This window comes from Paracidovorax cattleyae (genome assembly GCF_900104515.1).
Taxonomy (GTDB): domain Bacteria; phylum Pseudomonadota; class Gammaproteobacteria; order Burkholderiales; family Burkholderiaceae_C; genus Paracidovorax; species Paracidovorax cattleyae.
The window spans coordinates 110,944-164,276 of record NZ_FNJL01000008.1 but is presented as its reverse complement, the minus strand read 5'-3'; the positions used below and the strand labels follow the sequence as shown (position 1 = coordinate 164,276).

The 53,333-nt window shown below is 68.9% G+C and carries 58 protein-coding genes, 1 tRNA gene and 1 pseudogene (2 of these 60 only partly in view); 21 read left to right on the top strand and 39 right to left on the bottom strand.

Annotated elements, in window-relative coordinates; genetic code table 11:
• Positions 1-16, bottom strand: the 5' portion of a protein-coding gene (locus tag BLR05_RS08690) for a fumarylacetoacetate hydrolase family protein (protein ID WP_092833750.1). The gene continues 995 nt to the left of window position 1, outside the view; only the first 16 of its 1,011 coding nucleotides appear in the window; it begins with the start codon at positions 14-16; its stop codon lies off the left edge, out of view.
• Between the two features lie 107 nt (positions 17-123).
• Here BLR05_RS08690 and BLR05_RS08685 point away from each other — a divergent pair, with 107 nt between their 5' ends.
• From BLR05_RS08685 to BLR05_RS08675, 3 genes are all read left to right on the top strand, one after another.
• Positions 124-906, top strand: coding sequence for an IclR family transcriptional regulator (locus BLR05_RS08685; RefSeq protein WP_092833748.1), 783 nt, complete (start codon positions 124-126; stop codon positions 904-906).
• Positions 907-943: 37 nt separating this feature from the next.
• A complete protein-coding gene (locus BLR05_RS08680; RefSeq protein ID WP_092833746.1) occupies positions 944-2,182 on the top strand; it encodes a DUF3108 domain-containing protein in 1,239 nt (412 codons plus the stop codon).
• 287 nt (positions 2,183-2,469) lie between these two features.
• The gene (locus tag BLR05_RS08675; RefSeq protein WP_092833744.1) at positions 2,470-2,757 is read left to right on the top strand and encodes a BTH_I0359 family protein; all 288 of its coding nucleotides are present in this window, start codon (positions 2,470-2,472) and stop codon (positions 2,755-2,757) included.
• Between the two features lie 59 nt (positions 2,758-2,816).
• Here the strand turns inward: BLR05_RS08675 and BLR05_RS08670 are convergent, their stop codons facing one another.
• The 3 genes from BLR05_RS08670 to BLR05_RS08660 form a co-directional block, all read right to left on the bottom strand.
• Positions 2,817-3,110 carry a hypothetical protein gene (locus tag BLR05_RS08670; protein ID WP_143015879.1) on the bottom strand — a complete coding sequence of 98 codons (294 nt, stop codon included), beginning with the start codon at positions 3,108-3,110 and terminating at the stop codon, positions 2,817-2,819.
• A gap of 120 nt (positions 3,111-3,230) precedes the next feature.
• Positions 3,231-3,827 (bottom strand): peptidoglycan recognition protein family protein, encoded by a 597-nt coding sequence (locus tag BLR05_RS08665; RefSeq protein WP_092833740.1) that lies wholly within the window; start codon positions 3,825-3,827, stop codon positions 3,231-3,233.
• Between the two features lie 236 nt (positions 3,828-4,063).
• On the bottom strand, positions 4,064-4,651 hold the full coding sequence (locus BLR05_RS08660) for a hemerythrin domain-containing protein (protein ID WP_092833813.1): 588 nt from the start codon (positions 4,649-4,651) through the stop codon (positions 4,064-4,066).
• Between the two features lie 165 nt (positions 4,652-4,816).
• Here BLR05_RS08660 and BLR05_RS08655 point away from each other — a divergent pair, with 165 nt between their 5' ends.
• Together BLR05_RS08655 and BLR05_RS08650 are read left to right on the top strand one after the other, a co-directional pair.
• Positions 4,817-5,206 carry a VOC family protein gene (locus BLR05_RS08655; protein ID WP_092833738.1) on the top strand — a complete coding sequence of 130 codons (390 nt, stop codon included), beginning with the start codon at positions 4,817-4,819 and terminating at the stop codon, positions 5,204-5,206.
• Between the two features lie 42 nt (positions 5,207-5,248).
• Positions 5,249-6,160 carry a bestrophin family protein gene (locus BLR05_RS08650; RefSeq protein WP_092833736.1) on the top strand — a complete coding sequence of 304 codons (912 nt, stop codon included), beginning with the start codon at positions 5,249-5,251 and terminating at the stop codon, positions 6,158-6,160.
• Here the strand turns inward: BLR05_RS08650 and BLR05_RS27090 are convergent.
• The 3 genes and pseudogenes from BLR05_RS27090 to BLR05_RS08635 all read right to left on the bottom strand — a co-directional run.
• Positions 6,153-6,449 (bottom strand): manganese efflux pump, encoded by a 297-nt coding sequence (locus BLR05_RS27090; protein ID WP_244160066.1) that lies wholly within the window; start codon positions 6,447-6,449, stop codon positions 6,153-6,155. The two genes, BLR05_RS08650 and BLR05_RS27090, sit on opposite strands and share 8 nt — an antisense overlap.
• Before the next feature lie 140 nt (positions 6,450-6,589).
• On the bottom strand, positions 6,590-10,225 hold the full coding sequence (locus tag BLR05_RS08640) for a ribonucleotide reductase barrel domain-containing protein (protein WP_092833732.1): 3,636 nt from the start codon (positions 10,223-10,225) through the stop codon (positions 6,590-6,592).
• Positions 10,226-10,465: 240 nt separating this feature from the next.
• Positions 10,466-11,109, bottom strand: a pseudogene (locus tag BLR05_RS08635) (MFS transporter); the annotation flags it as partial.
• 297 nt (positions 11,110-11,406) lie between these two features.
• Here BLR05_RS08635 and BLR05_RS08630 point away from each other — a divergent pair.
• From BLR05_RS08630 to BLR05_RS08620, 3 genes are read left to right on the top strand one after another with little or no spacing between them, the layout of a single operon-like run.
• Entirely contained in the window at positions 11,407-12,198 is a 792-nt protein-coding gene (locus BLR05_RS08630) for an ABC transporter substrate-binding protein (RefSeq protein WP_092833730.1), read from the top strand.
• A gap of 7 nt (positions 12,199-12,205) precedes the next feature.
• Positions 12,206-12,970, top strand: coding sequence for an amino acid ABC transporter permease (locus BLR05_RS08625; RefSeq protein ID WP_092833729.1), 765 nt, complete (start codon positions 12,206-12,208; stop codon positions 12,968-12,970).
• A complete protein-coding gene (locus tag BLR05_RS08620) occupies positions 12,970-13,653 on the top strand; it encodes an amino acid ABC transporter permease (RefSeq protein ID WP_092833811.1) in 684 nt (227 codons plus the stop codon). Before BLR05_RS08625 ends, BLR05_RS08620 begins: the two co-directional genes overlap by 1 nt.
• A gap of 1 nt (position 13,654) precedes the next feature.
• Here the strand turns inward: BLR05_RS08620 and BLR05_RS08615 are convergent, their stop codons facing one another.
• The gene (locus BLR05_RS08615; protein WP_092833727.1) at positions 13,655-15,535 is read right to left on the bottom strand and encodes a type IV pili methyl-accepting chemotaxis transducer N-terminal domain-containing protein; all 1,881 of its coding nucleotides are present in this window, start codon (positions 15,533-15,535) and stop codon (positions 13,655-13,657) included.
• Between the two features lie 98 nt (positions 15,536-15,633).
• Between BLR05_RS08615 and BLR05_RS08610 the strand changes: the two genes are divergently transcribed.
• The gene (locus BLR05_RS08610) at positions 15,634-16,458 is read left to right on the top strand and encodes a ChaN family lipoprotein (RefSeq protein WP_092833809.1); all 825 of its coding nucleotides are present in this window, start codon (positions 15,634-15,636) and stop codon (positions 16,456-16,458) included.
• 3 nt (positions 16,459-16,461) lie between these two features.
• On the opposite strand, the gene BLR05_RS08605 is transcribed toward BLR05_RS08610, so the two are convergent.
• The 3 genes from BLR05_RS08605 to BLR05_RS08595 all read right to left on the bottom strand — a co-directional run bounded on the left by BLR05_RS08605 (position 16,462) and on the right by BLR05_RS08595 (position 19,900).
• Positions 16,462-17,178 (bottom strand): MgtC/SapB family protein, encoded by a 717-nt coding sequence (locus tag BLR05_RS08605; protein ID WP_013593103.1) that lies wholly within the window; start codon positions 17,176-17,178, stop codon positions 16,462-16,464.
• A gap of 81 nt (positions 17,179-17,259) precedes the next feature.
• Positions 17,260-17,631 (bottom strand): hypothetical protein, encoded by a 372-nt coding sequence (locus BLR05_RS08600; protein ID WP_092833725.1) that lies wholly within the window; start codon positions 17,629-17,631, stop codon positions 17,260-17,262.
• Positions 17,632-17,926: 295 nt separating this feature from the next.
• Positions 17,927-19,900 (bottom strand): putative bifunctional diguanylate cyclase/phosphodiesterase, encoded by a 1,974-nt coding sequence (locus BLR05_RS08595; RefSeq protein WP_092833723.1) that lies wholly within the window; start codon positions 19,898-19,900, stop codon positions 17,927-17,929.
• Between the two features lie 51 nt (positions 19,901-19,951).
• Here BLR05_RS08595 and purU point away from each other — a divergent pair, with 51 nt between their 5' ends.
• From purU to BLR05_RS08575, 4 genes are all read left to right on the top strand, one after another.
• A complete protein-coding gene (purU, locus tag BLR05_RS08590) occupies positions 19,952-20,800 on the top strand; it encodes a formyltetrahydrofolate deformylase (protein WP_053842678.1) in 849 nt (282 codons plus the stop codon).
• A gap of 254 nt (positions 20,801-21,054) precedes the next feature.
• Entirely contained in the window at positions 21,055-21,960 is a 906-nt protein-coding gene (locus BLR05_RS08585; RefSeq protein ID WP_092833721.1) for a LysR substrate-binding domain-containing protein, read from the top strand.
• Positions 21,961-22,004: 44 nt separating this feature from the next.
• Positions 22,005-24,002, top strand: coding sequence for a UvrD-helicase domain-containing protein (locus BLR05_RS08580; protein ID WP_092833719.1), 1,998 nt, complete (start codon positions 22,005-22,007; stop codon positions 24,000-24,002).
• A gap of 76 nt (positions 24,003-24,078) precedes the next feature.
• The gene (locus BLR05_RS08575) at positions 24,079-25,614 is read left to right on the top strand and encodes an FAD-linked oxidase C-terminal domain-containing protein (protein ID WP_092833717.1); all 1,536 of its coding nucleotides are present in this window, start codon (positions 24,079-24,081) and stop codon (positions 25,612-25,614) included.
• A 113-nt stretch (positions 25,615-25,727) separates the two neighbouring features.
• On the opposite strand, the gene BLR05_RS08570 is transcribed toward BLR05_RS08575, so the two are convergent.
• Positions 25,728-26,837 (bottom strand): hypothetical protein, encoded by a 1,110-nt coding sequence (locus BLR05_RS08570; RefSeq protein WP_092833715.1) that lies wholly within the window; start codon positions 26,835-26,837, stop codon positions 25,728-25,730.
• A 160-nt stretch (positions 26,838-26,997) separates the two neighbouring features.
• Between BLR05_RS08570 and BLR05_RS08565 the strand changes: the two genes are divergently transcribed.
• Complete coding sequence (locus BLR05_RS08565; RefSeq protein WP_092833713.1) at positions 26,998-27,423, top strand: DNA-binding protein; 426 nt, start codon at positions 26,998-27,000, stop codon at positions 27,421-27,423.
• Positions 27,424-27,530: 107 nt separating this feature from the next.
• On the top strand, positions 27,531-27,959 hold the full coding sequence (locus BLR05_RS08560; RefSeq protein WP_092833711.1) for a DNA-binding protein: 429 nt from the start codon (positions 27,531-27,533) through the stop codon (positions 27,957-27,959).
• A gap of 60 nt (positions 27,960-28,019) precedes the next feature.
• Here BLR05_RS08560 and BLR05_RS08555 read toward each other — a convergent pair whose 3' ends face one another.
• Positions 28,020-29,444: a DUF445 domain-containing protein gene (locus BLR05_RS08555; protein ID WP_092833709.1), complete on the bottom strand. Its 1,425-nt coding sequence runs from the start codon at positions 29,442-29,444 to the stop codon at positions 28,020-28,022.
• Positions 29,445-29,605: 161 nt separating this feature from the next.
• Positions 29,606-30,745, bottom strand: coding sequence for an aminotransferase class V-fold PLP-dependent enzyme (locus BLR05_RS08550; RefSeq protein ID WP_092833707.1), 1,140 nt, complete (start codon positions 30,743-30,745; stop codon positions 29,606-29,608).
• A 231-nt stretch (positions 30,746-30,976) separates the two neighbouring features.
• Here BLR05_RS08550 and ltaE point away from each other — a divergent pair, with 231 nt between their 5' ends.
• Positions 30,977-32,041 carry a low-specificity L-threonine aldolase gene (ltaE, locus tag BLR05_RS08545; protein WP_092833705.1) on the top strand — a complete coding sequence of 355 codons (1,065 nt, stop codon included), beginning with the start codon at positions 30,977-30,979 and terminating at the stop codon, positions 32,039-32,041.
• Positions 32,042-32,083: 42 nt separating this feature from the next.
• On the opposite strand, the gene BLR05_RS08540 is transcribed toward ltaE, so the two are convergent.
• A complete protein-coding gene (locus tag BLR05_RS08540) occupies positions 32,084-32,809 on the bottom strand; it encodes a YggS family pyridoxal phosphate-dependent enzyme (protein ID WP_092833703.1) in 726 nt (241 codons plus the stop codon).
• 41 nt (positions 32,810-32,850) lie between these two features.
• Between BLR05_RS08540 and BLR05_RS08535 the strand changes: the two genes are divergently transcribed.
• From BLR05_RS08535 to BLR05_RS08520, 4 genes are all read left to right on the top strand, one after another.
• Positions 32,851-33,894 carry a type IV pilus twitching motility protein PilT gene (locus BLR05_RS08535; protein ID WP_011793812.1) on the top strand — a complete coding sequence of 348 codons (1,044 nt, stop codon included), beginning with the start codon at positions 32,851-32,853 and terminating at the stop codon, positions 33,892-33,894.
• 85 nt (positions 33,895-33,979) lie between these two features.
• Positions 33,980-34,618, top strand: a complete 639-nt coding sequence (locus BLR05_RS08530; RefSeq protein WP_092833701.1) for a cyclic nucleotide-binding domain-containing protein — start codon at positions 33,980-33,982, stop codon at positions 34,616-34,618.
• Positions 34,619-34,646: 28 nt separating this feature from the next.
• Positions 34,647-35,783 (top strand): PilT/PilU family type 4a pilus ATPase, encoded by a 1,137-nt coding sequence (locus tag BLR05_RS08525; protein WP_092833699.1) that lies wholly within the window; start codon positions 34,647-34,649, stop codon positions 35,781-35,783.
• 82 nt (positions 35,784-35,865) lie between these two features.
• On the top strand, positions 35,866-36,804 hold the full coding sequence (locus tag BLR05_RS08520; protein ID WP_092833697.1) for an NAD(P)-dependent oxidoreductase: 939 nt from the start codon (positions 35,866-35,868) through the stop codon (positions 36,802-36,804).
• An 82-nt stretch (positions 36,805-36,886) separates the two neighbouring features.
• On the opposite strand, the gene BLR05_RS08515 is transcribed toward BLR05_RS08520, so the two are convergent.
• From BLR05_RS08515 to BLR05_RS08505, 3 genes are all read right to left on the bottom strand, one after another.
• Positions 36,887-37,543 (bottom strand): BON domain-containing protein, encoded by a 657-nt coding sequence (locus tag BLR05_RS08515; RefSeq protein WP_092833695.1) that lies wholly within the window; start codon positions 37,541-37,543, stop codon positions 36,887-36,889.
• Complete coding sequence (locus tag BLR05_RS08510) at positions 37,540-38,142, bottom strand: SIS domain-containing protein (RefSeq protein WP_092833692.1); 603 nt, start codon at positions 38,140-38,142, stop codon at positions 37,540-37,542. The genes BLR05_RS08515 and BLR05_RS08510 overlap by 4 nt, the downstream gene beginning before the upstream one ends.
• Before the next feature lie 71 nt (positions 38,143-38,213).
• On the bottom strand, positions 38,214-38,624 hold the full coding sequence (locus BLR05_RS08505; RefSeq protein ID WP_092833690.1) for a YraN family protein: 411 nt from the start codon (positions 38,622-38,624) through the stop codon (positions 38,214-38,216).
• On the opposite strand from BLR05_RS08505, the gene rsmI reads away from it, so the two are divergent.
• Positions 38,624-39,586 carry a 16S rRNA (cytidine(1402)-2'-O)-methyltransferase gene (gene rsmI, locus BLR05_RS08500; protein WP_092833688.1) on the top strand — a complete coding sequence of 321 codons (963 nt, stop codon included), beginning with the start codon at positions 38,624-38,626 and terminating at the stop codon, positions 39,584-39,586. The genes BLR05_RS08505 and rsmI overlap by 1 nt on opposite strands.
• Positions 39,587-39,595: 9 nt before the next feature.
• Here rsmI and BLR05_RS08495 read toward each other — a convergent pair whose 3' ends face one another.
• From BLR05_RS08495 to BLR05_RS08395, 21 genes are all read right to left on the bottom strand, one after another.
• Positions 39,596-40,846 carry an Hsp70 family protein gene (locus BLR05_RS08495; RefSeq protein WP_167361221.1) on the bottom strand — a complete coding sequence of 417 codons (1,251 nt, stop codon included), beginning with the start codon at positions 40,844-40,846 and terminating at the stop codon, positions 39,596-39,598.
• A 161-nt stretch (positions 40,847-41,007) separates the two neighbouring features.
• Positions 41,008-41,084 (bottom strand) — tRNA-Met (locus tag BLR05_RS08490).
• 19 nt (positions 41,085-41,103) lie between these two features.
• Positions 41,104-41,508 (bottom strand): 50S ribosomal protein L17, encoded by a 405-nt coding sequence (gene rplQ / locus BLR05_RS08485; RefSeq protein ID WP_053842691.1) that lies wholly within the window; start codon positions 41,506-41,508, stop codon positions 41,104-41,106.
• 98 nt (positions 41,509-41,606) lie between these two features.
• A complete protein-coding gene (locus BLR05_RS08480) occupies positions 41,607-42,599 on the bottom strand; it encodes a DNA-directed RNA polymerase subunit alpha (RefSeq protein WP_011793801.1) in 993 nt (330 codons plus the stop codon).
• A 111-nt stretch (positions 42,600-42,710) separates the two neighbouring features.
• Positions 42,711-43,334 carry a 30S ribosomal protein S4 gene (gene rpsD / locus BLR05_RS08475; RefSeq protein WP_019699981.1) on the bottom strand — a complete coding sequence of 208 codons (624 nt, stop codon included), beginning with the start codon at positions 43,332-43,334 and terminating at the stop codon, positions 42,711-42,713.
• 105 nt (positions 43,335-43,439) lie between these two features.
• Positions 43,440-43,844, bottom strand: coding sequence for a 30S ribosomal protein S11 (rpsK, locus tag BLR05_RS08470; protein WP_011793799.1), 405 nt, complete (start codon positions 43,842-43,844; stop codon positions 43,440-43,442).
• 18 nt (positions 43,845-43,862) lie between these two features.
• Entirely contained in the window at positions 43,863-44,228 is a 366-nt protein-coding gene (rpsM, locus tag BLR05_RS08465; protein WP_011793798.1) for a 30S ribosomal protein S13, read from the bottom strand.
• Positions 44,229-44,249: 21 nt separating this feature from the next.
• Positions 44,250-44,363 carry a 50S ribosomal protein L36 gene (gene rpmJ / locus BLR05_RS08460; protein ID WP_011793797.1) on the bottom strand — a complete coding sequence of 38 codons (114 nt, stop codon included), beginning with the start codon at positions 44,361-44,363 and terminating at the stop codon, positions 44,250-44,252.
• A 145-nt stretch (positions 44,364-44,508) separates the two neighbouring features.
• Positions 44,509-45,828, bottom strand: a complete 1,320-nt coding sequence (gene secY / locus BLR05_RS08455) for a preprotein translocase subunit SecY (RefSeq protein WP_019699980.1) — start codon at positions 45,826-45,828, stop codon at positions 44,509-44,511.
• A 27-nt stretch (positions 45,829-45,855) separates the two neighbouring features.
• Positions 45,856-46,287 (bottom strand): 50S ribosomal protein L15, encoded by a 432-nt coding sequence (gene rplO, locus BLR05_RS08450; protein WP_013593077.1) that lies wholly within the window; start codon positions 46,285-46,287, stop codon positions 45,856-45,858.
• A 10-nt stretch (positions 46,288-46,297) separates the two neighbouring features.
• Positions 46,298-46,480 (bottom strand): 50S ribosomal protein L30, encoded by a 183-nt coding sequence (gene rpmD, locus BLR05_RS08445; RefSeq protein WP_013593076.1) that lies wholly within the window; start codon positions 46,478-46,480, stop codon positions 46,298-46,300.
• 14 nt (positions 46,481-46,494) lie between these two features.
• Complete coding sequence (gene rpsE, locus BLR05_RS08440) at positions 46,495-47,013, bottom strand: 30S ribosomal protein S5 (RefSeq protein WP_092833684.1); 519 nt, start codon at positions 47,011-47,013, stop codon at positions 46,495-46,497.
• A gap of 16 nt (positions 47,014-47,029) precedes the next feature.
• Complete coding sequence (gene rplR, locus BLR05_RS08435) at positions 47,030-47,395, bottom strand: 50S ribosomal protein L18 (protein WP_011793792.1); 366 nt, start codon at positions 47,393-47,395, stop codon at positions 47,030-47,032.
• A gap of 11 nt (positions 47,396-47,406) precedes the next feature.
• Positions 47,407-47,940, bottom strand: coding sequence for a 50S ribosomal protein L6 (gene rplF / locus BLR05_RS08430; RefSeq protein ID WP_092833682.1), 534 nt, complete (start codon positions 47,938-47,940; stop codon positions 47,407-47,409).
• Positions 47,941-47,963: 23 nt separating this feature from the next.
• Positions 47,964-48,359, bottom strand: coding sequence for a 30S ribosomal protein S8 (gene rpsH / locus BLR05_RS08425; RefSeq protein WP_011793790.1), 396 nt, complete (start codon positions 48,357-48,359; stop codon positions 47,964-47,966).
• Between the two features lie 20 nt (positions 48,360-48,379).
• Positions 48,380-48,685 carry a 30S ribosomal protein S14 gene (rpsN, locus tag BLR05_RS08420; protein WP_013593072.1) on the bottom strand — a complete coding sequence of 102 codons (306 nt, stop codon included), beginning with the start codon at positions 48,683-48,685 and terminating at the stop codon, positions 48,380-48,382.
• A gap of 9 nt (positions 48,686-48,694) precedes the next feature.
• Positions 48,695-49,234: a 50S ribosomal protein L5 gene (rplE, locus tag BLR05_RS08415; RefSeq protein ID WP_011793788.1), complete on the bottom strand. Its 540-nt coding sequence runs from the start codon at positions 49,232-49,234 to the stop codon at positions 48,695-48,697.
• Between the two features lie 9 nt (positions 49,235-49,243).
• A complete protein-coding gene (gene rplX / locus BLR05_RS08410; protein ID WP_013593071.1) occupies positions 49,244-49,564 on the bottom strand; it encodes a 50S ribosomal protein L24 in 321 nt (106 codons plus the stop codon).
• Between the two features lie 9 nt (positions 49,565-49,573).
• Complete coding sequence (gene rplN, locus BLR05_RS08405; protein ID WP_092833680.1) at positions 49,574-49,942, bottom strand: 50S ribosomal protein L14; 369 nt, start codon at positions 49,940-49,942, stop codon at positions 49,574-49,576.
• A 190-nt stretch (positions 49,943-50,132) separates the two neighbouring features.
• On the bottom strand, positions 50,133-51,725 hold the full coding sequence (locus BLR05_RS08400; RefSeq protein WP_092833678.1) for a glycerol-3-phosphate dehydrogenase/oxidase: 1,593 nt from the start codon (positions 51,723-51,725) through the stop codon (positions 50,133-50,135).
• A gap of 151 nt (positions 51,726-51,876) precedes the next feature.
• Positions 51,877-53,333: the 3' portion of an ABC transporter substrate-binding protein gene (locus tag BLR05_RS08395; RefSeq protein ID WP_092833676.1), read on the bottom strand. It continues 277 nt past the right edge of the window; the window shows 1,457 of its 1,734 coding nt (coding positions 278-1,734); the start codon falls outside the window, past its right edge; the stop codon is at positions 51,877-51,879.

The window sequence follows — 53,333 nt, the reverse complement described above, 5'->3', positions numbered from 1 at the left end:
AGGTGGCGAGTTTCATGGGGCTCAGACCTTGTTGTCTCCGCAGCAAGCCGGTACGCTGCCTGACACGAATTACGAATGGTTAAATTGATTTAACTAAACAAAACTCCAGGAATTCTATTGCAGATGGACAAGGAAAGGGCGGGCATTCAATCGGTGGAGGTCGGCTTCTCGCTGCTGGAGGGCCTGACGCGCAGCCGGGGCCCGCTGATGCTCAAGGACCTCGCCGCCGCTGCCGGCATGAGCGCCGCCAAGGCGCACCGCTATCTGGTGAGCTTCCAGCGCATGGGCCTCGTGGCCCAGGACCCTCGCACCGCCCGCTACGACCTGGGCCCCGCGGCCCTCAAGCTCGGGCTGGCGTCCCTCGCCCGGCTGGATCCGGTGCGGCTCGCCCGCGAGCGCCTGCCGGCCCTCATGGACGACATCCAGCAGACGCTGGCCCTGGCCGTCTGGGGCAACCGGGGCCCGACCATCGTCCACTGGGAGGAATCGCACCAGTCCGTCACCGCCAACCTGCGGCTGGGTGACGTGATGCCGCTGCTGTCCTCGGCCACCGGCCGCTGCTTCGCCGCGCACCTGGCACCCGACGTGACGGCCGGGCTGATCGCCGAGGAGCTGGCCGAGGCCGCCCGGCGCGGCCGCAAGGACATCCCCGCTACGCCGGAGGCCCTGCAGCCCATGCTGGAGGAAGTGCGCCAGCGCGGCTCCGCGCGCGTGGTGGACACGCTGCTGCCGGGCATCGTGGCCTTCTGCGCGCCGGTGTTCGATGCGGACGGCCACCTGTCCCTGGGCATCACCACGCTGGGCTCCATCGCCACGTTCGATCCGCAATGGGGCGGCGCCATCGACGCGCCGCTGCGCGCCATGGCGGACCGGCTCTCGGCCGACCTGGGCTACGGGCAGCCATGAGCGTGGCCGCTGACTGCCGCCGCGGGGGCCGCTGCTGATGCCACGCCGTGTCCTGGCGGCGCTCACCGCCCTGGTGGCCGCGCTGCATGCGCTGGTGCTGTTCGGCCTGCCGCGCTGGACGGGCGGCGCGGACGCCCGCCGGCCGGAAGAGCTGGCCTTCCACACGCGCATGCTGGCGCCGCCACCAGCCCCGCCGGCACCGGCGCCCGCCGCCGCGCCCGAACCGCCTGCGGCCCAACCGGCCGCGCCGCCACCACCGCCCAGGCCGGCGAAGGTCCGCAAGCCGCGCCCCGCCCCCCCGCCGGCGCCAGCCGCTGCACCGGTGCCCTCGCCAGCCGGGGAAGAAACCCCCGCCCCTGCTGCCGGTCCAGGAGAGGCATCGCCCGCATCTCCCATGCCGGAGGCGCCAGCCCTCTCGTTCGCAGACACGGCAGCGGATGCGGCCCAGGCGGCTCGGAACGCTGCGCAGGCCCCCGCGGCCCTGTCCAGCGCGCCCGCTTCCGCTGCCTCCGGCGCGGTGGCCGCAGCCCCGGCACCCGCCCCGGATGCCAGCGATCCCGCCGACACCCGCAATGCGGGCGTGGAGATCCGCCCCCCGAACGGGCCCGCCATCGATGCCAGCGCCAAGCCGCCGCCCGTGCGCCTGCCCCCCTCGCTGCGCCTCGTGTTCGACGTGAGCGGGGAGGTGAAGAAATTCGCCTACCGGGCCAACGCCACGCTCGCGTGGCGCCACGACGATGCGGGCTACGAAGCCCGGCAGGAGATCAAGGCCTTCCTGCTCGGATCCCGGTCGCAGGCCAGCAGCGGCCTGGTCACGCCCGCGGGCCTGCAGCCCAGACGCTTCGCCGACCAGGCCCGCCGGGAGCAGACGGCGGATTTCGACTTCGGCGCGGGCCGCGCCACCTTCAGCACCGGCGCGGCCCCGTCCGCCATCGCCGCGGGCGCGCAGGACCGCATGAGCGTGTTCATTCAGCTCGGCGCCCTGCTGGCGGCTGCGCCCGAGCGCTACCCGGACGGCACCCGCATCACCTTCACCACCGTGGGGCCGCGCAATGCCGACCGCTGGACCTTCACCATCGAAGGCACCGAGACGCTGGACCTGCCCGTCGGCCCCACCCCGGCGCTGAAGCTCGAACGCCTGCCGCGCCGCGACGGCGACCAGAAGGCGGAGCTGTGGCTGGCGCCGTCGCTGGGATTCCTGCCTGCCCGCATCCGCCTCACGCAGGGCAACGGCGATTTTGCCGACCTGCAGCTGTCGGGCCGCAGCAGCCCCTGAACGGGCGGGCCGCCCCCCGCACGCGGGCAGGCCGCCATGCCAGGGCGGTGTGCGGTTTCACCCACAGCTTCGTGGGACGGTGGCGTGACTTCGCCCCGCGGCCTGCACGGCCGGGCTTTTCATGAAATACTGGGTTCACGCATCCGCTTTCGGGCGCGCCACCTGGACTCCGTTCCGGGAGGGCTGGCACGGCGTATGCAAGGACGGGTTTCCGAGGGTCTTGAACTTCGGCACCCGGGTGGCCATCTGACCCAAGTAAACGATTGTTTGACCGACAGGGGAACACCATGCACATGCTCTACGACTCCGACTCCTTCGTGGTGGTCCACATGCAGCCCGACACCGACGAGGCCGAGGCCCCCGCGGGCGTGCCGCCGGTACACCAGCTGGTGCGCCACGGCTTCGAGATCGTGGACAAGCGCTCCGGCAAGGAGGTGTACCTCGACGGATCCTGGGCCGAGATGTTCCAGCAGCAGATCCTGGCATGGCAACGCGACACGCCCACCCAGGAAGAGGTGGACGACACGCTCGACGGGTATGTGGGGCTGGCGCAGAATCCGGTGGTGGTGCACTGACGCAGGCCACCGTCCTGAATGAATCGAGCACCCTTGCCGGGTGCTTTTTTCATGGGGCATCAGTCCTGCCAGTGCCGGTACTCCCTGACATGGTCATCCGTGCCCCGGATCTCCACGAGCCCTCCCAGCCTGAGCCGGTACTCGATCCCGTCCACGCGCGCGGCGTAGTAGCACGGCAACCACGGGTATTCACTCCAGCGCTTGATGGGAATGGACGTCGAGCCGCGGAGCTTCCGGTTGAACTGCTCCAGGTCCAGGTGGAACTGTCCGCAGAGGCTTTTCGATGTCTCCTGCTCCGTGGGCTCCATGACCTTGTCTGCCTGGGTTGCCGTCACATCCAGGGCGGAGTGCATCCAGGCCGTGGCCAAGGCCAACAAAGTACCTGCGGATGCCAATCCGAAAAAGATGCGCGACTTTTGCAATGTAGTTTCTCCAGTTCCTGTGCAGGGATGCCTGTCGATGCGCCCCCCACATCAGTAAGCGACCTGCGCTGCCTCGGAGGGCTGTTTGTATGCAATGTTGGGATGGCGATAGACATCCGCCCTGACCAGACCGAGGCTTTTGAGCAGTTCGTTGACCAGCCATACCGACGCCGCGTTCTGCGCACTGGTGGGAGCGCCGTAAACGCCGTCCTTGGATGCACCGGAGAGTTCGATGCCAATCGAATCCAGGTTGGTGGGGAAGCGTGAACCGGATAGCTTTGCCATCTCCATTTGATGAATCTTCAAGCGCTTCTCGGCCTGCGAGCCGCTGCCAGAGATGATTTGCTTTATCTCGTGCTCATTGGATGGAGCACAGGAATGGCTTTCGAAGCAACGTGAGCGGATCATGCCGACATGATGACAAACCCGGTCCAGCCTCGCGGCCTGGTAGATCAAACCTGCTGGCGAGATGAGAAAGTGCGCGCCGACGCCACGCCACAGGTAAGCGATCAGCGTGGGGACAGCACTGCTGCTGTTTGTCTGGTGAAGCACGATGGCGTTCACCCTCCTCAGCTCCCCATGCTCCAGGTTGGGATACCTGTAGTTCAACACGCGGGTTCCACAGACGATCCCGTTGACGATATTCATGTTCAGCGTTGCTCCCAGCTTCAGAATGGCCCATCGCACCTTGCATGAGCCACAGTCGGTCGAATGCCTGGTGGACTTTGCACAAGTGGCCAGCAGATAGGAACCTCCAGGCGTAGGCCTTCTGGAATGCGGAACACAGCCATTCAACGCTTGACCGAAACACGCCGTCCGTGCTGACGATCGCTCCAGCAGGGCATCACCCACTTTGCCAGCCCGCCCGTCTCGCGTTTCCAGCCTCAGCCGCCCCGCCGCCGCGCCATCTCCTGCCCCATGCCACCCAGCGCAGCCTCCGGCAGCAGCCCCAGCGCCTCCGGATAGGCCACTGCTTCCTCGCGGTCGATATGCCCGGCATACAGGGCGGCGAAATCGTCCAGCGCCCGCTCCTGCTCACGCGACAAGGGCGCCGCGCCGGGCTCGCCACCGGCCACGGCAGCCAGCGGCACGCGCGCCCGTGGCCACAGCATGGCCATGGCGGCATGCTCACGCTGCAGTTCCCGCACGAGTTCCACCACGGGGGCAGCTCCCTGTGCCAGCAGCGGCGGAAACACGTGCAGTTCCTCGTCCTCGTGGTGCAGCGGCGCGGCGATATCGAAATAGCGCAGCACGTCGCGCGCGGCCTCGCGGGCCTGCGCGTCGCAGCCCTGCGCGCGCAGGTGGGTGCGCAGTCGCTCCAGCAGCCCCAGCGTGCGCTGCACGCGCTCGTGGCAGGCGTGCAGCATCTCGAAGGGCTGATCGAATCCGGCGGCGGGGCTGCGCAGGCCGGGGACGGCGGCATCCGGGCCGGATGGAGGGCGGGTCGGGAAGGGGACGGACAAACGGATCATGGACATGCATCATGTGGTGACAACAGGCCGCGCAACGGCAAGACCTGCGGCGTCCAGGCAAAGAGCGATCACCATGGCCGGAGAGCTTGCCACGACAGGCAGAAGGCATAAACTTTCGCCCGGGCAGGAGTTCCTGACACAGAAGGAAAGGCAGAGGCAGCAGACATGATCGACCACACCGGCATCGCCGTCACCGACTACGAGAAAAGCAAGGCGTTCTACACCCGGGCGCTCGCGCCCCTGGGCTACCAGTTGCTCATGGAAGTGAGCGCGGAACTGACGGGCAGCACGGACATGGCCGGCTTCGGCGAGCCGCCGAAGACCGATTTCTGGATCAGCAGCGGCGGCCCCAACCGGCCGGCCATCCACGTGGCCTTCCGCGCCGCCACGCGTGCGGCGGTGGATGCCTTTCATGCCGCGGCCCTGGCGGCCGGCGGCGCCGACAACGGAGCCCCGGGCCTGCGGCCCCACTACCATCCGAACTACTACGGCGCCTTCGTGCGCGACCCGGACGGCCACAACATCGAGGCGGTCTGCCACGCACCGCAGAGCTGACCGGGGAATGCGTGCAAGCTCCATCCGCCCCACCAGCACGGCATGATCATCCGCCCCCGCCCCCACTGGCTGCGCATGCTGTTCGTCGTTCGCGGCTCGGTCCTGCCGGACATCCTCCCCCAGCTCGCCGCCGCGACCGGGTTCGCGGTACTGGTCACCGTGCTGCACGGCCGGCTGTTCCAATGGAAGGTGCCACTCAATTTCGTGCCGTTCTCGCTCATGGGGCTCACCCTGGCGATCTTCCTCGGCTTCCGCAACAGCACGAGCTACGCCCGGTACTGGGAGGCCCGCACGCTGTGGGGCACGGTGCTGAACGAGTCGCGCTCGCTGGTGCGCCAGGCGCTGACGCTGGCGGACGCGCCGCAACAGGCCCGCCCCTTCGCCCTGCGCGTGGCGGCGTTCGCCCATGCGCTGCGGCACCAGCTGCGCGGGAGCGACAGCGGGGAGGACCTGCGCCGGCTGCTTGCGCCGCATGAATGCGCCCGGGTGGCCGCGGCGCGCTACCAGCCGGCCATGTTGCTGCTGATGGCCGGCGAATGGATCGCCGAGCGCCGGCGCGAAGGCCGCATCGAGGCCGTGCTCGTGCCTGCCATGGAGGCGCCGCTCATGCGGCTCAGCGAGGCGCTGGGCGGCTGCGAGCGCATCGCCTCCACGCCGATCCCGTTCACCTATTCGGTGCTGATCCACCGGACGATCTATTTCTACTGCCTGCTGCTGCCGTTCGGGCTGGTCGATGCCATCGGGTTCATGACGCCGGTGATCGTCGCCTTCATCGCCTACACCTTCTTCGCGCTGGAGGCCCTGGGCTCCGAGATCGAGGAGCCTTTCGGCACGGCGCCCAACGATCTCGCGCTGGACGCGATGTGCGCCATGATCGAGGCCTCGCTGCGCGAAATGGCGGGCGAAGCGCTGCCCCCGCGGCAGGACGGCCCGCAGCCCGACTGGCTCACCTGAGGGCCGCGGCCGCCACCTGGCCCGCCGCGTGGAGGTGCCCGTACAGGATCAGGGCGCCGATTCCGATCAGCAGCAGCCCGCCCAGCCCTTCGGCCCGGCGGCCCGCCACTGCCATCGCATCGGTGCTGGTGGCGAACCCCGTCATGGCCAGCAGCCAGCATCCGTGGCGCACGGGCTTTTCCACCTCGCCACCAGCGTTCTTCCAGGCAGCGAACACCATGTGGTCGCCCAGGCACAGCAGCAGCACAAAGGCGATCCCGCCAACCGCCGGAGCGGATGCCTGCGCCACGGCATGCGGGATGCCGAGTGTGTTGACGCAGGCGCCTCCAGGACCGGAGGCAGGCTGCTCCCCAAGGGAGACGCGATTCCAGGGACGCCGGATACCGCCGTCGATACCCCCACGCGCCGCCGGCCCCATGGAACCGGATCTCATCCGCAGCTGCCCAGGTGCCCGCATTGCGTGCAGTAGTCGCATCCATCCTTGCGGATGACGGCGTGCGCGCCGCACTCGGGGCACTTGCGGCCGGCCATCGCGGGCGGCAGCCCGGTGGGTGCGGCAGGAGCGTCCAGCGGCAGCTCCTGCTGGCGCATGGGCCCGGCGGGCGCTGCGGCGCGCTGGGCAAGGATGTTCTGGATGGCGTAGGCGATGGCGGCCACTTCGGAGTCGTGCCAGAGCGGCACGCGGGCGCCATCGGCCCGGGCGTGGGTGCCCAGGCGCACGGGGCCGCGGTCCCAGGCGACCTTGCGCATGTCGCTGAGCGCGCGCTCCAGGAAGCCGCCGCGCGCGGCCAGCGAGAGCAGGCGCATGCTGGAGGTGATCCACTGCTGCGACTCGCCGCTTTGCCCCACCGGCATGAAGAACTCGATCGCGCGGTCCAGCGTGCCGCCGTGGCCGTCGGGCACGGGCAGGAAGGAGACGAGCAGGTAGAGCGTCTTGCGGCCCTCCTGCGTCCAGTACTCCACCTTCTCGGCCACGGCGGAGAGCGCGCCCTTGGGGCGGCTTTCGATCACGGCGCGCATCGGGTCCGCGGGCGCGGCGGCGGGCATCGCCGGTGCCGCAGGGGCGGCTGCATCGACTGCCTGCGGCGCGACAGCCGGCGCCTCCAGCACGGCCCCGAGGATGGCGTTGGGCCGGTAGGTGGCCAGGCCCTTGAGCCGCGCGCGCCAGGCGTGCAGGTAGAGGTTCTTGAAATCCTCGCAGGGGTAGTCGGCCGGCACGTTCACGGTCTTGGAGATGGCCGTGTCGATGAAGGGCTGCACCGCCTCCATCATCGCGATGTGCCCGGCGGCGGGCATCTGCAGCGCGCTCACGAAGTAGCCGGGCAGCGCGTTCACGTCGCCACCCAGCGCGCGGTAAAGCCGCCAGGCGTGGTCTTCCACCGCGTATTCGCTGGTGCTGCCGTCGGCCTCGCGCTTGCGGCGCGTGTACGTCCACGAGAACGGCGGCTCGATGCCGTTGGAGGCGTTGTCGGCAAAGGCCAGGCTCACGGTGCCCGTGGGCGCGATCGACAGCAGGTGACTGTTGCGGATGCCGTGGGTGCGGATGGACTCCCGCAGCGCGGCGGGCAGGCGGCTCGCGAAGGTGCCGGGGGCGAGATAGCCCGCGGCGTCGAACATCGGGAACACGCCTTTTTCCTTCGCCAGCTCCACGGAGGCGGCATAGGCCGCATCGCGCATGCATTCGGCGATGCGCGTGGCCATGGCGCGGCCTGCGTCGGTGTCGTAGCGCAGCCGCAGCATGGCGAGGGCGTTGCCCAGGCCTGTGAATCCCACGCCGATGCGCCGCTTGGCCGCGGACTCGGACCGCTGCTGCGGCAGCGGCCAGAAGGTGACGTCCAGCACGTTGTCGAGTGCGCGCACCTGCGTGGCCACACTGGCCGCGAACGCCTCGAAATCGAAGGCCGGCTCGCCGGTGAACCCGAAGGGATGGCGCACGAAGCGCGGCAGGATGATGGGGCCGAGGTCGCAGCAGCCGTAGGAGGGGAGCGGCTGCTCGCCGCAGTTGTGCACGTAGAGGCCGTTGGCGTCGAAGGCATGGCAGTCGGCCACGGTGACGTCGTAGACGTCCTCGTGCCCGTCCGGCAGCACGTCCTGCACGGTGGCAGTGAACGGCTCACGGTTCAACGCACGCCGATAGCTGGAGAGCGCCGTTGCCAGCCGCTCGGCCTTGCCCGCGTCTTCGAAGCCGATGCGTTCGGCGAAAACGCGCAGGTTGTCGCCGCTCACGACGAGCTCGTGCTGCGCCCGTGTGGCGCAGGGCTGCCGCCCGCCGCGCCCATCGGGCAGCAGGCGCAACCCGGCCGTGCGCCGGTCCGGGTACAGCGTGGAGGCGATGCCCAGGCGCAGCAGCATGCGCTGCACGGTCTGCAGCAACTCCTGGTCGCTCTGCGCGAGCCGCACACTCACGCCCTTCTCCTGGCGGCCCTGCACCGAGCCATCGGTATCGAAGAGGCCGCGCAGCAGGCCCACCGAGAACGCGGACGATGCACGCTCCATGGCGGGGGTGATGGTTTTCGCGCCGGGGCGCATGCCCATGCGCAGCGCCAGTGCACGCACGGCGCCGCTGGCCATGCGCCGCTCCGCGCAGGCCCCGCCGCTGCGCGCCACCGTGCGCTGGAATCCGCGGAAATCCGCCCGGTGCGACAGCGTCGCTGCGGCAGCCTCGGCGGCCCTCAGGATGCCGTGCGCGCCGCTGGAGGGCGCGGGCGCGCCATTGGCGACGAGCCGCGCATCGTTCTCTTCCTCTTGCGCCAGCCAGACGGAGATCACCGCCTTGTCGGCCTTCAAGGTGCCGTCGCCGATCAGCAGGCCCAGCAGGTAGCCTTCGGCCTCGGTGCCCTCGCCCTTCCAGCCCGGCAGGGCGCGGTGGTCGTTCAGCACGATGTCGTCGCCGGGCTGCAGCGCGCCCGCGGCGATCCACTCCACCTCGCGCACGTAGCGGGTCTGCTTCGCCACGCGCCGCACCGGGTGGTCTTCCGTCAGCCGCAGCGCGTGGCCCTGGCGGGTGCGCAGCCGCAGCACGGGCTTGTGGCCGGTGGCGAAGAAGCCGGCGCTCACCGTGGGGAAGGAGCGCCCGTCCACGACAGCATTGAACGGCCTGCCGACGAGCTCGGCCACCTGCGCGGGGCCGGCATCCGTCATCACCCAGGTGTCCGCCGTCACGCAGGGATTCGTGGCCGCGATGCTTTCACAGTAGGCCAGATTGTTGTCGGTGTTGACGCGGTCGAGGAAGAGGATGCCCGGCTCGGCGAAGTCGTAGGCCGAGCGCATGATCGTGTCCCACAGCTCCCGCGCGGGCAGCGTGCGATAGACCCACTGGCCGTCGGCACGCTGGCGGGCGCCCTCTTCGCGCAATGCGGCGCCGGGGCGGGCCGGATGCACCAGCTCCCACGGCGCATCGTCCAGCACGGCCTGCACGAAGGCATCGGGCACGCCGACGGAGACGTTGAAGTTGTTCCAGCGGCCGGGCGTGCGCTTGGCGGTGATGAAGTCCAGCACGTCCGGGTGGTCGATGCGCAGCACGCCCATCTGCGCGCCGCGGCGCGCGCCCGCGCTCTCCACGGTGGCGCAGGACTGGTCGAAGACGTTGATGTAGCTGCACGGCCCCGAGGCCATCGAGGCCGTGCCCTTCACTTCGGCGCCGCGCGGGCGGATGCGCGAGAAGTCGTAGCCCACGCCGCCGCCGCGCCGCATGGTTTCCGCGGCTTCGCGCAGCGCTTCGTAGATGCCGGGATAGCCGCCTTCGTCCATGCCCTGGATGCAGTCGCCCACGGGCTGCACGAAGCAGTTGATGAGCGTGGCCTGGATGTCGGTGCCCGCCGCGCTCATGATGCGCCCCGCGCCGATCGCACCGGCCCGCAGGTTGGAGAGGAAGCGCGCCTCGATCGCCTCGCGCACCTCCGGCGCCTCGACCGAGGCGAGGGCGCGGGCCACGCGCCGGTAGAGCGTCTCGGCATCGGCCTCGCCGGGCTTGAGGTACTTTTCGCGCAGCACGTCGAGGCTGATGGGCTGCTCGGGCAGGCGGGGCGCATCGGGCGCGAGGGAGTCGATCGGATCGCGTTGCATGGGTTCCAGTTTCCTGAACGGCCAAACCGTCTTTCTACTCCTGCGCCGGGCCTTCGCACTGGGCTATGTCAACGTCGGCGCAAAGGACTTGCCCGCCGTGCTCGGAAATAGAACTCCTCGAGGATCACGTGGCCCATGGCCATCGCCACGGCGGCGTCTTTGCCGGGCCACCGGTGTGGCCCCCCTTCCCACGCGCAGCGAGAGAGAAGGGGAAAGCGGCGCAGCCGCACAGGGGGTAGGTCACCAGCACGGCATCTCTGCATGACGGCGCGCGCAGTACCACCAGGTGATGCCGATGCACGGCGCGTAGAACGCAGCGAACGCCCACAGTGCCAGCTCCGGCCCGCCCGTCGCGGCGATGGAACTGCCGTAGCTCCTGGGAATGAAGAAGCCGCCATAGGCCCCCAGCGCACCCGCGAAGCCCAGTGCCGCGGCGCCTTCGGTGTTGCCCTCGCGGGTGGCCTGGGCGCGGGCCTCGGCGCTGCCCGTGCGCACTTTGGCGAAGCGCAGGTTCAGGAAGATCACGGGGATCATCCGGAAGGTCGATCCGTTGCCGATGCCGGTCGTCAGGGACAGCACCATGAACATCGCGAAGAAGCCCGCGAAGCTGCCCTGGGCCGGCCCGAAGGCGAGCGCGTAGTTGCCCGTTCCCTCGGGCAGGAAGGGCAGCACACCCACCACGGCCAGCGCCATCACCGCGAAGTTCCACAGCGTGACCTGCGCGCCGCCCCATCGGGGAACTGGCTCTTGATGAGCAGCGGGAAGCCCGCGGAAAACCCGATGAACGAGCCGAAGGTGCCGAGGTACAGCACGCACATGATCCAGTTGTGCTTGCGGCGGAAGATGGCGGCCAGCGACGCGAGCGCGATCCAGGGCACGCGGATGTCCAGCCCGTACTCGCCCACGGCGCTTGCATGGGCCATGGCATTCGTCCTCGGGATGGCCCCGTGGTCAATCCGCAGGGCCCGGAAGCGATCGTCGCGCGAACGGGCCGGCTTGCCCATCCTCCGGAAGAACTATGCAGCCGCCCTACCAGATCGCATGCGCGCCGGGGCGCATGTCCTTATCCGGATTCCTCCAATCCACGGCGGCGCGCGCTTCCTAACATGGGAGCCACGCAACACCACCGGGAGGACTCCTGAATGACTCTATACCAGACTCAGCCACTTCGTACCGGCGCCATGCTGCTGTGCATGGTCCTCGCCGCGATACCCGCGATCGCCCGCGCCGATCGCCTGGACGACATCCGCCGGGCCGGCGTCGTGCGGGTGGCGGCATTCGATGCCAACCCGCCCTTCGGTCAGGTCGATCCCAGGACCAGGAAAATCGTCGGACTGGACGTGGATGTGGCTGGCGAGCTGGCCAAGGCCCTGGGGGTGAAGCTGGAGGTGGTACCCACCAACCCTGCCAACCGCATCCCGCTGCTCGTCGCCGGTAAGGTGGACCTCGTGCTGGCCAACTTCACCATCACGGAAGAGCGCGCCAAGGTCGTCAACTTCAGCACGCCCTACTTCGCATCCGGCACCCAGTTCATCGCCAGGAAGGGAACGCTGAAATCGCCCGACCAGTTGAACGCCCTGCGGATCGGTGTGGACAAGGGCACCACCAACGAGATCCAGCTGCGGCAGAAGTACCCGCAGGCAACCCTCGTCGCCTATGACGACACGCCCTTCGCCTTCGCGGCGCTGCGCAATGGCAACGTCCAGGCCATCTCCCAGGACGGCCCGAAGCTCATCGGCCTGCTGGCCCAGGTGCCGGACCGGGACAAGTACGAGATTCCTCCCTTCGCGATCTCGCAGGACTTCATCGGCGTGGGCATCCCGCGGGGCGAGACGGCCCTCACCGACGCCGTGAACACGGCCCTGCGCACGCTGGAAGCGGACGGCAGGGCCCAGAAGATCCACGATGCGTGGTTCGGCCCGAACACCAGGACACCGCTGCCCCGCCTTTTCAAGATCGGCGATCCGGCCTGAAGCGTCCATGCCGCCCGCGCTGCTCCAGGACCTGCTCCCCGCACCGCGCTACCTGGGCTGGCTGCTCGACGGCTGGCTGATGACGCTCTGGACCGCCATCCTCGTCATCGCGGCCGCGTCCGCCCTGGGGGCCCTGTACGCCGCCGTACGCGAGGCAGGCGGCCCTGCCAGCCAGCGCGCGGCCGCTGCCTATCTCTCGCTGGTGCGCAACACGCCGCTCCTCGTGCAATTGCTGTTCTGGTATTTCGGCCTGCCCTCCCTGCTGCCCGACGGCATGCTCGGGTGGCTCAACGGCGGGCACGCGCTCTCCGTGGGCGGCTGGGTGATCGTGCGCTGGCCCTCCTTCGAGTTCCTCGCGGCCTTCGCCGGCCTGGCCGTGTATTCGGCCGCCTACGTGGGCGAGGACATCCGCTCGGGCCTGCGCGGTGTCCCGCCCGGGCAGCGCGCGGCGGCAGCGGCCCTGGGGTTCACACCGGCCCAGGCGATGCGCCACGTGGTGCTTCCGCAGGCACTGCGCATCGCCAGGCCGCCCCTGCTCGGCCAGGCCATGAACATTCTCAAGAACACCTCGGTGGGCATGGCCATCGGGCTGGCGGAACTGTCCTACCGCGCACGCCAGGCGGAGGCGGAGACCTGGAAGACCTTCCAGATCTACGGCGTCGCAACGGTGCTCTACATCGCCGCCATCGCGCTGCTGGCCGCGATCCTCCGCCGGGCATGGCGCAGTCCGCCGCACGCCCGCAGCCTGGCGCCGGCGCCACGGGATGCATGATGGACCTGTCCTTTCTTCAGAGCGACCTGGGCTATCTGCTGTGGGGTACCTTCCCTGAAGGCCCGCCGGGCGGCGCACTGCTCACGCTGCTGCTGAGCGCGGGCTCCGGCATCGCCTCGGCCGCGCTCGGCCTGGGCCTGGGCATCCTGCTGGTCCTGCTGCGCGGCCCTGCGCTGGGCGCCCTCGCGGCGGTGCTGGACTTCCTGCGCGCCATTCCCGTGCTGATGCTGATCTTCTGGACGTACTTCCTGCTGCCGCTGTGGCTGGGCATCGACGTGCCCGGCACGTTGTCGGTGATGGCGGCGCTGGCGCTGGTGGGCGGGGCCTACCTGGCACATGGCGTGGCCGCCGGCATCCGGGGCGTGGGCGCCGGGCAATGGGCGGCCGGGCTCGCGATGGGCTTCACCCGCTGGAGCGCGCTGCGCCACGTGGTGCTGCCGCAAGCGCTGCGGATGATGCTGCCGTCTTTCGTCAACCAGTGGGTCACCCTCGTGAAGGACAGCTCGCTCGCCTACATCGTGGGCGTCAACGAACTCTCGTTCCTGGCCACCCAGGTGAACGCCCGGGTCATGACCGCCCCTGCCGAAGTGTTCGGCTTCGTCGCACTGCTCTACTGGCTCGTGTGCAGCGCGCTGGACCTCGGCGCACGGGCCGCGGCACGCCCGCGCGCACTGGCACACTGACTCAGGACGCCAGCGGCGCGAAATCCGAAATGGAAAAACCCGCCGTCGCGGCGGCGGGGGCGCCCGGCTCCCCGGCCGCCGGCAGGTCGATGCGCACCCGCGTACCCCGCCCGGGTGCCGCCTCGATGCTGACCTGCGCGCCCACGCGCTCGGCCCGCTCGCGCATGATGGCCAGGCCCACGTGCATGGAATCGGACGGCACGGCGGCCGCGTCGAACCCGCAGCCGTCGTCCTCCACCTCGAAGCGCCAGTGCGGCTCGCGCTGCACGCGCACTTCCACGCGGCGTGCGCCCGAGTGCTTGCGCACGTTGGACAGGGCCTCCTGCACCATGTGCAGCACCTGCACCTGCACGTCGGGCGCGAGCGGCAGGCCGTGGCCGGCCATCGACAGCCCGTGCGCGATGCCGGTCTGGTGCCCGAACTTCGACAGCGTGGCGCGCAGCGCTCCTTCGATGTCCTCCTCGCTCGTGCGGGTGCGGAAGTGCGCCAGCAGCTCGCGCACGTCGGCATAGCAGCCGCGCACGCCCACGTCCAGCTCGCCCATGCTGCGGTCCCGCGCCGCATGGTCGCCCCGGCCCACCGCGTCGCGCAGCAGTTGCGTCTGGATTTTCAGGAAGGCCAGCGACTGCGCGATGGAATCGTGCAGCTCCCGCGCAATGAAGGAGCGCTCCTGCGCCACGGCAGCCTCGCGATCCAGCGCAGTGGCGCGCAGCCCCTCCATCGCCGTCGCGAGATGGCTCGCCATGGCCTCCAGCATTTCCTGCATGCCGGGCTCGATCCCGGTCGCCGAGCGGAAAAACAGGTTCACCTCGCCCAGCACGCGCTGCTGCGTGCGCACCGGCACCAGCACCAGGGTCTGGTAGCCGGCCTCGCCGGTGAGCATCGGAATGACGCGCAGGCGCGCGGCGTCCTGCGGCTGGCCGCAATGGCAGCTTCCGGTGGGAAGGCAGTGTTCGCCCTGCGCCAGGCTCTCGGGCAGCCCGTCGCCGGCCAGCAGCATGTAGCGCTCGTTGGCCTCGTCCGACCAGCACATGGCGGCGGCATCCGCCCGCGCGATCTCGCGCACCTGCCGCACGAAGCCGCGCGCCAGCGCGTCCAGGCTCCCGGCCCCGGACACCTGGGCGCTCACCTCGTAGAGCGCCGTCAGCCACGCGTTGCGCTCTTCCAGGCGCGAAGTCTTCTCGGCCACCTTGCGCTCCAGGTCCTGGTGGGCCGACTGCAGCGCATGCGCCATCAGGTTGAATCCCGTGGCGAGCTGGCCGAACTCGTCCCGCGACTCCACCGGCAGCCGTGTGCGCAGGTCGCCCTGCCGCATGCGGGCCAATGCCTGCTGCAGCCGCGCCACCGGCGCGAGCACCAGCCAGTGGCTCACCGCCATGAACGCCACCGCCGCAGCGATGGCCACGGCCATCAGCGCGAGCTGGAACAGGTGCAGCGCCGTGGTCCACCGCGCCATCTGGCGCTCGATCGCATCCACGAAGCCATCCACCCCCGCCGCGAACGCGTCCGCCCGGGTGACGTCCGGCGCGGCGCGGCCATCGCGCAGCCGACCCCAATCCTCGACGATGCGCGCGAAGCGTGTCCCCGTGTCCTCGTTCCAGGGCACGAACAGGGGCCGGGCGGGGTCTCCCTGGCGCAGCAGATCCAGGCTGGCATCGAACCGGCCGGACAGCGGCGCCAGCGCCTCCGGGGCCTCGGCCCGCCCCGCCAGCGCCATGCGCATCATCGTCATGCGCAGGCGGCCCGCCTCGTTCACGGCCGCAGCGCCGCCTTCGAGCTTCCAGGTGATCCATAGCGTGACGGCGATGGACAGCAGGGCGACGGCAAGAAAGCCGCTGCCGATGGCGAGCAGCCGGGTGGTCAGGGTAAGGGGCCTGCGCATGGCCGGCAGTGTAGGAACGGGCAATGCCGCAGCCCTTGATGCAAGTCAAGCCAGAAACCTTCCGGACCGACTTGCCGCGATGGGGTAAGGTGCCGGCCATGCATCTGTCCATCCGCATGCGGCGCTCCGCGGAACGCGCCGCCTCCCTGGCCCTGCTGGCCCTGGCCGCGGCGTGCGCCAGCACCGTGCCGCCTGCAGCCCCGTCCGGCGGCGACCCCTGGCAGGCGCTGCTGCCCACCGAGATCCTGCTCCTGGGCGAGCAGCACGACGCGCCCGAACACCAGCGGCTGGAACGCGAGGCCGTCGCCTCGCTGGCAGTCCGCGGGCAGCTGGCGGCGCTGGTGGTGGAGATGGCCGAGGCCGGCCACGGTACGGCCGGCCTGCCGCGCGATGCCGCCGAATCCGCCGTGCGCGAAGCGCTCGCATGGAACGATGCGGCCTGGCCCTGGACGCATTACGGCCCGGTGGTGATGGAAGCCGTGCATGCCGGCGTGCCGGTGCTCGGCGGCAACCTGCCCCGCGCGCGCATGCGCGAGGCCATGCAGGATGCGGCCTGGGATCCCCGTGTGCCGGCCCCCGTACTGCGCCGGCAGGTCGAAGCCATGGAGGCCGGCCACTGTGGCCTGCTGCCTGCGTCGCAGCTGCCCGGCATGGCCCGCATCCAGATCGCGCGGGACGACAGCCTGGCGAGGACGGCGGCCGGCGCGCGACGGCCCGGGCAGACGGTACTGCTGGTCACGGGCGCGGGCCACGCGCGCCGCGACCTCGGCGTGCCGCTGCACTGGGACGCGGGCGTGCAGGCCCGCGTCGCGATCGCACGGGCGCAATCCGCCACCGATCCGCTGCCCGGAGGCGCCGCCGACACGGTCCTGCCTACTCCTGCCCTGCCGCCCACGGACCATTGCGCCGCAATCAGGCGATAAGGCCTATTCCTCCGAACCGGCGTTCCAGAACGCCTGCAGCACCCCCGGCAGTTCCTCGATCGCGCGCATCACGGCATCCAGTTCGTCGGCCTCCACCGCCGTCGCGTAGAGCGTGGCCTCGATCTCGGTTTCCGTGCGCCCGAAGGCATGCTGGCCCACGCCGCGCACCGGGTAGTTCGCGCCCTCCAGCAACTCCACCATGCGCTCGCGCACCTCGCCGTGGACGCCGCGCTCGCACAGCACATAGACGGTATAGATGGCCTCGCTGGTGGCTTCCTGCACCGGACGCCGGTTGATGCGGTTGGCCACGGGGCGCAGCAGCGTATTGCTCGCCAGCACGAACAGCGCGGCCAGCACCGCCTCGGCCACCAGGTGCGAGCCCGCGCAGGCGCCCACCGCCGCGGAGCCCCAGAGCGTCGCCGCCGTATTGAGCCCGGTGATGTTCGCGCCCTCCTTCATGATCGCCCCCGCGCCCAGGAAGCCCACGCCCGACACCACGTAGGCAATCACCCGCACCGCGCCGGACGGCCCCTCGAGCCGGTCGGCCAGCACCACGAAAGCCGCCGCGCCCACGGCCACGAGCGTATTGGTGCGCAGCCCCGCGGTCCGCTGGCGGATCTGCCGCTCCAGCCCGATCGCCGCGCCCAGCCCGAAGGCGGTGAGCAGGCTGACCAGGGTGTCGAGGAAGGGAAACAGGTGGAAGTGGCGAAGAAATTGCATGGTGCGGTCCGGGTGCGTGGCCTGACGGGCAGGGGGCGGAAGACGACTGGGAACGGGCTGGTGAATGGCCGCGGGGCCGCGCTAGACCGGCGCGCCGGAACGCCGGCAGCGGCGCACCCACCAGGCCCGGGCGCGGCGCCAGGCACCTGCCGGAACGGAAGGCCCGAAGGCGTCGAACGCCCGGCCGCCGATGCGCCGGGCCCGCTCGCGCGCGGGCCGGCTCAGGCGCTGGAAGACCGCACGGCGCTGGTCCGCGGGCAGCATGGACAGCGCATCGGCGATCACCGCGCCCGGCTCCCGGGACAGGCACGCCGCCACGGCGCCGCGTCCGTGGCTCTGCAGCAGGCCGCACAGTGCCTGCGGGCGGCGGCGGGCGAGCGCGTCGCGCAGCACCAGTGCGACCAGCTCGTCCCTCTGGAAAGAAGCAGGAAGAAAAGAACGGAAGAAGAACATGGGGGCTCCATCCGCGCCAGCCGCGCGGGGAGCCTCCGTGCCGTCAACGGCAGGGCGGACGGCAGGCGGCGTCCGGGCGCGCGCCGGATGCGGCAAGGGAAATGCGAGTTGCAGGGGCGGCCATCGGGCACACCGGGGGCATGGCGGAGGAAGGCCGTCTAGGGTAGGGGTCCATGGCGTTCTCTCCGCGCTCACGCGCTCCGGTGGATGGGCCCGCGCGCGGGGGCGCGGGAAGAAGCCGGCAGAGGTAGCCGGAAGGCTGCAGGCCGGGCGGCCCGCGGAAAAAGCGGGCGGATTATTGCCGGGCCGGCCAAGGCGCGTCAACTCCCGCGGCCTGCTGCGCCAGCAGCGCGGCGAACTCCGCCGCGGGCACCGGCCGGCGGCACAGGTAGCCCTGGTAGCGGTCGCAGCCCAGGCTGCGCAGGAACGCCAGCTGCTCCGGCGTCTCCACGCCCTCGGCCAGCACTGCCAGGCCCAGGCTGTGCCCCATGGCAATGATGGCCGCGCAGATCGCCGTATCATCAGCGCTCTGCGGCAGGTCGCGGATGAACCCCTTGTCGATCTTCAGCACATCGATCGGGAAGCGCTTGAGGTGCGCCAGCGACGAGTAGCCCGTGCCGAAATCATCGATCGCCAGCCGCAGGCCCAGGCCGCGCAGCCGCAGCAGCACCTGCCGCGCCTCCTCGGGGCGCTCCGCCAGCGCGCCCTCCGTGAGCTCCAGCTCCAGCAGCGTGGACGGCAGGCCGGAATCCGCCAGCGCGAGGGCCGCGCAGCCGGCCAGGTCGGTCAGGTGGAACTGGCGCGGGGAGACGTTCACCGCCATCGTCACCTCGGGCAACCCGGCCTCGCGCCAGCCCTGGGCCTGGCGGCAGGCCTCCTGCATCACCCAGACGCCCAGCGGGCCGATCATGCCCGTGCGCTCGGCCACCGGGATGAAGCGGTCGGGCGCGATGGGGCCCTCCACCGGGTCGATCCAGCGCACCAGCGCCTCCGCGCCCACGATGCACCCGGAGGCGATGTCCACCTGCGGCTGGTAGTGCAGCTGCAGGTGCCCCTGGGCCAGCACCGAGCGCAGCCGCGCCTCCAGGGCGAGCCGCTCGCGCGCGGCCTGGGTGAGACTCTCGTCGAAGAAATGCCAGGCGCCCTGCCCGTGCTCGCGCGCGCCGTACACCGCCGCATGGGCGCCCTGCAGCAGCGTATCGGCGGTGTCGCCATGGTCCGGGAACAGGCAGATGCCCACGCTGGCCGAGGCCACCACCTCGAAGCCGTCGGGCGAGCGCCAGGGCTCGGCCAGCGCCGCCAGCAGGGCGCGGGCGGCCCCCACCGCGCCCTGCGCGCCATCCACCCGGCGGGCGATCACGCCGATCTCGTCGCCCGCCAGCCGCCCCGCGAGGTCGCCCGGCCGCAGCGCAGCCTGCACGCGGGCGGCGATGTGGCGCAGCACCTGGTCGCCCACCGCATGGCCGTAGCTGTCGTTCACATCCTTGAAGCGGTCCAGGTTGACCAGCAGCACCGCCAGGGGCTCGCCGCGGGCGCGCGCGTCCGCCATCGCCTCCTCGAGCTGCTGCGCGAAGAACGTGCGGTTGGGCAGGCCGGTGAGCGGGTCGGTGTGGGCCATGACCTCCAGCCGGCGCCGCTGCTCGTGCTCCTGGGAAATGTCGGTGAACAGGCACACGTAGTGCGTCACCTCGCCGCGCGCATTGCGCACGCTGGAGAGCGACATGCGCTCGGGGAACACTTCGCCGTTCTTGCGGCGGTTCCAGATCTCGCCCTGCCAGTGCCCGGTGCGGCCCAGCTCCTCCCACATGGCCTCGTAGAACGCCCGGCCGTGGCGGCCCGACTTGAACAGCCGCGGCGTGCGGCCCAGCAGTTCCGCCTCTCCGTAGCCCATGAGCCGCGTGAAGGCCGCATTCACCGACAGGATGCGGCTCTCGGCATCGGTCACCACCATGCCCTCGGCCGCGTTGTCCACCACCGTGGCCGCGAGCCGCTGGCGCTCGTCGGCCTGCACGGCGCCACGGGCCAGCACCGCGATCTCCCGGCCGCGCGCGCGCCAGCGCCGCAGCGCCCATACGCCGCAGCCCGCCGGCGCCAGCACGAAGGCCGCCTGCAGCGCCGCACGCAGCGCGCTGCCGGCCGGCAAAAGCGCCTCCGCGCCGGCCACCCAGGCCAGCCCGGCGGCAGCGTACAAAAGCAGGGCGGCGGGTACCCACCAGCCTGCCATTCTCCCGGGAGCGTTGCGGGGGACGCCCCCCTCCTGCTCATGCATCAATTCCTTGCTCCGCGTTGCTGCGGGCCGTGCTGCGACAATCGCCCCGCTATGACCCAAGCCTATATTCTCACCCTCTCCTGCCCGGACAAGCTCGGGCTGGTGCATGCGGTCTCCGGATTCCTGCTCGAGCATGGCGGCAACATCGAGGAAGCCGCCCAGTACAACGACCACGCCACCGGCCTGTTCTTCATGCGCGTGCGCTTCGCCTGCGACACCCACGACCAGGCCGCGCTGCGCGCGCGCCTCACCGAGTTCGCCGAGCCGCACCGCATGCACTGGAGCCTGCATGCCGCCAGCGAGCCCATGAAGACCGCCATCATGGTCAGCCGAGAAGGCCACTGCCTCAACGACCTGCTGTTCCGCTGGAAATCCGGCCTGCTGCCGGTGCACATCTGCGCCATCATCAGCAACCACCGCGACTTCTACCAGCTCGCGGCCAGCTACAACGTGCCCTTCCACCACATCCCGGTCACGAAGGACAACAAGCCCCAGGCCGAGGCGCGACAGTACGAGATCATCCAGCAGGAAGGCGCCGAGCTGGTCGTGCTGGCCCGCTACATGCAGGTGCTGTCGGACGACCTGTGCCGCAAGCTGGAGGGCCGGGCCATCAACATCCACCACAGCTTCCTGCCCAGCTTCAAGGGCGCCAAGCCCTACTACCAGGCCCACGACCGCGGCGTGAAGCTGATCGGAGCCACCGCCCACTACGTGACCGCCGACCTGGACGAAGGCCCGATCATCGAGCAGGACGTAGCCCGCGCCGACCACACCGACACCGTGGAAGACCTGACGGCCCGCGGCCGCGACACCGAGAGCCAGGTGCTGGCCCGCGCCGTGAAGTGGCACACCGAGCACCGCGTGGTGCTCAACGGCCACAAGACGGTGATCTTCAAATGACCCATGCAACACCCCCCTGAGGCGCTACGCGCCTCCGTGCCGCCGCCAGGGGCGGTCGCTCTTCGTGCACGTCCAAACCTGCGCAGGCAGGTTTGGAGCCGCGGCACTCAGCCCCTGCTCTCGCGGTGCTGCGCACCGTGGGCAAGGGGACGCCGCCAGTGCGGCGGGGCGGCCCTTGCAAGGCGGCCCTGGCTTGGGCCGCGCCAGTGGCACGCGCAGCGGCCCTTGCCAGCGTTTCTGATGGAATCCATGGGATGGCCTCCGTAAGCCCCGCTTCGCCGTCTTCCAGAAACGCTGCCCAGCGCATCCCGCCCATCCAGTGCCTGCTGACCTTCGAGGCGCTGGCGCGGCTGCGCAGCGTGACGCAGACGGCCGACGAGCTGTGCGTGACGCCCAGCGCGGTGAGCCACCGTGTGCGCCAGCTGGAGCAGATCCTGGGCGCGCGGCTGTTCGGGCGGGCGGATTTCTCGCTCACCAGCGAAGGCAGTTCCTACCTGGCCCACGTGCGCGAGGGCCTGGGCGCGCTGCAGCGCTTTCCGGGCGCGGCGGCCGCGCCGGGCAAGCGCCGGCTCAAGATCGCCGTCACCCCCACCTTCGCGCGGGCCATCCTCATCCCGCGGCTGCGCCAGTTCACCGAGGCCTACCCGGAGATCGACCTGGCCCTGCACGTCTCCATCCCCCTGCTCGACGTCGTCGCGGAGGATGCGGATCTCGTGGTGCGCTTCGGCCCGGGGCACTACGCCGACATGGAGCACGTGGAGCTGGCGCGCGACGTCGTCACGCCCCTGGCCTCGCCCGGCTTCCTGCGCGAGCACGGCCCCTTCGAGCGCCCCGCGGACCTCGAAGGCACGCCCCTGCTGCGCAGCCCCCTGGAACCATGGCGCACCTGGTTCACCGCCGCCGGGCTCGGCTGGCCCGAGCCCTCGGAGGGTTCGCAGTTCAACGACGTCGGCCTGATGTGCGACGCCGCGGCCGCCGGCATGGGCGTGGCGCTGGTGCGGCTCAAGCTCGGCGCATCGTGGCTGGAGAACGGCACGCTCGTGCGGCTGTTCCCGCTCGATGCGCCCAGCCCCCATGCCCACTACCTCTGCTGGCGCACCGGCACCATGGACCGCTGGGAGTGCGCCGCCTTCGCCGAATGGCTGCGCCGGGTGACTTGACAACATTCCCCCCGAGGCCCTGCGGGCCTCCTGCATTGGATCCAATGGCCCAGCCCCCCTCCCCCTCCACCCGCTTCATCCAGCGCCGCCCGAACGACGAGCAGAAGGCCGTCCTCAACACCGCGGCGAAGGCAGTGCTCATCAACGCGCTGGCAGGCACGGGCAAGACCACCACCCTGGCGACCAGGGCGGCGGACCTGGTCCAGATGCGCGGTGCGCGCCGCGTGCTCATGCTGGCCTACTCCGACGCGGGCCTGGCCGCCCTCCACGACCGGCTGGGCCGCTACATGCCGGCCGATGCGCGCGAGGTGCGGATCATGACCGTGGAGCAACTCTGCGCCAACCTGCTGAAGGCCCAGGGCCTGCCCGTGAACACCCTGGCCGAGCCGCTGGAGCGCCAGCTGCTGATCCGCCAGGCCCACGCCGCGCTGCTGCAGGAGCTGCGGCACGGGGCTCCACCCGAAGCCGCCGACTTCCTGGCCCGCGAACTCGACGTACAGGCCTTCGCCGACTTCGAGGCCCTGGCCAAGCAGCGGCTGCTGCACCGCGACATCGCCCGCGAAGGCATCGATGCCGCCACCTACTGCCGGGACCACGCGCTGGACTACGGGCTCTACCTGATGCTGGGCCGGTACGAGCGCCTGCGCCGGGGGCCGGACGACGAGCCGCAGTTCTACGCCACGGGCGACTGCACCTACGAAATCGCCCGGCAGCTCTGCGCGCTGGACTTCGGCGACCCCTGTCCATGGCTGCAGGGCCGCCACGACGCGGTGCTGTTCGACGAGCTGCAGGACCTGGACGAGGCCGCCATGCTGGTGCTGCGCCACCTGGTGGCCGGCGGCAACGGCGTGTTCGTGGGTGCTGGCGACTTCAACCAACACATCCTGCCCGGCGCGTTCTCCGTCTTCGGCAACGGGCTGGAACGCATCCGCCAGGAACTGCCCGAGCCGCCCGAAGTGCTCACGCTCAACACCACCTACCGTTTCGGCAAGGCCATCTGCGAAGGACTGAACCCGCTCTTCGGCGTGCAGTTCGAGACGCACTACCCCACCAAGACCGCCCGCTTCGAGCGGCTCGCCTATGACAGCGACGAGGACTGCGCCGCGCAACTGCTGGCCATCCACCAGCGCGTGCAGAGCGCCCCGCCCCCCGCGAACGGCGCCGCGCCCTGCCTGACCGTGGTGCTGCGCTCGCCCGAGGACTCCGTGCTGCTGGAATGGCGCTTCGCCCACGAAGGCATCCATTACGCCTGCAAGGGCCTGAAGCGGTTCTACCAGCGCCCCGAGATCGCCCTGGTGCTGGCTTTCCTGCGGGCGCTGCCGGGCTGCGGCAGCCAGGTGCGGCTCACGCAGGGCATCCTGAGCAGCGCCCTCGACGGCCTGCTGCGCTACGTGCGGCGTGGCAGCCGGCCCGATGCCGACGTGCTGGCCAACGGCCTGTTCGACCTGCAGGCACTGGCCCAGCACTCCACCGCCGAGGTGGACACCCGCGCCGTGGCTGCCGAACTCGTCCACCAGCCGGACCGCATGCGCGACTTCCTGCTGCGCGCCAGCTTCGATCCGAACGCGCCCGTGGCCTCCGCCGCCTGCGAGGCCTGGCTGGCGCTGCCGCCCGAGGTGTGCGCGGACGCCGGCCGGCTCTGCCGCCACCCGCTGCTGCGCCGCTTCTTCGCGCAAGCCCCCATCAGCCCTCATGAACACCGCCAGTGCCTGGACAGCCTGCAGGCGCTCTCACGCATCTGCGCGGGCCTCACCGTCGATGAATTCCTGGGACAGCTGGCGCTCATGGTGCAGTCCGGCATCCGCCAGCACCGCCAGAACGAAGCCCCCAGCCTCCAACTGATGACGGTGGAACGCTGCAAGGGGCACGAGTACGAATACGTCGCCGTGCCGCTGGTCGAGCGCGGGCGTTTTCCCCGCGCCGCTGCCCGGCACGAGGCCTACCGGGAACGCAACATGCTCTACGTGGCGCTGACCCGCGCCAGCCGGTGCCTGTGGCTGCTGGAAGGACGCGATCGCCCCGTCAGCCCCGGTCCGGTGTGACCCGCCCCGCCCGATTCACGCGGCGCTGAAAGAAAACTCACGCACCCGCGGGCCGCATTCCTCTAAAGTCAAGGGCATGAGCGCCGTCGCCCCCCTCCCCGCTGCGTCCCACGGCCCCACGACCGCCAGCCCGCCCTCCGGTGCCGCCGAGCGCGCTGCCCGGCAGGCGCAGGTCGTGCAGGCCCTGTCCGCCCACCTGCCCGCGCACATGCTGCTCTGGCATGCGGAAGACACCACGCCCTATGAATGCGACGGCCTCACCGCCTACCGCCAGCGCCCGCTGGTGGTGTGCCTTCCCGAGACCGAAGCCCAGGTGCAGGCCGTGCTGCGCACCTGCCATGCGCTGGGGGTGCCGGTGGTGGCGCGCGGCGCGGGCACGGGCCTCTCGGGCGGCGCCATGCCGCACGCCCTGGGCGTCACGCTGTCGCTGGCACGCTTCAACCGCATCCTCGGCATCGACCCGATCGGGCGCACCGCCCGCGTGCAGTGCGGCGTGCGCAACCTGGCCATCAGCGAGGCCGCGGCGCCCTGGCAGCTCTACTACGCGCCCGACCCGTCCAGCCAGATCGCCTGCACCATCGGCGGCAACATCGCCGAGAACTCGGGCGGCGTGCACTGCCTGAAGTACGGCCTCACCGTCCACAACGTGCTGCGCGTGCGCGGCTTCACCGTCGAAGGCGATCCGGTCGAATTCGGAAGCGAGGCACTGGACGCCCCCGGCTACGACCTGCTGGCCGCCGTGATCGGCAGCGAAGGCATGCTGGCCGTGACCACCGAGGCCACCGTGCGCCTGATCCCCAAGCCCCAGCTGGCGCGGTGCATCATGGCCAGCTTCGACGACGTGCGCAAGGCCGGCGACGCAGTGGCCGCCGTCATCGCGGCCGGCATCATCCCGGCGGGGCTGGAGATGATGGACAAGCCCATGACCGCCGCGGTCGAGGACTTCGTCCAGGCTGGCTACGACCTCGCGGCCGAAGCCATCCTGCTGTGCGAGAGCGACGGCACGCCCGAAGAGGTCGAGGAAGAGATCGGCCGCATGAGCGAGGTGCTGCACGCCGCCGGCGCCACCGCCATCGCCGTGAGCGAAAACGAGGCCGAGCGCCTGCGCTTCTGGAGCGGCCGCAAGAACGCCTTCCCCGCGAGCGGCCGCATCAGCCCCGACTACATGTGCCTGGACTCGACCATCCCGCGCAAGCGCCTGGCCGACATCCTGCTGGCCATCCAGGAGATGGAGAAGACATACGGCCTGCGCTGCTGCAACGTCTTCCATGCCGGCGACGGCAATCTGCATCCGCTGGTGCTGTTCGATGCCAACGACGCCGACGAGCTGCACCGCTGCGAGCTCTTCGGCGCCGACATCCTGGAAACCAGCGTGGCCATGGGCGGCACCGTCTCGGGCGAGCACGGCGTGGGCGTGGAAAAACTCAACAGCATGTGCACCCAGTTCACCACCGAAGAGAACGCGCAGATGTTCGCCCTCAAGGCCGCGTTCGACCCGGCCGGCCTGCTCAACCCGGGCAAGGTCATCCCCACATTGAACCGGTGCGCGGAGTACGGAAAGATGCTGGTGCGCGGCGGGCAGATCGCGCACCCGGAGTTGCCCCGGTTCTAGAACGTCTCGCGCACGACGTGTCCCGCCCGCGCTACCGTGCCATGCCCGTACCGCTTCCCCGCAGGACCGCGGTGGACGCAGCGGGACCGTGCCCGGCAGCCCCACGGCCGCGGCTAATTAGCCGGGGTCATCAGCAGCCATCGCCGCATGCGGGCCACGGTTTCACCGCTCTGCCGTGTCAGGCGGCCCAGGTCGTCCAGCAGCGGCACCGTCGCGGTGCGGTACAGCGCTCCGCCCAGCGTGGTCAGCATTTCCAGCACCGCACGCTCCCCCGGCAACGGCTCAGGCGCAAGGCCGGGCACCGCGGATGCGGCGCGCGCCTGGCGCCCCTGGCGCGCTTCCCGCAGCGCCAGAGCGATCTCGGCCCGGTGCGCCGCAGGGCCGAGGCGCGCCTCCAGCCGCCCGAGCAGCCACGTGATCTCCTGCACGCGCAGGTCGATCGCGTCCAGCATGGCGGCGGCGCACTCCACCTGTTCCGCCGCGTCCTGCAGCGGTGCGGAGTGCAGCCGGGCGATCGCCAGCGCCTCGTCCACCCGGCCGTCCGCGCTGGCGCGCAGCGCACGCAGCACCACCACCTCGATCACCCCGCCGAACACCACGCAGGGCCCTTGCGCGGTGGCCGCCGCCACGGGGCTGCCGCTCAGCCAGACCACGGTCGGGTTCTCTGCGGCGGTACCCAGCGCGCCGGCCCCGTGCCCCAGCGCCCAGGCCGCCATGGCGGCGGGGGACAGCCCCTGCCAGCCGTAGCTGCGCAAGTCCGCCGCGCGGCCCACCACGCCGGCCAGGTCCTCCAGCCGGGGAGCCCCCTGCTCCGGCGCCCCCCCCAGCCCCGCGCCGCGCGTCGGCGCCATCCCGCGCGGCAGCCTCCGCGCCAGGCCCAGCACCGTGTCCAGCCCCCCTCCCTGGGCCTGCAGCCGCGCCATCCCCAGGGCCGACAGCCGGCCCCAGAGCGCGCGCCGGCGCGCCTCCAGCGCCAGGGCCATCGCCCGGAAGGGCCATTCGGCCGAGGCGATCCAGCGGTCCGCCGTCGTGTCGGGATCCTTCAGGCACCACGCCAGCCGCAACTGGGCAATGGCGCTCTCCATCGGATCCTCCGGCTCCGTCCGGCCCGCAGGCCGCGGGATGTACCCTTCGCTACGCTCCCCGCCCTCGGCCACTTCCCAGCCCCCGGCGCAGAGCGTCCGTCCCGGCGCCAGCAGCGCCATGCCCACCACGTCCTCCATTGCCTGCCCTTCCCTTTGTCGTGGATCCGTTCCCCGCGAAACGCCGGCGCCCCCCTGCAGGACACTGCCGGCCACACGAGACGTAACCGCAAATCACGTTGGTTTGGTGACTATATCGCCGAATCACCCCACTCGGACGTGTGACCCCTAGCGTGACTGCATGCAGGATGCAAAGCAAAATTTTGCCGAGAAGTTACGGAACGCTATGGAAAAGGCGGGCTACGAAGCCAGGCCTTCCGTTCTCGAGCGGGAATTCAACACCCGCCACTGGGGCAAGCCCATGAGCCTGCATGGCGTGCGGCGCTGGCTGCGCGGCGAGACCCTGCCCGACCACCGCAAGCTCGTCACCCTCTCCCAATGGCTGCAGATTCCGCTGCAGGATTTCCTGGATGAGGCGGCGCCTTCGGCCACGCGCCCCAGCGCCGAACCCGCCGCCCTCTGGCACACCGGCATGGGCTATGACGACCGCCAGCTGTTCGAGGTCTATCTGCGGCTGCCCGTGCCGCAGCGTCGCATCGCCCGCGAAGTGATCCTCGCCATCGCCCGCGCGCATGCCGCCGAAGAGGAGCGCAGGGGCCGCGGCTGACCCAGGGATACCCGCTCCGCGCAGTCCACTGAACCAAGGATCACACGCCGGACGTAACCCGTATTCCTAGTCACGCCACGCTCCGCAGGGGTCCCTAGCGTGCCTGCATGCAGGATCAAGCAAAACAAAAATTCGCCCGGAAATTGCGGGAGGCAATGGAAACGGCAGGCTACGAGCCCAAACCCTCGGTGCTGGAACGCGAGTTCAACACACGCCACTGGGGCAAGCCCATGACGCTCCACGGCGTGCGCCGTTGGCTGCTCGGGGAAACGATGCCTGGGCCCCGCAAGCTCACCACGCTGTCGCAATGGCTGCGCGTGCCGATGGAAGACCTGGTCGATGCGGGGGAGGGCGGTGCCGCCCTGCGCGCGGCCGGAGAGCCTCTCCATAAGTGGCATGCCGGACTCGGCTACGACGACCGCGAGCTTTTCGACATCTATCTCAAGCTGCCGGTACCCCAGCGGCGCCTGGCACGCGAGGTCATCCTGGCCATCGCGCGGGCCCACGCGGCGGGAGAGGAACAGCACAAGGCCTGACCGGCAGGGCGCTCACCGCCGCGTCGCGGCACGGGCGCGCCTGCGATGGCTGCCGCCGGCTCAGCCGGTTGCGAGGATTCCCAGTCGCTGGGCGATTTCCTGCGCGTGCGAGAGCGCGAACAGCACGAGTCCGATCAGGCCGCCGACCACGGTGCCGTTGATGCGGATGAACTGCAGGTCACTGCCGATGTGCAGCTCGACGAGCCGCGCCATTTCCCTGGCATCCCACCGGTCCACGGTGTTGCGGATGTGCTCGGCCACGAACTGCGCCAGGTCGGGCGCCACCTGTGTCGCCCAGAGCTGCAGGCGCACGTTCAGCCGCACGCGCAGCGCGGGATCGCCCGCCAGCGCCATGCCCAGCCACTGCCCCATGGCAGCCACCCTGCGGGAGATTTCGGAGTTGTCGTCGGCCAGGTCCTTCTGCAGCCGTTCGCGCAGGTTCGTCCACAGGTCCTGCACGTAGCGGCCCAGGGTCTCGTCGTTCTGCAGGTACTCGCGCAGTTCCAGTCCGCGCCGCTCCCAGTCGGGATCGGCCTGGAGCCGCTCGATCAGCCGCTGCAACGCGGCGTCGAGCGCCGAGCGCAACTGGTGTTCCGGATCGCTCGCCACCTCGGCCAGCAGGCTGTCGATGGCCTGGGCGATGGCCCCGGCCCCCTTGCCGCTGAGCCAGTCGGTGGGCAGCACCTTTTCCTTCAGGGGATGCTCCCGCTTGATCCACTGCACGATCGCTTCGGCGATGAAGGTACGCGTCTCGGGCGCCCGCAGCAGCAGGGTCACGCGCGCGAGCACGTCGTCCAGCAGCACCTGGTGCCGCCCCCCCTGCGTGAGCGCGCCCAGCGCCGCGGCCATGGTGCGCGACAGGTCCAGCTGCCCCACGAGCGCACGCGCGGCCTGGTTCATGAAGCGCTGGATGCGTGCGTCCTCCACCGCGTCCAGCGCCGCGAGTGCCAGCCGCGCCACCTGCCGCCCCAGCAGCCGTGCATTGCCCGGCGACGTCAGCCACTGCGCCAGCATGTCGGCCGGGTCGTGGCGGCGGATCAGCGTGACCAGCGAGGGGGCGTCGAGGAACTTGTCGCGCACGAAGACGGCCAGATTGCCGCCGATGCGCTCCTTGTTGCGCGCGATGATGTCGGTGTGGCGCTGCACCCAGGGCAGCGGAATCCTGCGGAACAGGGCGGACACCGCGAACCAGTCCGCCAGCGCGCCGACCATCGCCGCCTCGGCCATCGCGCGAACACATGACACCAGCAGGACCGGCGGCAGCGCGTAGGTGCCGGCGAACACCGCCGTCACGGCCAGCAGCAGGCCGGTGGCCAGCCATTTCGACCGCGCCAGCGCCAGGGCGCGCTCGGTGGCGGCCGGCGACGCCGGAGGGCTCTCGGCCCCGGGGGGAACGCCCAGGAGGCCGCCCGCGGCGCCCAGGGCCTGCGCGCCCGGCGCGGGCCCGCCGTCGCCGGGATGGCGGTTGCGACTGCTGCTGTCCATGTCCGGGAGAATAGCCGGCCGGCGGCCCGGCGGGGCGTAAGGAACTGTTGCCCGTACGGACTTGGCGGTTCAGAGCCACTGGCGCGCCCCTTCCGGTGCCGTTGCTTCGACGGGTGGCGTCAACCGCTCTCAGCGCCGCCGGCGGCTGCCGGCGCCGGGCTTCAAGCCCGGGCAGGCGCCACCTGGTCGAGGGCCGTGGCCAGGTGCCCGACAGTGCGGTCCACGTTGCGCCACTTGTCCAGGCCGAAGAGGCCGATGCGGAACGTCTGGAAGTCGGGCCCCTCGCCGCACTGCAGCGGCACGCCCGCCGCGGTCTGCAGCCCGGCCTCCAGGAACTTCCGACCGCTCTGGATGCCGGGGTCCGTGGTGTAGCTCACCACCACGCCCGGCGCCTTCCAGCCTTCGGCGGCCACGCTCGGGAAGCCGCGCGACTCGAGCAGCGCGCGCACCTTCGCCCCCAGTTCGATCTGCCGCTCGCGCACCCGCTCGAACCCGTCGTCGCGGGTCTCGAACATCACGTCCCGCAGCCGCACGAGCGCATCGGTCGGCATGGTCGTGTGGTAGGCATGCTGCCCTTTCTCGTAGCCTTCCGCGATCTGCATCCACTTCTTGAGGTCGCAGGAGAAGCTGGAGCTCTGCGTTCCCTCGATCGCCTGGCGCGCGCGCTCGCTGAGCATGGCCATGGCGCAGCAGGGCGAGCCGCTCCAGCCCTTCTGCGGCGCGGAGATGAGCACGTCCACGCCGGTGGCGCGCATATCCACCCACATCGCGCCGGAAGCCACGCAGTCCAGCACGAACAGCGCACCCACTTCGTGCGCGGCCTCCGCAACGGTGCGCAGGTAGTCGTCCGGCAGCAGGATGCCGCTGGCCGTCTCCACGTGCGGCGCGAAGACCACCTTCGGCCGCTCGTCGCGGATGGCCTGCGCCACCTCGCCGGCCGGGCACGGCACCCACGGTGCCTGCGGGCCATCGCCCTGTTGGCGCGCCTGGCAGACCACCGTTCCGCCGCCCAGGCCGCCTGCGTCGAAGATCTGGCTCCAGCGGTAGCTGAACCAGCCGTTGCGCACGATCAGCACCTTCTCGCGGTTGGCGAACTGGCGGGCCACGGCCTCCATGCCGAACGTGCCGCTGCCGGGAACGAGCACGGCGGTGTGGGCGCCATACACCGACTTCAGCGTGGCGAGGATGTCCTGCACCACCCCGGCGAACCGGCGGGACATGTGGTTGAGCGCCCGGTCGGTGTATACGACCGAGAACTCCAGCAGGCCATCGGGATCGACATCGGGCAACAGACCGGGCATGGCGGGGCAACTCCTTGAAAACGGGGAAAGCGGTAAAGGGAAAAAGGGGGCAGGTCCCGGGATGGGAACGCAGGCCTTCGCACGCAAGCGCCCCAGCTTACACCGCCCGCAGGCGCGAACGCACAGGCATCCCCCAGGGGATTTGCCCCCGCTTCGCTCCCGGAGCATGTCGTCGCAGCTACTATCTCTGCCGCACACCGCCCCTTCTCCCGCCCCCAGGAGCCCGTTCCGATGCACGACTTCCGCAGCGATACCGTCACGCAGCCCACCGCAGCCATGCGCGAAGCCATGCAGACAGCTCCCCTGGGCGACGACGTCTTCGGCGACGACCCTTCCGTGAACGACCTGCAGAGCCATGCCGCGGAGATGATGGGGTTCGACGCCGCGCTGTTCGCCCCCAGCGGCACTCAGGCCAACCTCATCGCGCTCATGGGACACTGCCAGCGGGGAGACGAAGCCATCGTCGGCCAGAGCTGGCACACCTACCGCTGGGAAGGCGGCGGCATGGCCACTCTGGGCTCCATCCACCCCCAGCCCATCGAAAACCGCGCCGACGGCACGTTGTGCCTGCGCGACATCGCCTCGGCCATCAAGCCGGACGACCCGCATTTCGCCCGCACCCGCCTGGTGGTGCTGGAAAACACGGCCGGCGGCCAGGTCCTGCCCAACCCTTACATCGCCGACGTGGCCGCCCTCGCGCGCAGCCGCCAGCTGTCCATGCACCTCGACGGCGCCCGCCTCTTCAATGCGGCGACCGCCAACGCCATGGCCCACGGCACGGACGTGTACGACGAGGCGCGCGCCATCTGCGCGCATTTCGAATCGGCCTCGATCTGCCTGAGCAAGGGCCTGGGCGCGCCCGTGGGCTCCCTGCTGCTCGGCTCCCACGACTTCATCGCGCATGCCCGCCGCACCCGCAAGATGCTGGGCGGCGCCATGCGGCAGATCGGCATGCTCGCGGCCGCCGGGCGCTATGCACTGGACCACCACGTGCGCCGCATGGCGGACGACCACACCCTGCTGCGCTCGCTGGCCGAGGGCCTGGCGGAGGTCGGCCGCAGCCATCCGGTACTGCGCCGGCGCCTGAGCGTGGCCTCCACGCATACCAACATCCTCTTCACCGACGTGCACTCCGACATCGCCCCGGCCCTCATGGCCTGGCTGTCCCAGCACGGCATCTACGTCACGCGCAGCCTCTGCGGCGGGCAGATCCGCCTGCGCTGGGTCACCCACCTGGACGTGGGGCCGCAGGATGTCGAGCACACCCTGGGCTGCGTCGAGGAGTTCCGGGGCTGACCGAGCCCCCCGGCGGCCCCTGCAGGAGGCCCGGAGAGAGCCTCAGTGCGCCGGGTAGCTGCGCGCGCCGAAGATCCCGCTGCCCACGCGCACCATGGTGCTGCCCGCGTGGATGGCAGCCTCCAGGTCGGCCGTCATGCCCAGCGAGAGCGTGTCGAAGTCCTCCAGCCCCGCCGCGCCGGCTGCGCGCAGCCGGTCGAAGAGCGCCCTGGCCTGCGCATGCACCGCGAACTGCGCCGCGAAGTCCGGCGCCGGCTCGGGGATGGCCATGAGGCCCCGCAGCCTCAGGCGTGGCAGCCGCGCCACGGCCAGCGCCAGGCCGGACACCTCCTCCGGCGCCAGGCCGGCCTTGGTCGCGCCGCCGTCCACGTTCACCTGGATGCACACCTGCAGCGCCGGCAGGTGGTCCGGGCGCTGCTGCGACAGGCGCTCGGCCGTCTTGAGGCGGTCCACCGTGTGCACCCAGTCGAAATGCTCCGCCACCAGCCGTGTCTTGTTGCTCTGCACGGGGCCGATGCAGTGCCACTCGAGCGGATGCGCGAGGCCGGACTCCGGCGCACCCAGCGCGGCGATCTTCTCGACGCCTTCCTGGATGTAGTTCTCGCCGAACGCCCGCTGTCCCGCCAGCGCCGCCTCGCGCACGGCGGGGGCGCCGAAGGTCTTGGAAACGGCCAGCAGCCGCACGCTGGAGGGTGCCCGGGCCGCCCCCGCGCAGGCCTGCGCGATGCGGTCCAGGATCCCTTGGAGGTTGTTACCAATCGTCGTCATAATGATTGCTCTCAAGCGTACCAAACGACCAAGGGCTTTTCGTGGACATCACCCAACTGCTCGCCTTCAGCGTGAAGAACAAGGCCTCCGACCTGCACCTGTCCGCGGGCCTGCCTCCGATGATCCGCGTGCATGGCGATGTGCGCCGCATCAATGTCGATGCGCTCGACCACAAGACCGTGCACGCCATGGTGTACGACATCATGAGCGACGCCCAGCGCAAGGTGTACGAGGAGTTCCTGGAAGTGGACTTCTCGTTCGAGATCGAGGGGCTCGCGCGCTTCCGGGTCAACGCCTTCAACCAGAACCGCGGCGCGGCCGCCGTGTTCCGGACCATCCCGAGCAAGATCCTCACGCTCGAGCAGCTCAACGCTCCGCGCATCTTCGCCGACCTCGCCCTCAAGCCGCGCGGCCTCGTGCTCGTCACCGGTCCCACCGGCTCGGGCAAGTCCACCACGCTCGCGGCCATGGTGAACCACCTCAACGAGACCGAATACGGGCACATCCTGACGGTGGAAGACCCGATCGAGTTCGTGCACGACTCCAAGAAGTGCCTGATCAACCAGCGCGAGGTCGGGCCGATGACGCTCTCCTTCGCCGCCGCGCTGAAATCCGCGCTGCGCGAAGACCCGGACGCCATCCTCGTGGGCGAAATGCGCGACCTCGAAACCATCCGCCTGGCCATGACCGCCGCCGAGACGGGCCACCTCGTGTTCGGCACCCTGCACACCTCCAGCGCCGCCAAGACCATCGACCGGATCATCGACGTCTTCCCCGCCGAGGAAAAGGAAATGGTCCGCGCCATGCTGTCGGAGTCGCTGCAGGCCGTGATCTCGCAGACGCTGTGCAAGACCAAGGACGGCCAGGGCCGCGTGGCGGCGCACGAGATCATGCTGGGCACCAGCGCGATCCGCAACCTGATCCGCGAGGCCAAGGTGGCGCAGATGTACTCCACCATCCAGACCAGCAGCAGCGTCGGCATGCAGACGCTGGACCAGAACCTCACCGACCTCGTGCGGCGCAACATCATCAGCCCCGCGGAAGCGCGCGGCAAGGCCAAGATTCCGGAGAACTTCCCCGGCTGACACCGGCGCGGGCGCCCCGTACCCCCATCCCCCAACACACCGCGCGGCAGACATCCACCACCGCCGCGCGCACCGGAGCATCTCCATGAAAGGCATCCTCGGCCTGCTCAAAGCCAAGTCCCGCGGCAACAAGTCCGGCGGCGAAGGCGCCAGCGATTCGGTCTTCTTCACCACGGCCTTCGCCGGCCAGGGCGTGGACAGCTCCATGCTCGTGCCCTGGGAAGCCCGCGCCGTGGAGGTCGCTGCGCAGCGCCTGCCCGCCAGCCGGGGCGGCAAGCTGCTGCAGGCGCTCTGGTCGAAGGACCGCTACATGACCCACCTAGACGCCTCCGCCGTCGAGCGCATGGAGCGGTTCTTCCATTTCGCGGCCGTGCCCGCCGACCGCGACGTCATCCGCCAGGACGAATACGGCAACTTCATGGTCGTGCTGCTCACCGGCGCCATCGCCGTGGACCGCGTCCAGCCCTGGGGCGAGCACCTGCGCCTCGCGGAAACCCGCCCGGGCGACATCCTGGGCGAGATGTCGCTGCTGGACAGCGGCATCCGCTTCTCCGCCTGCACCACGCTGACCGACTGCGAGATCGCCGTGCTCAGCGCCGAAGCCCTGGACGACATGATGGCCAAGGACCCCCAGCTCGCCGCGAGCCTGGTCGCCCTGCTCGCGCGCAAGCTCTCGCAGCGCCTGCGGGTCGTCAGCGCCCGCCTGAGCGACAGCCAGCGCTGACGCCGCGGCGCACCGACCGGAGCACTGAATGGAACGCGATCAGGCCAGCAAATTCATCAACGACCTGCTGAAGCTCATGGTGGGGCGCGGCGGCAGCGACCTGTTCATCACGGCGGAATTCCCCCCCGCCATCAAGGTGGACGGAAAGGTCACGAAGGTCTCCCCCCAACCGCTCACGCCGGCGCACACCCTCACCCTCGCGCGCGCCATCATGAGCGACAAGCAGGTCGCGGACTTCGAGCGCACCAAGGAGTGCAACTTCGCCATCTCCCCCGCGGGCATCGGCCGCTTCCGCGTGAACGCCTTCATCCAGCAGGGCCGCGTGGGCATGGTGCTGCGGACCATCCCGCTCACGCTGCCCACCATCGACGGGCTGGGCGTTCCGCAGGTGCTCAAGGAAGTCACCATGTCCAAGCGCGGGCTGTGCATCCTCGTGGGTGCCACCGGCTCGGGCAAGTCCACCACCCTCGCGGCCATGGTGGACTGGCGCAACGAGAACTCCTTCGGCCACATCATCACGGTGGAAGACCCGATCGAATTCGTACACCCGCACAAGAACTGCGTCGTCACCCAGCGCGAAGTGGGCCTGGACACCGACAGCTGGGAGGCGGCCCTCAAGAACACGCTGCGGCAGGCGCCCGACGTGATCCTCATGGGCGAGATCCGCGACCGCGAGACCATGGACCATGCCATCGCCTTCTCCGAGACCGGCCACCTGTGCCTCGCCACGCTGCACGCCAACAGCGCCAACCAGGCGCTGGACCGGATCATCAACTTCTTCCCCGAGGAACGGCGCGCGCAACTGCTCATGGACCTGTCGCTCAACCTCCGGGCCATGGTGTCCCAGCGGCTCATCCCCAAGCAGGACGGCAAGGGCCGCGCCGCGGCGGTGGAGGTCATGCTCAATACGCCGCTGATCGCCGACCTGATCTTCAAGGGCGAGGTCGCCGAGATCAAGGAGATCATGAAGAAGAGCCGCAACCTCGGCATGCAGACCTTCGACCAATCGCTGTTCGACCTCTTCGAGGCCAACGTCATCAGCTACGAGGACGCCTTGCGCAACGCCGACTCGCTCAACGACCTGCGGCTGCAGATCAAGCTCGGCAGCCAGCGTGCCCGCAGCACCGACCTGTCGTCCGGCACCGAGCATTTCGCCATCGTCTGACGCCTTCCCGCACCGCGCCCGCCGCAGCGCGGCGGGCGTTGTCTTTTCCACCTTTTCCGGAACCTCGACAGGAGACCTCCACATGCCCTCCAGCACCGCATCGCGCAGCTACGACACCATCCCATCGCGCAGGGTCGCCTTCCTGGGACTGGGCGTCATGGGCCACCCGATGGCGGGCCACCTGGCCCTCGCCGGCCACCAGGTGACTGTCTTCAACCGCACCCCCGCCAAGGCCGCGGCATGGTGCGAGGAATTCCGCGCATCCGCCGGCGCACGGCAGGCAGCCACCCCGCGCGAGGCCGCGCAGGGGGCGGAGATCGTGTTCTGCTGCGTGGGCAACGACGACGACCTGCGCTCGGTCGTGCTCGGGGCCGACGGCGCCTTCGCCGGCATGCAGCCGGGCGCGGTCTTCGTGGACCACACCACCGCGTCCGCCGAGGTCGCGCGCGAACTGGCCCAGGCCGCCCGCACGCTGGGCCTGCGCTTCATCGATGCCCCCGTCTCAGGCGGACAGGCTGGCGCGCAGAACGGCCAGCTCACCGTCATGTGCGGCGGCGACGCCGAAGCATTCGACAACGTGCGCCCCGTGGCGATGGCGTTCTCGCGCGCCTTCACGCGCATCGGCGACAGCGGCGCCGGGCAGCTCGCCAAGATGGTCAACCAGATCTGCATCGCGGGCATCGTCCAGGGCCTGTCGGAAGCGATCGCCTTCGGCCAGCACGCCGGGCTGGACATGCCCCTGGTGCTCGACGTGATCGGCAAGGGCGCCGCGCAAAGCTGGCAGATGGACAACCGCGGCAAGACCATGGTGGAAGGCCGCTTCGACTTCGGCTTCGCCGTGGACTGGATGCGCAAGGACCTCGGGCTGGTGCTGGACGAGGCCCACCGCAACGGAGCGCGCCTGCCCCTCACCGCGCTCGTGGACCAGTTCTACGCCGACGTGCAGCAGTCCGGCGGCGGACGCTGGGACACGTCGAGCCTGATCACCCGCCTGGACGTGAAAAAGCCGAGGAACGGCTGAATACGGCGCACGAAACCCGCACGGCCTCACCCGTCAGAGGGCCGCGGAGCAGGCCCTCAGAGGCATCAGGAGGGTGTCCCCCTTATTTCGAATCCGTGGTGACCGGCGCAGGCCCCTGGGGCTGCTGCGAGAAGCCGCGCGCCAGTTCCTGCTCCGAGACGATCTCGAACACACGCACCACCTTGCGCACGTCGTTCACGCCGCGCGCGATCTCCGTGGCACGGTCCGCCTCGCGCTGCGTCACGCGGCCCATCAGATAGACGGTGTTGCGCTCCGTCACCACCTTGAAGGCGGTGGCGAAGATGTCCTTGGCGTCCACCAGGCTCGCGCGCACCTTGCCGGTGATGAGCGTGTCGTTGGCGCGCTGCGAGAGCGTGCTGGCCGACATCACCGCCAGGTCGTTCACCACCGAGCGCACGTTCTCGACGGTCAGCACCGTCTGCTCCACCCGCTCCTTGTCCTGCTGCGACGGCACTTCGCCCGTCAGCAACACCTGCCGGTTGTAGCTGGTCACGTTCACGTGCACCCGCTCCCCGAAGGTGTCGCGCAGGCGGTTGCCGGCACGCAGCTCGATGGTTTCGTCCTCGACCTGCGTGCCGGCGGTGCGCCGGTCCGCGGCCATCATGGTGCCTACGGCGGCACCGCCGATCACCAGCGGGGCGCATGCGGAAAGCACGGTTCCGAGCGCGACGGCGGCCAGCACGGCGCCAGTGGTTCGGGTCAATGTCTGCAAGGTCATAGCGGTATCTCCTGTTCACCAAATAACTGGGCATCCACCCCATCGCACAGGCAGTGCAGCACCAGCGCATGCACTTCGCGCACACGGGCCGCGCGGTCGTGAGGCACCTCGATCAGGACATCCGTCTCGCGCAGCAACCCGGCCAGCGCAGCGCCGCTCCGCCCGGTGAGGGCGATCACGGTCATGTCGCGCTCGTGCGCGGACTGGATGGCCTCCACCAGCGCGGCATCGGTGGCCGCGCTGCCGTCGGCCAGGGCCAGCAGCACATCACCCGCCTGGCCGAGGGCCCTCACCTGTCGCGCCAGCACCTGCGCGTCGCCGCCGGGCATGCCGGGGGCGGACCAGAGCGCGTCCGGCTCCAGCGCGACGGCAGCCAGCTCGGGCCGCTCCCTCTCGAAACCGGCCACACAGAGCGCCGCGAACTGCCGTGCCTGCGCGGAGGCCGCACCGCTGCCGCAGGCCAGCACCTTGGCTCCGCTGGTGACGCACGCCAGAATGGCCTGCACGGCCGCCCCGATGGGTTGACTGAGGAGTTGCGCGGCCTGGTACTTGAGATCCGCGCTGTCGATGAAATGCTGTTGGATGCGTTGCTCGAGCATGTACGCCGATGATACCCGCCGGGTGTTATCGCTTTGGCAGCAAGGCGTTGGCGCGGCCTGCGGCCGCCGCGCTAGCCGGCATCGAACGCGGCCTGCAGCCACTGCACCGCGTCGCCATTCACCAGCACGGCATCGAAGCGGCACGGCGGCAGCGACGGCCAGCGCAGCAGGTAGTGCCGCGCCGCGAACACGATCCGCCGCCGCTTGGCTGCGCCGATGCTGGCGCCCGCGCCGCCATAGGCATCGCTCGCGCGGCTGCGCACCTCCACGAAGACCAGCGTACCGTCGCGGTCGCGCAGGATCAGGTCGATCTCCCCGCCTCCACGGCCCGGCGTCCGATAATTGCGCGCCAGCAGCCGCAGGCCGGCAGCCTGCAGATGGTCCAGTGCGCGGTCCTCCGCGGCCATGCCCGCTGCCCGCGTCGTCGTGGTCTTTCGCGCGGCTCCGTCCGTGCCGCCGGTCTTTTTTTCAAGGATTCCCATTGAGCGCCTCTTTCGCCTCCGCCCTGTCCGCCGCGCGCGACGCGGCCGCAGCGCAGCATTATCCGCAGGGCGCCCTCTACGTCGTCGCGACCCCGATCGGCAACCTCGCGGACATCACCTTGCGCGCCCTGCACGTGTTGCAGCTGGCCGACGCCGTCGCCTGCGAGGACACCCGCCACACGCAGTCCCTGCTGCGCGCCTACGGCATCGACAAGGCCCCGTCGCAGTGGATGGCCGTGCACCAGCATAACGAAGCCGAGGCGGCGCAGGCCGTCGTGCAGCGGCTGCAGCGCGGCGAGCGCGTCGCCTACGTGAGCGACGCCGGCACCCCGGGCGTGAGCGACCCGGGAGCCCGGCTCGTCGCCGCCGTGCAGGCGGCCGGGCTGCGCGCGCTGCCGCTGCCCGGCGCGAGCAGCGTGACGGCCGCTCTCAGCGTGGCGGGCGCCCTCGATGCCGGTGCGGCCTCCCACCGGCCGCTGGCCGGGGGATTTCTCTTCGCCGGGTTCCTGCCCACGCGCGCCTCGGAGCGCCAGGCCGCCGTCCAGGCCCTCGCGGCCGAACACCGCTGCACCGTCCTGCTGGAAGCGCCCCACCGCATCGCCGACCTCGCGGCGGCGCTGGCGCCCCTGGGTGACCGGCAGGTCACCCTGGCACGGGAGATCACCAAGCAGTTCGAGGAAATCGCCACCCTGCCCGCACAGGCCCTCGCCGCCTGGCTGGGAGAAGAAGGAAGCTCGCGCATGCGCGGGGAATTCGCCATCGTCGTGCATCCCGCGGCCGTGCCCGGAGGCGATGACCACCCCGCCACCACCGCCGGCCTGCGCATCCTGCGCCAGCTGCTGGCCGAGCTGCCCGTCAAGACCGCCGTCCGGCTGGCGGCCGAGATCAGCGGAGCGCCGCGCAACACGCTCTACGACGCGGCGCTGGCCATGAAGAAGGAAGACGCCGCCGGGGGCGGCTGACCGGCCGCCTCAGGAGCGGACGGTGTAGGCCAGCCCGGAGGCCACGCCGCCGAACAGGTCCCCTTCGACCTGGGGCACGCCGGGAAACGCCACGGCCAGCGCATCCCGCAAGGGCCTGAGGGCGGAGGAGCCGCCCGTGAGGTAGAGCGCGTCCACGCCCCGGGCCCCGAGATCGGCCGCGGCAAGGCACTCCGAAGCGCACCGCACCACCTCCTGCAGCGGTAACTGCAGCGTGCCCGCCAGCGAGACCGGGGTGATGGTCGCCTCGAGGTCCCGCTCCAGCCATCCGAGCGGCAGCGCCGCTGGCGCCCCGGTGCTCGAGACATCGATCTTCGCCTGCTCCACGGCCTGCGCCAGGCGATGCCCCCACCGGTCCGAGAGCACGGCCATCAACCGGTCGTGCAGGCGGGCGTCGCGGTAGTCCGGGCGCAGCCCCTTCGCCTCCGCGAGCGCCTTGGGGCTGTAAAGCCACTGGATCAGATGCCAGGTCGAGAGGTCGAAGAAGATGCGGCTGGGCACCTCCCGCCCCGATGGCCCGTGGTGCCCGAGGCCGAGCAGGGGCATCACGTGCGAGCGGCTGAGGCGCTGGTCGAAATCCGTGCCGCCCAGGTGCACGCCGGCGGTGGCGAGCACATCGCCACTGCGGTCGGCGCGGCGTGAGCGTTCCGGCCCGAGCAGGACCACCGTGAAGTCGGATGTCCCCCCACCGATGTCCACCACCAGCACGCGCGTTTCCCGATCCACGCGCTGTTCGTAATCGAGCGCCGCCGCGATGGGTTCGAGCTGGAAGGAGATATCCGCGAAGCCGGCCATTTCCGCGGCCCGCCGCAGCGCGCCCTCCGCCAGGGCATCCCGCGCCGGATCACCGTCCACGAAATGCACCGGCCGCCCCAGCACGACATGCGCGGGAGCGTCGCCCACCACGGCCTGTGCGCGCTGCGCCATCGTTCGCAGGAACAGCGCGATGATGTCCTGGTAGCTCATCAGCGCTCCCTGCACCGCCGTCTTCTCCTCCAGCAGAGCGCTGCCCAGCAGGCTCTTGAGCGAACGCATCAACCGCCCCTCGGTGCCCGCCAGGTACTGGGCGATCGCATCCCGGCCCACGTGCGTGCGGGACTCTTCGGTGTTGAAGAACATCGCCGTCGGCAGCGTGTGGAAGGACTGCTCCACGGGCACCATCCGTGCCGCCTCCCCGTCGCGCCGAACCGCCAGCGCGGAATTGGAAGTGCCGAAGTCGATGCCAAGGGTCAGCGGGCGCATGGGATTCGAAAAGCAGAAATGGAAACAACGGCGGGCACGGGGCCGCAGGGACCGCACCCAATGCGGGAGCATGCCGCAGAGCGTGGCCGATGCGCCGGCAGCGCAAAAACAAAAACGCCCACTGGAGAGTGGGCGTTTTCGACAGTGCGAAGCACTTGTGTTGGTTGCGCGAGAAGGATTTGAACCTCCGACCTTTGGGTTATGAGCCCAACGAGCTACCAGACTGCTCCATCGCGCGGCAAGAAATGAATTATAGCTTACTTTGCGGCGTCTGCGGAAGAATCTTCAGAAACTTCTGCGACTTCCGGGCGCTCGACGAATTCGACGAAGGCCATGGGGGCGTTGTCGCCCACGCGGTAACCCATCTTCAGGATGCGGGTGTAGCCACCGGGGCGGGCCTTGAACAGGGGACCGAGCACGTTGAACAGCTTGGTCACGCTGTCGCGGTCGCGCAGACGGTCGAAGGCCAGGCGGCGGTTCGCCACCGTGTCTTCCTTGGCCAGGGTGATCATGGGCTCGATCACGCGGCGCAGTTCCTTGGCCTTGGGGACCGTGGTCTTGATGGCCTCGTGCTCGATGAGCGAGTTCATCATGTTCTGCAGCATCGCGAGGCGGTGCGAGCTGGTGCGGTTCAGTTTACGGAGTCCGTGTCCGTGGCGCATGGTGCTTTTCCTTATCAGTCAATTAAAACGGGCAGCCGTATCAGGTACTGCCCGCAGCACTGGTTCCCCGAAATGGAGAACCGGAGATTATAGAACGATCAGCGCTTGTCGAGGCCAGCCGGGGGCCAGTTCTCGAGCTTCATGCCCAGCGTCAGGCCGCGCGAAGCCAGTACTTCCTTGATCTCGTTGAGCGACTTGCGGCCCAGGTTCGGGGTCTTGAGCAGCTCGTTCTCGGTACGCTGGATCAGGTCGCCGATGTAGTAGATGTTCTCGGCCTTCAGGCAGTTGGCCGAGCGCACGGTGAGTTCCAGCTCGTCCACGGGGCGCAGCAGGATCGGATCGAACGTGGCGCTGCCGCGCGGGCCGGCCGGCGTGTCGAATGCAGCCAGTTCGCCGCCTTCGAGCTGCGCGAAGACCGCGAGCTGCTCGACCAGGATCTTGGCGGAGGCGCGCACGGCGTCTTCCGCGGTGATCGCACCATTGGTCTCGATCTCGACCACCAGCTTGTCCAGGTCGGTGCGCTGCTCGACGCGGGCGCTCTCGACCGTGTAGCTCACACGCTTGACCGGCGAGAAGGATGCGTCCAGCACGATGCGGCCGATCGACTTGGTCGATTCGTCGGCATAGCGGCGCAGGTTGCCCGGCACATAGCCGCGGCCCTTCTCCACCTTGATCTGCATGTCCAGCTTGCCGCCTTGCGACAGATGGGCGATCACGTGGTCGGGATTGACGATTTCCACGTCGTGCGGCGTCTGGATGTCGCGCGCGGTGACCACGCCCTCGCCATCCTTGCGCAGGCTCAGCGTGACCTCGTCGCGGTTGTGGAGCTTGAACACCACGCCCTTCAGGTTCAGCAGAATGTTCACGACATCTTCCTGAACGCCGTCGATGGACGAGTACTCATGGAGCACGCCGGCGATCGTCACTTCAGTTGCTGCGTAACCCACCATGGACGACAGCAGCACGCGGCGGATGGCGTTGCCGAGCGTGTGCCCGTAACCGCGCTCGAAGGGCTCCAGCGCGACCTTGGCGCGGTTGTGTCCGAGCTGCTCGACGTTGATCGTCTTGGGTTTCAGCAAATTGGTTTGCATGCAGACTTCCTCTCAATACCCCCAGCTCGTTACACCGGTAAGGCTGGCGAAGCACCCGCACCGCGATGCCTCGCGGTGCGGGAAACAATTGCGATCGATGAACGCTGTGGATTAGCGCGAGTACAACTCAACGATCAGGGATTCGTTGATGTCTGCACCGAACTCATCGCGGTCGGGAGCCTTCTTGAAGATCCCTTCGGCCTTGTCGGCGTTGACTTCCACCCAGGCAGGCATGCCGACCTGCTGTGCCAGCTGCAGGGCTTCCGCGATGCGGGTCTGCTTCTTGGACTTCTCGCGCACGGCCACGACATCGCCGGGCTTCACGAGGTAGGACGCGATGTTCACGGACTGGCCGTTCACCGTGATGGCCTTGTGGGACACCAGTTGGCGCGCTTCGGCGCGGGTGGAGCCGAAGCCCATGCGGTACACCACGTTGTCCAGGCGGGACTCGAGCAGCGACAGCAGGTTGGCACCGGTGTTGCCCTTGCGGCGGTCAGCGGCTTCGAAGTAGCGGCGGAACTGCTTTTCCAGCACGCCGTACATGCGCTTGACCTTCTGCTTCTCGCGCAGCTGCAGACCGAAGTCGGAGGTGCGGGCGCCGGAGGTGCGGCCGTGCTGGCCGGGCTTGGAGTCGAACTTGGCCTTGTCCGCGATGGAGCGGCGTGCGCTCTTCAGGAACAGGTCGGTGCCTTCACGGCGGGAGAGTTTGGCCTTGGGGCCGAGATAACGTGCCACTTGAGCTTCCTTGAAATGTCATCTGCCGCGCCAAAAAACGCGGGAGCCACCCGCACCATGCCTTGCGGCATGCGCCCGGGTGGCGGTGGGCTTACGCAAAAAAAATCAGATACGACGGCGCTTTTGCGGACGGCAGCCGTTGTGGGGGACCGGCGTCACGTCGGAGATGGACGTGATGCGGATGCCCAGGGCGCCCAGTGCGCGCACCGACGACTCGCGACCCGGGCCGGGGCCCTTGATCTCGACGTCGAGGTTCTTGATGCCTTGCTCGATCGCGGCGCGACCGGCCACTTCGGAAGCCACCTGGGCTGCGAAGGGCGTCGACTTGCGCGAACCCTTGAAGCCCTGGCCACCCGAAGAGGCCCAGGACAGGGCGTTGCCCTGGCGGTCCGTGATCGTGATGATCGTGTTGTTGAACGAAGCGTGCACGTGCGCGATGCCGTCGGAAACGTTCTTGCGAACCTTCTTGCGCACACGCTGCGCTGCGTTATTGGCGGGAGACTTTGCCATGTGGATCTTTCAATCTGCTTATTTCTTGAGCGCTGCGGCACCCTTGCGCGGACCCTTGCGGGTGCGGGCGTTCGTGCGGGTGCGCTGACCACGCATCGGCAGACCACGGCGATGGCGGAAACCACGGTAGCAGCCGATGTCCATCAGGCGCTTGATGTTCATCGTGGTTTCGCGGCGCAGATCACCCTCGATGGTGAACTGTGCGATCTGGTCGCGGATTTTTTCGAGATCACCGTCCGTCAGATCCTTGATCTTTTTGGAGTAGGCGATGCCGCAGGCTTCGCAGATCTTGCGAGCGCGCGTGCGTCCGATGCCGAAGATAGCCGTCAGGCCGATTTCAGCATGCTGATGCGGCGGAATGTTGATGCCAGCGATACGTGCCATTTGCGTCCTCTAAACTTTCAATCAACCTTGGCGCTGCTTGTGGCGCATGTCGGTGCAGATGACCCGCACGACACCCTTGCGGCGGATGATCTTGCAGTTGCGGCAGATTTTCTTGACCGAAGCCGAAACTCTCATTTCACTCTCCTAAAACTAGTCCATTCGTTCCGGCCACGCGCGGAACACATTTGCGTGCCCGCGATGGATCGATGGGCATCATTAACCGTCATATGCTGGAGGCGAACCCGCGATTGTAGCGGATACGCTTCCAGTTCGCCAGACCTCAGGTGCCTGGTGTTGCCTTGAAGTTGGCCTTCTTGAGCAACGACTCGTACTGCTGGGACATCATGTAGTTCTGCACCTGGGCCATGAAGTCCATGGTGACGACCACGATGATCAGCAGGGACGTGCCGCCGAAATAGAACGGCACGTTGTACTTCAAGATCAGGAACTCCGGCAGCAGGCAGACGAAAGTGATGTACACCGCGCCGGCCAGCGTCAGCCGCACCAGGATCTTGTCGATATAGCGTGCCGTCTGCTCGCCGGGACGGATCCCGGGAATGAAGGCACCGCTCTTCTTCAGGTTGTCTGCCGTCTCGCGGCTGTTGAACACCAGCGCCGTGTAGAAGAAGCAGAAGAACACGATGGCTGCCGCATAGAACATCACGTAGACGGGCTGGCCAGGAGTCAGCGCACCGGAGATGTCACGCAGCCAGCGCATCGATTCGCCAGCACTGAACCAGTTCACGATCGTGGCAGGCAGCAGGATGATCGACGACGCGAAGATCGGCGGAATCACGCCAGCCATGTTCAGCTTGAGCGGCAGGTGCGACGACTGGCCCCCGTAGACCTTGTTGCCCACCTGGCGGCGCGCATAGTTCACGAGGATCTTGCGCTGCCCGCGTTCGACGAACACCACGAAGTAGGTCACCGCCGCCACCAGCAGCACGATGAAGATCGCCGCCAGGATGCTCATCGCACCCGTGCGCACCAGCTCCAGCAGGCCACCGATGGAACTCGGCAGGCCGGCCGCGATGCCGGAGAAGATCAGGATCGAGATGCCGTTGCCCAGGCCACGCTCGGTGATCTGCTCGCCAAGCCACATGAGGAACATGGTGCCGGCCGTCAGGCTGACCACCGCGGTGAGGCGGAAGCCGAAGCCCGGACTCAGCACGAGGCCGGCGGAGCTCTCCAGCGCCACGGCGATGCCGAGCGACTGGAAAATGGCCAGGCCCAGCGTTCCGTAGCGCGTGTACTGGGTGATCTTGCGGCGTCCGGCCTCGCCTTCCTTCTTCAATTGCTCGAAGGTGGGAAGGACATAGGTCATCAACTGCATGATGATCGATGCCGAGATGTACGGCATGATCCCCAGTGCGAACACCGTGAAGCGGGACAGGGCCCCGCCCGAGAACATGTTGAACAGGTTCAGGATACCGCCATGCTGGCCACTGAACAGCTGCTGCAGCTGGGCCGGATCGATGCCCGGCACCGGGATGTGCGCCCCGATGCGATAGACGATCAGGGCCAGCAGCAGGAAAACCAGCCGGCGACGCAGGTCGCCGAATTTACCGGTCTTTGCAATCGACGCTGCGCTGGTAGCCACGAATGCGTTCCTTCTTCAGGGTACCGTTCAGGCCAGGCTGCCGCCGGCTGCCTCGATGGCCGCCTTCGCGCCCGCCGTGGCACCGATGCCGTTCAGCTTCACGGCCTTGGTGAGCTCACCGCTCTTGATGACCTTGACCACCTTGGCCAGCTGGCCCACCACGCCGGCGCTCTTGAGCGCTGCGAGGTCGACTTCGGCCAGGCCGAGCTGCTCGAGCGTGCCCAGGGTCACTTCGGCGTTGAACTTCAGCAGGTGCGACTTGAAGCCGCGCTTGGGCAGACGGCGCTGCAGGGGCATCTGGCCGCCTTCGAAGCCCACCTTGTGGTAGCCACCCGAACGCGACTTCTGGCCCTTGTGGCCGCGGCCTGCGGTCTTGCCCAGGCCGGAGCCGATGCCACGGCCTACACGGCGCTTGGCATGCTTCGCGCCTTCTGCGGGCTTGATGCTATTGAGTTCCATCATCAACCTCTCAGAGGACCTTGACCAGATAGCTGATCTTGTTGATCATGCCGCGCACTTCGGGGCTGTCCTTGAGCTCGCTGATGCTGTTCAGCTTGCGCAGGCCCAGGCCACGGACGGTGGCGCGGTGCGATTCCTTGGTGCCGATGGGGCTGCGCACCAGTTGAATCTTGACGGTTTGTTGCGTAGTCATTTGCAGAGCTCCGTTCAGGCGAAGATGTCTTCGACCGACTTGCCGCGCTTGGCAGCCACTTCCGAGGGGGTCGTGGAGTTCACCAGCGCGTCGAACGTGGCGCGGACCATGTTGTAGGGGTTCGACGAACCATGGCTCTTGGCCACGATGTCGGTGATACCCACCACTTCGAACACGGCACGCATCGGGCCGCCGGCGATGATGCCGGTACCCTTGGGAGCCGGATGCAGTTCGACCGACGCGGCACCGTGGTGACCCTTCACCGAGTGGTGAATGGAGCCGTTCTTGAGCGAAACCTTCACCAGGTTGCGACGGCATTCTTCCATCGCCTTTTGCACGGCAGCAGGCACTTCCTTGGACTTGCCCTTGCCCATGCCCACGCGGCCATCACCGTCGCCGACCACCGTCAGTGCAGCGAAGCCGAGGATACGGCCGCCCTTCACGACTTTGGTCACGCGGTTGACCGCGATCATCTTCTCGCGCATCCCGTCGTCTTGTCCTTCGGTCTGCACTTTGGGTTGAAACTTAGCCATTTTCTATTCGCTCCGCTTAGAACTGCAGACCGGCTTCACGCGCGGCTTCTGCGAGGGCCTTCACGCGGCCGTGATATGCGAATCCAGCGCGATCGAATGCGACTTTCTCGATGCCGGCAGCCTTCGCCTTTTCAGCGATGCGCTTGCCGATCATCTGGGCCGCGGCGGCATTGCCACCCTTGCCCGAACCGCCCAGCTCCTTGCGCACTTCGGCTTCCGCCGTGGATGCGCTGGCAAGCACGCGGCTGCCGTCTTCGGAGATGACGCTGGCGTAGATGTGGAGGTTCGTGCGGTTCACCGTCAGACGGACCACGCCTTGCTGTGCAATGCGGATACGGGTCTGGCGCGAACGACGAAGACGCTGCTCTTTCTTGGTCAACATGCTGCAGCTCCTTACTTCTTCTTGGTCTCTTTGATCGTGACCTTTTCATCCGAATAACGGATGCCCTTGCCCTTGTAGGGCTCGGGAGGACGAACGGCACGGATTTCGGCAGCCAGCTGGCCGACGCGTTGGCGGTCAGCGCCCTTGATCACGATTTCCGTGGGGGTCGGCGTGGCCACCGTGATGCCGGCGGGCATGTCGAAGTTCACGGGGTGCGAGTAGCCGACGGCCAGGTTCAGCTTGGCGCCCGAAGCCTGGGCCTTGTAGCCCACGCCGATCAGGTTCAGCTTCTTCTCGAAGCCCTTGCTGACGCCCACCACCATGTTGTTCACGAGCTGGCGGATGGTGCCGCTCATGGCATTGGCTTCGCGGGAATCGTTGACAGGCTCGAAGCTGAGCTTGCCTTCCTTGTTGGCAATCTTGACCAGGCGATTCTGCGCCACGGACAGCGTACCGCCCGAGCCCTTCACGCTGATCTGTTGTTCCGTGATGGACACATCGACCCCATTGGGGATGGCCACCGGCATTTTTCCTACGCGGGACATTTCAGTTTCTCCTCGATGCCACGTTAAGCGACGTAGCAAAGCACTTCGCCGCCGACGCCGGTGGCACGTGCCTTGCGATCCGTCATCACGCCCTTGGGCGTGGTGACGATGGCAACGCCCAGGCCGTTCATGACCTGGGGGATGGAGTCGCGACCCTTGTACACGCGCAGGCCGGGACGGCTTACGCGCTCGATGCGCTCGATCACCGGACGGCCGGCGTAGTACTTCAGGGAAATTTCGAGTTCGGACTTGTTGCCTTCGGACTTCACTTCGAAGCCGTCGATGTAACCCTCGTCCTTCAGCACCTGCGCGATGGCGATCTTCACTTTGGAAGAAGGCACGGAAACGGTGGCCTTGGACACCATTTGCGCATTGCGGATGCGGGTCAGCAAGTCGGCGATGGGATCACTCATGCTCATGTTGGTTCTCTCCTGCCTGCTTACCAGCTGGCCTTGGTGACACCCGGGATGTCACCGGCAAACGCCAGTTCACGGATCTTGGCGCGTGCCAGACCGAATTGACGGAACGTGCCACGGGGACGGCCCGTGATTTCGCAGCGGTTGCGCTGGCGCGTCGGGTTGGCGTTGCGGGGAAGCTTCTGCAGGCCGAGGCGGGCGGCTTCACGCTCCTCGTCGCTGCGCTTGGCGTCGCCGGCGATGGCCTTCAGTTCCGCATACTTCGCGGCGTACTTGGCTGCCAGTTTTTCGCGCTTCAGTTCGCGCTGGATCAAAGCTACTTTAGCCATACGCTGCCTTTAGTTCTTGAAGGGGAAACGGAAACCGGCGAGAAGGGCCTTGGCCTCTTCGTCCGACTTGGCCGTCGTGGTGATGCTGATGTTCAGGCCGCGCAGGGCATCCACCTTGTCGTATTCGATTTCGGGGAAGATGATCTGCTCTTTGACGCCGATGTTGTAGTTGCCGCGGCCGTCGAAGGCGCGGCCGGAGATACCACGGAAGTCACGGACGCGGGGCAGTGCCACGGTCACGAAACGGTCCAGGAATTCGTACATCTGGACGCCGCGCAGCGTGACCATGCAGCCGATGGCCTGGCCTTCGCGGATCTTGAAGCCGGCGATGGCCTTCTTGGCCTTCGTCACGACGGGCTTCTGGCCGGCGATCTTCGTCAGGTCGGCCACGGCGTTGTCCATGACCTTCTTGTCGGACACCGCTTCGCTCACACCCATGTTCAGGGTGATCTTCGTGAGGCGCGGGACCTCCATCGGCGAGGTGTAGCCGAACTGCTTGGTGAGTTCGGGAACGATCTTTTCGCGGTAGTGTTGTTGCAGTCGTGCCATGTTGACTCCTTAGGCCGCCTTGATTTCAGCGCCGCTGGACTTGAACACGCGAACGCGCGAACCATCCGCCTGCACCTTGATGCCCACGCGATCGGCCTTGCCCGTGGCAGCGTTGAAAATGGCCACGTTGGACTGGTGGATGGGCATGGCCTTTTCCACGATGCCGCCGGTCGTACCCTTCATGGGGTTCGGCTTCACGTGCTTCTTGACCAGGTTGATGCCGTCGATGACCAGATGGGAGTCATCCTTGCGCAGCGACACAGTGCCGCGCTTGCCCTTGTCGCGCCCGGTAAGCACGATCACTTCGTCGCCCTTGCGAATCTTGTTCATGGCGCGTCCTCAGAGAACTTCGGGAGCCAGGGACACGATCTTCATGAAGCGCTCGTTACGCAGTTCACGCGTCACGGGGCCGAAGATGCGGGTGCCGATGGGCTCCAGCTTTGCATTCAGCAACACTGCTGCGTTGCCGTCGAATTTGACGAGCGAACCGTCGCCGCGACGGATGCCCTTGGCAGTGCGGACCACCACTGCGCTGTAAACCTCGCCCTTTTTGACGCGGCCACGCGGAGCGGCTTCCTTGATGCTCACCTTGATGATGTCGCCCACGCTGGCATAGCGACGCTTGGAGCCACCCAGCACCTTGATGCACAGGACGGACTTCGCGCCGGTGTTGTCGGCAACGTCTAACCGAGTTTCTGTCTGGATCATGTGAATATTCCCAACTTGCACCAGAAGATCGACAGCCCTGGAAACCTCGCAGGGCTGCTTATCAGCCAGTCAGTCTTGGGCCCGTCGTCCGCGGTGCAAACCATTTGCGCCGCTTCCCGCTGGGCAGAAATCCGCGTAGAGAAACGCGAAGCCCTCGATTCTTTCAAAAAACCAAAGGCGTGTCAAGCAGTTAGCGCGGCACGGAGAGGTACTGCGCCGCCAGGGCCTCGAAGTCTGCGAGCGCGGGGTCCCTGCCGAGCTCTTCCTGGAGGATGGCGGCCACGTCCGATGCGATCCCGAGGGCGCGGGCGGCGTCGAGGAACAGCATCCGGCAGCGGCGCGACAGCATGTCCTCGACCGTGCGGGCATATTCATGGCGTGCGGCGAAGCGGACCATCGCCTCGGACAATCCCGGCGCCAGCCAGCGCTGGGCACCGGGGAGATTCTCCAGGAACGGGGCCTCGGATCCGTAGGAATGCGGCCCCTGGGCCTCGTCCATGCCGTGTCGGACGGCTCCCTCGGGTGCGCCCACCACCGGCAGGTGCTGGGTGACGCCGCCGGCGCGGGCCGCAAGCAGGCCGGCATCGAAGCATTTTTGCAACACATCCTCCGCCATGGCACGGTAAGTGGTCCATTTCCCGCCGGTCACGGTGACCAGTCCGCTGGGGCTGGCCAGCACGGTGTGCTCGCGGCTGATGCCCTTGGTGCTGCCGCCCTCGTCGTCCGGCGGCCGGACGAGCGGGCGAAGGCCCACCCAGATGCTGCGCACATCCGCCGCGGAAGGCGCGCGGGTGAGGTAGCGGGCCGACTCGCTCAGGATGAAATCGGCCTCTTCCCGGAAAGGCAGGGGTTCGCGTTCGAGGTCCTGCCGGGGGCTGTCGGTGGTTCCGAGGATGACCTTCCCGAGCCAGGGCACGGCGAACAGGACGCGGCCGTCGGCCGTCTTCGGGACCATCATGGCATGGTCGGAGGGCAGGAACTCCCGGTCCACGACGACGTGCACGCCCTGGCTGGGGGCCACGATGGGCGTGACCGGGCGGCCGAGTGCTTCGGCGTCCTGGCGCAGCAGCCCGTCCACCCACACACCGGTCGCGTTGACCACGCAGCGCGCACGCACGGTGTAGCGGGTGCCGGTTTCCACGTCCTCGCAGAGCAGGCCCGCCACCTTGCCGTTTTCATGGATGAGTTCGCGGGCGGGGCAATAGTTGACCAGCAGCGCGCCGCGGAGCGCGGCCGTGCGCGCCAGCGCCAGCGCCAGCCGGGCGTCGTCGAACTGGCCGTCCCAATACTTGACGCCGCCCCGCAGCCCTTCGCGCCGCACGGTGGGCAGCAGGCGCAGGGTGCCCTCGCGGCCGAGGAATTCGGTGGCGCCCAGGCCGGCGCGGCCCGCCAGCAGGTCGTAGGCCTTCAGGCCCACTCCGTAGAACGGCGTCTCCCACAGGTGGTAGGAAGGCATGACGAACGGCAGGGGCTGGGCCAGGTGGGGCGCATTGCCCAGCAGGGTCGTGCGCTCGTGGAGCGCCTCGCGCACCAGGGAGATGTTGCCCTGGGCCAGGTAGCGCACGCCGCCATGCACCAGCTTGGTGGCGCGCGACGAGGTGCCCTTGGCGAAGTCATGGGATTCCACGAGCACGACGCTGAAGCCGCGCGCGGCAGCGTCGAGCGCCACGCCGAGCCCCGTGGCGCCCCCCCCGATGACCGCCAGGTCGTACTGCCGGGGTTCGGCAAGCCGCGCCAGGAGCTGGGCGCGCACGGTGGGCTGGGGCGTGTTCGGGGAGGTCATGGGATGGATTGTCCATTCAACCGGGGTGAGTTTCAGGGTTTACCCTGATGCCACCCCGCAAAGGCAGGTCTCCCGCGCGACCCCGGGGACAGGGCCGGGCGGGAGACCGGAGAAAGAAAGTGGCGGCCCGCGCCCGGGCCGCCGCCGGTCGTCAGCGCACCTTGCCGTCCTTCCAGGCCTGCAGCAGGCGGTCGTAGGCGATGGTTTCACCCTTCGGCTTTTCGTTGGCCAGCTTCTTCCAGGGGGCGTGCTCGTCGCTCAGCCACTTGGCGGGGTCACCCTTGGGGTTGAGCTTGGGCGCGCAGTGGGCCATGCCGGCGCGCTGCAGGCGGGCCATCACCTGGTCCATTTCCTCGGCGAGGTTGTCCATGGCACCCTGCGGGGTCTTCTCGCCCGTGACGGCCTGGGCCACGTTCTTCCACCAGAGCTGCGCGAGCTTGGGGTAGTCGGGCACGTTGTTGCCGGTGGGGGTCCAGGCGACACGCGCCGGGCTGCGGTAGAACTCCACCAGGCCGCCCAGCTTGGGCGCCGCGTCGGTCATGGCCTTGGAACGGATGTCGGACTCGCGGATCGGCGTCAGGCCCACCAGGGTCTTCTTGAGGGACGTGGTCTTGGCGGTGACGAACTGCGCGTAGAGCCAGGCGGCGGCCGTGCGGTTGGCGTCGTGGTCCTTGAAGAAGGTCCAGCTGCCCACGTCCTGGTAGCCGTTCTGCATGCCGTCCTTCCAGTACGGACCGTTGGGGCCGGGGGCCATGCGCCACTTCGGCGTGCCGTCGGCATTCACCACGGGCAGGCCGGGCTTGACCATGTCGGCGGTAAAGGCGGTGTACCAGAAGATCTGCTGGGCGATTTGGCCCTGCGCGGGCACGGGGCCGGATTCGCCGAAGGTCATGCCCATGGCTTCCTTGGGCGCGTACTTCTTCATCCAGTCGATGTACTTGGTCAGTGCATAGACGGCCGCAGGCGAGTTGGTGGCGCCGCCGCGCGAGACGGATGCGCCGACCGGCGTGCACTTGTCGTCGGCCACGCGGATGCCCCATTCATCGACGGGCATGCCGTTGGGGATGCCCTTGTCGGCGGCACCGGCCATGGAGAGCCAGGCATCGGTGAAGCGCCAGCCCAGCGACGGATCCTTCTTGCCGTAGTCCATATGGCCGTAGATGGGCTTGCCGTCGATCTGCTTGACGTCGCTGCTGAAGAACTCTGCGATGTCTTCGTAGGCGCTCCAGTTCTGCGGCACGCCCAGCTCATAGCCGTACTTGGCCTTGAACTTGTCCTTCAGGTCCTTGCGCTCGAACAGGTCGGCGCGGAACCAGTAGAGGTTGGCGAACTGCTGGTCGGGCAGTTGGTACATCTGGCCGTCGGGCGCGGTGGTGAAGCTCGTGCCGATGAAGTCCTTGATGTCGATGCCGGGGTTGGTCCACTCCTTGCCCGCCTTGGCCATGTAGTCGGTGAGCGACATGATCTTGCCGTAGCGGTAGTGCGTGCCGATCAGGTCGGAGTCGGAGATCCAGCCGTCGTAGATGGACTTGCCGGACTGCATGGAGGTCTGCAGCTTCTCGACCACATCGCCTTCCTGGATCAGGTCGTGCTTGACCTTGATGCCGG

What these genes read in the sequence shown, in the direction of transcription:
- BLR05_RS08665 (WP_092833740.1), bottom strand. Translation starts at nt 3,827, where the DNA reads ATGAATATCGTCAACGGGATCGTCTGTGGAACCCGCGTGTTGAACTAC.
- BLR05_RS08620 (WP_092833811.1), top strand. Translation starts at nt 12,970, where the DNA reads ATGGACCTGTCCTTTCTTCAGAGCGACCTGGGCTATCTGCTGTGGGGT.
- BLR05_RS08585 (WP_092833721.1), top strand. Translation starts at nt 21,055, where the DNA reads ATGGCCTCCGTAAGCCCCGCTTCGCCGTCTTCCAGAAACGCTGCCCAG.
- BLR05_RS08600 (WP_092833725.1), bottom strand. Translation starts at nt 17,631, where the DNA reads ATGTTCTTCTTCCGTTCTTTTCTTCCTGCTTCTTTCCAGAGGGACGAG.
- BLR05_RS08565 (WP_092833713.1), top strand. Translation starts at nt 26,998, where the DNA reads ATGCAGGATGCAAAGCAAAATTTTGCCGAGAAGTTACGGAACGCTATG.
- rpmD (WP_013593076.1), bottom strand. Translation starts at nt 46,480, where the DNA reads ATGACTACGCAACAAACCGTCAAGATTCAACTGGTGCGCAGCCCCATC.
- BLR05_RS08625 (WP_092833729.1), top strand. Translation starts at nt 12,206, where the DNA reads ATGCCGCCCGCGCTGCTCCAGGACCTGCTCCCCGCACCGCGCTACCTG.
- BLR05_RS08660 (WP_092833813.1), bottom strand. Translation starts at nt 4,651, where the DNA reads ATGATCCGTTTGTCCGTCCCCTTCCCGACCCGCCCTCCATCCGGCCCG.
- BLR05_RS08595 (WP_092833723.1), bottom strand. Translation starts at nt 19,900, where the DNA reads ATGCATGAGCAGGAGGGGGGCGTCCCCCGCAACGCTCCCGGGAGAATG.
- BLR05_RS08655 (WP_092833738.1), top strand. Translation starts at nt 4,817, where the DNA reads ATGATCGACCACACCGGCATCGCCGTCACCGACTACGAGAAAAGCAAG.
- BLR05_RS08580 (WP_092833719.1), top strand. Translation starts at nt 22,005, where the DNA reads ATGGCCCAGCCCCCCTCCCCCTCCACCCGCTTCATCCAGCGCCGCCCG.
- BLR05_RS08610 (WP_092833809.1), top strand. Translation starts at nt 15,634, where the DNA reads ATGCATCTGTCCATCCGCATGCGGCGCTCCGCGGAACGCGCCGCCTCC.
- rplR (WP_011793792.1), bottom strand. Translation starts at nt 47,395, where the DNA reads ATGTTGACCAAGAAAGAGCAGCGTCTTCGTCGTTCGCGCCAGACCCGT.
- rplF (WP_092833682.1), bottom strand. Translation starts at nt 47,940, where the DNA reads ATGTCCCGCGTAGGAAAAATGCCGGTGGCCATCCCCAATGGGGTCGAT.
- rpsM (WP_011793798.1), bottom strand. Translation starts at nt 44,228, where the DNA reads ATGGCACGTATCGCTGGCATCAACATTCCGCCGCATCAGCATGCTGAA.
- BLR05_RS08605 (WP_013593103.1), bottom strand. Translation starts at nt 17,178, where the DNA reads ATGCAATTTCTTCGCCACTTCCACCTGTTTCCCTTCCTCGACACCCTG.
- BLR05_RS08630 (WP_092833730.1), top strand. Translation starts at nt 11,407, where the DNA reads ATGCTGCTGTGCATGGTCCTCGCCGCGATACCCGCGATCGCCCGCGCC.
- BLR05_RS08515 (WP_092833695.1), bottom strand. Translation starts at nt 37,543, where the DNA reads ATGACCTTGCAGACATTGACCCGAACCACTGGCGCCGTGCTGGCCGCC.
- BLR05_RS08505 (WP_092833690.1), bottom strand. Translation starts at nt 38,624, where the DNA reads ATGGGAATCCTTGAAAAAAAGACCGGCGGCACGGACGGAGCCGCGCGA.
- rplO (WP_013593077.1), bottom strand. Translation starts at nt 46,287, where the DNA reads ATGGAACTCAATAGCATCAAGCCCGCAGAAGGCGCGAAGCATGCCAAG.
- BLR05_RS08640 (WP_092833732.1), bottom strand. Translation starts at nt 10,225, where the DNA reads ATGCAACGCGATCCGATCGACTCCCTCGCGCCCGATGCGCCCCGCCTG.
- BLR05_RS08615 (WP_092833727.1), bottom strand. Translation starts at nt 15,535, where the DNA reads ATGCGCAGGCCCCTTACCCTGACCACCCGGCTGCTCGCCATCGGCAGC.
- rpsK (WP_011793799.1), bottom strand. Translation starts at nt 43,844, where the DNA reads ATGGCAAAGTCTCCCGCCAATAACGCAGCGCAGCGTGTGCGCAAGAAG.
- purU (WP_053842678.1), top strand. Translation starts at nt 19,952, where the DNA reads ATGACCCAAGCCTATATTCTCACCCTCTCCTGCCCGGACAAGCTCGGG.
- rpsH (WP_011793790.1), bottom strand. Translation starts at nt 48,359, where the DNA reads ATGAGCATGAGTGATCCCATCGCCGACTTGCTGACCCGCATCCGCAAT.
- rplX (WP_013593071.1), bottom strand. Translation starts at nt 49,564, where the DNA reads ATGAACAAGATTCGCAAGGGCGACGAAGTGATCGTGCTTACCGGGCGC.
- BLR05_RS08555 (WP_092833709.1), bottom strand. Translation starts at nt 29,444, where the DNA reads ATGGACAGCAGCAGTCGCAACCGCCATCCCGGCGACGGCGGGCCCGCG.
- BLR05_RS08400 (WP_092833678.1), bottom strand. Translation starts at nt 51,725, where the DNA reads ATGACCTCCCCGAACACGCCCCAGCCCACCGTGCGCGCCCAGCTCCTG.
- ltaE (WP_092833705.1), top strand. Translation starts at nt 30,977, where the DNA reads ATGCACGACTTCCGCAGCGATACCGTCACGCAGCCCACCGCAGCCATG.
- BLR05_RS08480 (WP_011793801.1), bottom strand. Translation starts at nt 42,599, where the DNA reads ATGCAAACCAATTTGCTGAAACCCAAGACGATCAACGTCGAGCAGCTC.
- rpsN (WP_013593072.1), bottom strand. Translation starts at nt 48,685, where the DNA reads ATGGCTAAAGTAGCTTTGATCCAGCGCGAACTGAAGCGCGAAAAACTG.
- rplQ (WP_053842691.1), bottom strand. Translation starts at nt 41,508, where the DNA reads ATGCGCCACGGACACGGACTCCGTAAACTGAACCGCACCAGCTCGCAC.
- BLR05_RS08570 (WP_092833715.1), bottom strand. Translation starts at nt 26,837, where the DNA reads ATGGAGGACGTGGTGGGCATGGCGCTGCTGGCGCCGGGACGGACGCTC.
- BLR05_RS08575 (WP_092833717.1), top strand. Translation starts at nt 24,079, where the DNA reads ATGAGCGCCGTCGCCCCCCTCCCCGCTGCGTCCCACGGCCCCACGACC.
- BLR05_RS08670 (WP_143015879.1), bottom strand. Translation starts at nt 3,110, where the DNA reads ATGCACTCCGCCCTGGATGTGACGGCAACCCAGGCAGACAAGGTCATG.
- BLR05_RS08680 (WP_092833746.1), top strand. Translation starts at nt 944, where the DNA reads ATGCCACGCCGTGTCCTGGCGGCGCTCACCGCCCTGGTGGCCGCGCTG.
- rplN (WP_092833680.1), bottom strand. Translation starts at nt 49,942, where the DNA reads ATGATCCAGACAGAAACTCGGTTAGACGTTGCCGACAACACCGGCGCG.
- BLR05_RS08530 (WP_092833701.1), top strand. Translation starts at nt 33,980, where the DNA reads ATGAAAGGCATCCTCGGCCTGCTCAAAGCCAAGTCCCGCGGCAACAAG.
- BLR05_RS08525 (WP_092833699.1), top strand. Translation starts at nt 34,647, where the DNA reads ATGGAACGCGATCAGGCCAGCAAATTCATCAACGACCTGCTGAAGCTC.
- BLR05_RS08495 (WP_167361221.1), bottom strand. Translation starts at nt 40,846, where the DNA reads ATGCGCCCGCTGACCCTTGGCATCGACTTCGGCACTTCCAATTCCGCG.
- rpsE (WP_092833684.1), bottom strand. Translation starts at nt 47,013, where the DNA reads ATGGCTAAGTTTCAACCCAAAGTGCAGACCGAAGGACAAGACGACGGG.
- BLR05_RS08550 (WP_092833707.1), bottom strand. Translation starts at nt 30,745, where the DNA reads ATGCCCGGTCTGTTGCCCGATGTCGATCCCGATGGCCTGCTGGAGTTC.
- rpmJ (WP_011793797.1), bottom strand. Translation starts at nt 44,363, where the DNA reads ATGAGAGTTTCGGCTTCGGTCAAGAAAATCTGCCGCAACTGCAAGATC.
- BLR05_RS08510 (WP_092833692.1), bottom strand. Translation starts at nt 38,142, where the DNA reads ATGCTCGAGCAACGCATCCAACAGCATTTCATCGACAGCGCGGATCTC.
- BLR05_RS08520 (WP_092833697.1), top strand. Translation starts at nt 35,866, where the DNA reads ATGCCCTCCAGCACCGCATCGCGCAGCTACGACACCATCCCATCGCGC.
- BLR05_RS08675 (WP_092833744.1), top strand. Translation starts at nt 2,470, where the DNA reads ATGCACATGCTCTACGACTCCGACTCCTTCGTGGTGGTCCACATGCAG.
- BLR05_RS08560 (WP_092833711.1), top strand. Translation starts at nt 27,531, where the DNA reads ATGCAGGATCAAGCAAAACAAAAATTCGCCCGGAAATTGCGGGAGGCA.
- BLR05_RS08650 (WP_092833736.1), top strand. Translation starts at nt 5,249, where the DNA reads ATGATCATCCGCCCCCGCCCCCACTGGCTGCGCATGCTGTTCGTCGTT.
- BLR05_RS08540 (WP_092833703.1), bottom strand. Translation starts at nt 32,809, where the DNA reads ATGACGACGATTGGTAACAACCTCCAAGGGATCCTGGACCGCATCGCG.
- rplE (WP_011793788.1), bottom strand. Translation starts at nt 49,234, where the DNA reads ATGGCACGACTGCAACAACACTACCGCGAAAAGATCGTTCCCGAACTC.
- BLR05_RS08685 (WP_092833748.1), top strand. Translation starts at nt 124, where the DNA reads ATGGACAAGGAAAGGGCGGGCATTCAATCGGTGGAGGTCGGCTTCTCG.